General features: G+C 53.8%; 38 protein-coding genes and 1 riboswitch. Of the genes, 17 read left to right on the plus strand and 21 right to left on the minus strand.

The window, feature by feature from the left end:
• Positions 1 to 290: 290 nt before the first annotated feature.
• Both murI and btuB read right to left on the minus strand, forming a co-directional pair.
• Positions 291 to 1,151 (minus strand): glutamate racemase, encoded by an 861-nt coding sequence (gene murI, locus J5224_RS16730; protein WP_264626450.1) that lies wholly within the window; start codon positions 1,149 to 1,151, stop codon positions 291 to 293.
• Positions 1,096 to 2,925: a TonB-dependent vitamin B12 receptor BtuB gene (gene btuB, locus J5224_RS16735; protein ID WP_264626451.1), complete on the minus strand. Its 1,830-nt coding sequence runs from the start codon at positions 2,923 to 2,925 to the stop codon at positions 1,096 to 1,098. Before btuB ends, murI begins: the two co-directional genes overlap by 56 nt.
• Positions 2,926 to 2,991: 66 nt before the next feature.
• Positions 2,992 to 3,205, minus strand: a riboswitch (cobalamin riboswitch).
• A gap of 140 nt (positions 3,206 to 3,345) precedes the next feature.
• On the opposite strand from btuB, the gene trmA reads away from it, so the two are divergent.
• Positions 3,346 to 4,449 carry a tRNA (uridine(54)-C5)-methyltransferase TrmA gene (gene trmA, locus J5224_RS16740; protein ID WP_264626452.1) on the plus strand — a complete coding sequence of 368 codons (1,104 nt, stop codon included), beginning with the start codon at positions 3,346 to 3,348 and terminating at the stop codon, positions 4,447 to 4,449.
• A gap of 138 nt (positions 4,450 to 4,587) precedes the next feature.
• On the opposite strand, the gene J5224_RS16745 is transcribed toward trmA, so the two are convergent.
• Positions 4,588 to 4,959, minus strand: a complete 372-nt coding sequence (locus tag J5224_RS16745; protein WP_264626453.1) for a YijD family membrane protein — start codon at positions 4,957 to 4,959, stop codon at positions 4,588 to 4,590.
• Positions 4,960 to 5,068: 109 nt separating this feature from the next.
• Positions 5,069 to 5,704 carry an HTH-type transcriptional repressor FabR gene (gene fabR / locus J5224_RS16750; RefSeq protein ID WP_196907442.1) on the minus strand — a complete coding sequence of 212 codons (636 nt, stop codon included), beginning with the start codon at positions 5,702 to 5,704 and terminating at the stop codon, positions 5,069 to 5,071.
• Positions 5,705 to 5,921: 217 nt separating this feature from the next.
• Between fabR and sthA the strand changes: the two genes are divergently transcribed.
• Positions 5,922 to 7,340, plus strand: a complete 1,419-nt coding sequence (gene sthA, locus J5224_RS16755) for a Si-specific NAD(P)(+) transhydrogenase (RefSeq protein WP_264626454.1) — start codon at positions 5,922 to 5,924, stop codon at positions 7,338 to 7,340.
• Here sthA and oxyR read toward each other — a convergent pair.
• Entirely contained in the window at positions 7,323 to 8,240 is a 918-nt protein-coding gene (oxyR, locus tag J5224_RS16760; RefSeq protein WP_264626455.1) for a DNA-binding transcriptional regulator OxyR, read from the minus strand. The genes sthA and oxyR overlap by 18 nt on opposite strands.
• Before the next feature lie 433 nt (positions 8,241 to 8,673).
• Between oxyR and J5224_RS16765 the strand changes: the two genes are divergently transcribed.
• A complete protein-coding gene (locus tag J5224_RS16765; RefSeq protein ID WP_264626456.1) occupies positions 8,674 to 9,093 on the plus strand; it encodes a hypothetical protein in 420 nt (139 codons plus the stop codon).
• A gap of 42 nt (positions 9,094 to 9,135) precedes the next feature.
• On the opposite strand, the gene metF is transcribed toward J5224_RS16765, so the two are convergent.
• From metF to metB, 9 genes are all read right to left on the minus strand, one after another.
• Positions 9,136 to 10,029 carry a methylenetetrahydrofolate reductase gene (gene metF / locus J5224_RS16770; RefSeq protein ID WP_264626457.1) on the minus strand — a complete coding sequence of 298 codons (894 nt, stop codon included), beginning with the start codon at positions 10,027 to 10,029 and terminating at the stop codon, positions 9,136 to 9,138.
• Positions 10,030 to 10,204: 175 nt separating this feature from the next.
• Positions 10,205 to 10,966 (minus strand): phosphodiesterase, encoded by a 762-nt coding sequence (locus J5224_RS16775; RefSeq protein WP_264626458.1) that lies wholly within the window; start codon positions 10,964 to 10,966, stop codon positions 10,205 to 10,207.
• A 43-nt stretch (positions 10,967 to 11,009) separates the two neighbouring features.
• Positions 11,010 to 12,014 (minus strand): LacI family DNA-binding transcriptional regulator, encoded by a 1,005-nt coding sequence (locus J5224_RS16780; RefSeq protein WP_264626459.1) that lies wholly within the window; start codon positions 12,012 to 12,014, stop codon positions 11,010 to 11,012.
• The gene (locus J5224_RS16785) at positions 12,011 to 12,817 is read right to left on the minus strand and encodes an ABC transporter permease (protein ID WP_264626460.1); all 807 of its coding nucleotides are present in this window, start codon (positions 12,815 to 12,817) and stop codon (positions 12,011 to 12,013) included. Before J5224_RS16785 ends, J5224_RS16780 begins: the two co-directional genes overlap by 4 nt.
• Complete coding sequence (locus J5224_RS16790; protein ID WP_264626461.1) at positions 12,814 to 13,653, minus strand: ABC transporter permease; 840 nt, start codon at positions 13,651 to 13,653, stop codon at positions 12,814 to 12,816. Before J5224_RS16790 ends, J5224_RS16785 begins: the two co-directional genes overlap by 4 nt.
• Before the next feature lie 72 nt (positions 13,654 to 13,725).
• Positions 13,726 to 14,859 carry an extracellular solute-binding protein gene (locus J5224_RS16795; RefSeq protein WP_413544687.1) on the minus strand — a complete coding sequence of 378 codons (1,134 nt, stop codon included), beginning with the start codon at positions 14,857 to 14,859 and terminating at the stop codon, positions 13,726 to 13,728.
• A gap of 1 nt (position 14,860) precedes the next feature.
• Positions 14,861 to 16,051: an ABC transporter ATP-binding protein gene (locus J5224_RS16800; RefSeq protein ID WP_264626462.1), complete on the minus strand. Its 1,191-nt coding sequence runs from the start codon at positions 16,049 to 16,051 to the stop codon at positions 14,861 to 14,863.
• Between the two features lie 143 nt (positions 16,052 to 16,194).
• Complete coding sequence (locus J5224_RS16805) at positions 16,195 to 18,630, minus strand: bifunctional aspartate kinase/homoserine dehydrogenase II (protein ID WP_264626463.1); 2,436 nt, start codon at positions 18,628 to 18,630, stop codon at positions 16,195 to 16,197.
• Positions 18,627 to 19,793: a cystathionine gamma-synthase gene (gene metB / locus J5224_RS16810; RefSeq protein ID WP_264626464.1), complete on the minus strand. Its 1,167-nt coding sequence runs from the start codon at positions 19,791 to 19,793 to the stop codon at positions 18,627 to 18,629. Before metB ends, J5224_RS16805 begins: the two co-directional genes overlap by 4 nt.
• Before the next feature lie 186 nt (positions 19,794 to 19,979).
• Between metB and metJ the strand changes: the two genes are divergently transcribed.
• A complete protein-coding gene (gene metJ, locus J5224_RS16815) occupies positions 19,980 to 20,297 on the plus strand; it encodes a met regulon transcriptional regulator MetJ (protein WP_196907435.1) in 318 nt (105 codons plus the stop codon).
• Between the two features lie 59 nt (positions 20,298 to 20,356).
• Here the strand turns inward: metJ and rpmE are convergent, their stop codons facing one another.
• Positions 20,357 to 20,572 carry a 50S ribosomal protein L31 gene (rpmE, locus tag J5224_RS16820; protein WP_195313079.1) on the minus strand — a complete coding sequence of 72 codons (216 nt, stop codon included), beginning with the start codon at positions 20,570 to 20,572 and terminating at the stop codon, positions 20,357 to 20,359.
• A gap of 341 nt (positions 20,573 to 20,913) precedes the next feature.
• Here rpmE and priA point away from each other — a divergent pair, with 341 nt between their 5' ends.
• From priA to rraA, 7 genes are all read left to right on the plus strand, one after another.
• Positions 20,914 to 23,109 carry a primosomal protein N' gene (gene priA / locus J5224_RS16825; RefSeq protein WP_264626465.1) on the plus strand — a complete coding sequence of 732 codons (2,196 nt, stop codon included), beginning with the start codon at positions 20,914 to 20,916 and terminating at the stop codon, positions 23,107 to 23,109.
• Between the two features lie 262 nt (positions 23,110 to 23,371).
• Positions 23,372 to 24,382, plus strand: coding sequence for a DNA-binding transcriptional regulator CytR (cytR, locus tag J5224_RS16830; protein ID WP_413544688.1), 1,011 nt, complete (start codon positions 23,372 to 23,374; stop codon positions 24,380 to 24,382).
• Between the two features lie 80 nt (positions 24,383 to 24,462).
• Positions 24,463 to 25,320: a cell division protein FtsN gene (gene ftsN / locus J5224_RS16835; RefSeq protein ID WP_264626467.1), complete on the plus strand. Its 858-nt coding sequence runs from the start codon at positions 24,463 to 24,465 to the stop codon at positions 25,318 to 25,320.
• Positions 25,321 to 25,407: 87 nt separating this feature from the next.
• Entirely contained in the window at positions 25,408 to 25,938 is a 531-nt protein-coding gene (hslV, locus tag J5224_RS16840) for an ATP-dependent protease subunit HslV (protein WP_195313083.1), read from the plus strand.
• 11 nt (positions 25,939 to 25,949) lie between these two features.
• The gene (hslU, locus tag J5224_RS16845; protein ID WP_264626468.1) at positions 25,950 to 27,281 is read left to right on the plus strand and encodes an HslU--HslV peptidase ATPase subunit; all 1,332 of its coding nucleotides are present in this window, start codon (positions 25,950 to 25,952) and stop codon (positions 27,279 to 27,281) included.
• 158 nt (positions 27,282 to 27,439) lie between these two features.
• A complete protein-coding gene (locus tag J5224_RS16850; RefSeq protein ID WP_264626469.1) occupies positions 27,440 to 28,357 on the plus strand; it encodes a 1,4-dihydroxy-2-naphthoate polyprenyltransferase in 918 nt (305 codons plus the stop codon).
• Between the two features lie 107 nt (positions 28,358 to 28,464).
• Positions 28,465 to 28,950 (plus strand): ribonuclease E activity regulator RraA, encoded by a 486-nt coding sequence (gene rraA / locus J5224_RS16855; protein ID WP_264626470.1) that lies wholly within the window; start codon positions 28,465 to 28,467, stop codon positions 28,948 to 28,950.
• A 65-nt stretch (positions 28,951 to 29,015) separates the two neighbouring features.
• Here the strand turns inward: rraA and zapB are convergent, their stop codons facing one another.
• Entirely contained in the window at positions 29,016 to 29,255 is a 240-nt protein-coding gene (gene zapB, locus J5224_RS16860; RefSeq protein WP_222159137.1) for a septal ring assembly protein ZapB, read from the minus strand.
• A gap of 529 nt (positions 29,256 to 29,784) precedes the next feature.
• Between zapB and J5224_RS16865 the strand changes: the two genes are divergently transcribed.
• Positions 29,785 to 30,624 (plus strand): MIP/aquaporin family protein, encoded by an 840-nt coding sequence (locus J5224_RS16865; RefSeq protein WP_264626471.1) that lies wholly within the window; start codon positions 29,785 to 29,787, stop codon positions 30,622 to 30,624.
• 53 nt (positions 30,625 to 30,677) lie between these two features.
• Positions 30,678 to 32,186: a glycerol kinase GlpK gene (glpK, locus tag J5224_RS16870; RefSeq protein WP_264626472.1), complete on the plus strand. Its 1,509-nt coding sequence runs from the start codon at positions 30,678 to 30,680 to the stop codon at positions 32,184 to 32,186.
• 48 nt (positions 32,187 to 32,234) lie between these two features.
• Here glpK and J5224_RS16875 read toward each other — a convergent pair whose 3' ends face one another.
• The gene (locus J5224_RS16875; RefSeq protein ID WP_264626473.1) at positions 32,235 to 32,765 is read right to left on the minus strand and encodes a gluconokinase; all 531 of its coding nucleotides are present in this window, start codon (positions 32,763 to 32,765) and stop codon (positions 32,235 to 32,237) included.
• 25 nt (positions 32,766 to 32,790) lie between these two features.
• Positions 32,791 to 33,555 carry a gluconate 5-dehydrogenase gene (idnO, locus tag J5224_RS16880; RefSeq protein WP_264626474.1) on the minus strand — a complete coding sequence of 255 codons (765 nt, stop codon included), beginning with the start codon at positions 33,553 to 33,555 and terminating at the stop codon, positions 32,791 to 32,793.
• Between the two features lie 430 nt (positions 33,556 to 33,985).
• Between idnO and J5224_RS16885 the strand changes: the two genes are divergently transcribed.
• On the plus strand, positions 33,986 to 34,975 hold the full coding sequence (locus tag J5224_RS16885) for a substrate-binding domain-containing protein (protein ID WP_264626475.1): 990 nt from the start codon (positions 33,986 to 33,988) through the stop codon (positions 34,973 to 34,975).
• Here J5224_RS16885 and J5224_RS16890 read toward each other — a convergent pair.
• The gene (locus tag J5224_RS16890) at positions 34,945 to 35,070 is read right to left on the minus strand and encodes a hypothetical protein (protein ID WP_264626476.1); all 126 of its coding nucleotides are present in this window, start codon (positions 35,068 to 35,070) and stop codon (positions 34,945 to 34,947) included. The two genes, J5224_RS16885 and J5224_RS16890, sit on opposite strands and share 31 nt — an antisense overlap.
• 52 nt (positions 35,071 to 35,122) lie before the next feature.
• Complete coding sequence (locus J5224_RS16895) at positions 35,123 to 35,269, minus strand: hypothetical protein (protein WP_264626477.1); 147 nt, start codon at positions 35,267 to 35,269, stop codon at positions 35,123 to 35,125.
• Positions 35,270 to 35,395: 126 nt separating this feature from the next.
• On the opposite strand from J5224_RS16895, the gene J5224_RS16900 reads away from it, so the two are divergent.
• From J5224_RS16900 to fpr, 3 genes are all read left to right on the plus strand, one after another.
• Positions 35,396 to 36,679, plus strand: a complete 1,284-nt coding sequence (locus tag J5224_RS16900) for an MFS transporter (RefSeq protein ID WP_264626478.1) — start codon at positions 35,396 to 35,398, stop codon at positions 36,677 to 36,679.
• 179 nt (positions 36,680 to 36,858) lie between these two features.
• Positions 36,859 to 37,869: a class II fructose-bisphosphatase gene (gene glpX / locus J5224_RS16905; protein WP_264626479.1), complete on the plus strand. Its 1,011-nt coding sequence runs from the start codon at positions 36,859 to 36,861 to the stop codon at positions 37,867 to 37,869.
• A gap of 141 nt (positions 37,870 to 38,010) precedes the next feature.
• A complete protein-coding gene (gene fpr, locus J5224_RS16910; RefSeq protein ID WP_264626482.1) occupies positions 38,011 to 38,757 on the plus strand; it encodes a ferredoxin--NADP(+) reductase in 747 nt (248 codons plus the stop codon).
• 134 nt (positions 38,758 to 38,891) lie between these two features.
• On the opposite strand, the gene J5224_RS16915 is transcribed toward fpr, so the two are convergent.
• Positions 38,892 to 40,541: RHS repeat-associated core domain-containing protein (locus J5224_RS16915; protein WP_264626480.1), on the minus strand; the 1,650-nt coding region annotated here is incomplete at its 5' end.

Here is a 40,541-nt window from a genome sequence, read left to right on the forward strand (position 1 = left end):
TTTAAGCCCGTAGGCTTTACGATAAAGTCCTGTGAGTGCCCACACAGATTGTCTGATTAATTGTTAAAGAGCGTTGCCACATCTACCGTGGCGCGGGAGGCGTATATTACGCTGCACCGCTGAAAAGTCAACGTTAATTTTTCAATTTCGCGTTTAACTTTCCGACTGTTACCGCAACTGCGAATCGCTGTTGCCGTGTCAGTGGAGGCGCAGTATAGACACTTCTCGCGCCCTGACAAGGGCTAATTTCAATTTTATTTCTGAGTGCCTACTATTCCGCCAAAAAGCCACTAAAGCGGTAGTTTTTCCAACGATTCAAAGCCGAAGCGCTGCAAAACGGGCCACAGGGTCGCCACTTTAGGCGTGATCGTCATGCAATACGCCAGATTCTTTTCCGTGCTCAGCGCCGGTGGTTGTTCAAGGTTAGCAAGATGCCATGCGGTTCTTCTGGCGATTGCCGCTCCGGAATCCACCAGTCGCGTGCCGTTTGGCAACACCAACTGTAACTCTTCAGCCAAAAGCGGGAAGTGCGTGCAGCCAAGCACGACGGTATCTGGAGGCTCAGGCAATTTCAGCCAGGGGTGGAGAATGTGCTGCAACGCCAGTAAGGATACGTTATCCCCTTGCAACTTAGCTTCCGCCAGTTCCACTAACTCCGCCGACCCCAGCAGCAATATCTGGCAGTCCGTGGCAAAACGGGCAATCAGTTCATGGGTATAGGAGCGTTGCACTGTGGCACGTGTCGCCAGAACGCCGACGATGCCATTGCGTGTCAGTTTTGCGGCAGGCTTCACGGCGGGCACGACACCGATCACCGGGAAAGTAAAACGCTCACGCAATGCGGGCAGTGAAATGGTGCTTGCAGTGTTACAAGCAATCACCACGGCGGCCAGTTGATGGCGCTGTTGTACCGCAGAAACGATGTGAACCACACGCTCAACGATAAAGTCTTGCGGTTTCTCACCGTAGGGGAACGCTTCATTATCGAAGGCGTAGATATAATGAAGATCCGGCAGCAACTGCCGAATCTCGTTATACACAGATAACCCCCCCACGCCGGAGTCAAACACCAACACCGTGGGGCGGGCGGGCAGGTTAGAAGGTGTAGCTTCCGTTGAGATAGTACTCTCTTCCTGCCGTTTGATAGCCATATGCTGTCTCGTACTCTTTATCAAACAGGTTGGCGATTCTACCACGAACTGTGAGATGAGAGGTGACAGGATATGATACAGCGAGGTCTACTGTGCTGTAGCTTGGCAGACGACGCTGCTCAAGGTTGTAAGAACTGGTTGCGTTGTCAAAACGCTTACCGCTGTATTGATAAGCGATGTTGACATCGAAATCATACATGGTCCAATCCAACTGATACTTGGCTTTTTGTTTCGCGCGTCTTGCCAGCACTTCATTGTCAGCATCTCGACGAGCATCGAGATACTCCAAAGTAAGGCTATGGCTGAAAATGCCAGTGGTTACGCTTCCCGTCCACTCCACGCCTTTAATAGTCGCTTTGTCAGTATTAATGTACCTACCAGCCGAATCAGAACCGATTAAATTATCGATTTCATTACGATAGGTAGCCAAACGCCAGAAAAGTGGTCCCGTAGTTCCCTCAAGGCCAGCTTCCCATTGACTAGACTCTTCAGGTTTCAGATTGCTATTCGCCCACCATCCGCCATAAAGCTGACCAAAGCTAGGTGCCAGAAATGCTGTACCATACGATAAAGTAACGCGATAATCGGGGACGAACTCCCATCCAGCCGCAGTCTGCCAAGTATTATGGCGATCATATTGCGTACTATCATCGGTACGAACGGCACCTTCCAGCGTTAACTGATCAAAATAACGCTGCTGCGCTGACAAATACAATCCAGTATTTTCACGTGAATACGCTTCACTACCTGAGCCCGATTTTTTCTCTTCCCGACGCCAGTCTACGCCACCACTGACCGTTCCTGAACCAACCTGGACAGCGTTGCCCCATAACACGCTGCGCTGGGTAATCTCTGCAAGTGAATAACCTGTAGAGTAGTTACCGTTTGTACTATTGAAGTTATAGTCCTTATAAGTCTGATAGCTCCCTACTAACTGAGAACTCCATCTTTCATGCTGAAAACGTAAGCCCGAATCAAAACTTTTGGAATAGAGTTGGCGTACATCGCTATAGCTATCAGAATAAATACGATCGTAATCCGTCGTATTGTTGTAACCATAAGAGCGGAAAAAACCGGCCACATCATCATTAAAGCGATGCTCAACACTGCCCCAAAGCGATTTGCTGCGAAAACCGTCATTATCTTTATCAGCAGAGAACGTTGAAGAAGGATATACATTGTATCCTTGCGTTTCATCAAAAGCCCCAGCCAAGGATACCGCCGTATTTTCCCCCAGATGCTGTCGGATACTTCCATCATAGCTCTGAGTACGATTTGAGCCCACACCAGCCTGCAATTTTCCACCATCACTTTCTTTTTGCGTAATGATGTTAATCACACCGCCAATGGCCTCAGAACCATAAGCTGCGGAACGAGGGCCGCGAATAAATTCGATACGCTGCACGAGAGAAACTGGAATCTGGCTGAAATCAATGCTGCCAGTCACGCTCGTGGAAGCTAAACGCACGCCATCCACCAATACCAATACATGGTTGGAGTTCGTACCTCTAATAAAGAGAGAACTCATTTGCCCACGTCCACCGTTCTGCCCAATATCCACACCGGGTAAACGACGCATCACATCATTTAGGCTTTTCGGCTGCCAACGATCGATATCCTCTCGAGTCACAACATCAATAGGCGCCAACACCGTATTCACAGGCTGTTGAAAACGGTTAGCGGTAACCACCATGGTGTTGTCAGTTTGCTGCGCCCAGCCAGAAAAAGCCGTGGCAGAGAGCGCTGCCAACAGCGATAATTTTTTATAAGACATGTAGTTAGCATCCAAATTACATTACGGATGCCGCATTACCACAATCGATAGCTCGCGACGATCGTGAACATTGCGACGTAAACCGGCAGGTCTTCGGGCTTGGGTGACATTGCTGTTGCAATCAGAAACGACGACTTCCCACCCGCAGGCAGTGTCTGCATTCAATGCTATCGTTTCTCTTCCCCTTACCGCTGCGCGTCAGCTCCAGATTTTCACTGGATTCCCTTTTAACTCACACTGCGTCAGCACACAGTGCAATACCGGCACGCTATGCTACGATGGTCGCTTACGGATGTCTAGACTTCCGCTATGTGAAATTATTATCGCAGCAACAACGCTGGACATCCCTTCGAGATGCCCTACAATCCCGGCCAGTAAACTTCTTTTCACCTTTATTATCGTTTTGAAGCCGAGAACCCCATGACGCCAGAGAACCTGCCCATCGAACAGTATGACGACCAGCTTGCACAAAAAACGGAACGTCTACGGCAGATGATGGTGCCCTTTGCTGCGCCTGAGCCAGAGGTGTTTCGTTCCCCGGTCAATCATTACCGTATGCGGGCCGAATTTCGCATGTGGCACGAAGGGGACGATCTCTACCACATCATGTTCGATCAGCAGACCAAACAGCGGATCAGAGTCGATCAGTTCCCTGCGGCCAGCGTGTTGATTAATCGACTCATGCCCATTCTGATCGATGCATTACGCAACGATGCGGTACTGCGCCGCAAGCTGTTTCAGATTGACTATCTGTCGACGATGAGCGGTGAAGTGGTGGTGACGTTTATCTACCACAAAGCGTTAGATGAGGAGTGGCAACAGCAGGCATGCGCGCTGCGCGATGCACTGCGCGCTCAGGGATTCGCTCTGCAACTGATTGGCCGGGCAACAAAAACGAAAATCTGTCTCGACAGAGATTATGTGGATGAGCGCCTGCCCGTCGCCGGGCGTGAGATGACCTACCGCCAGATTGAAAATAGCTTCACCCAGCCCAATGCCGCCGTCAATATTCACATGCTGGAGTGGGCGCTGAAGGCTACCGCGGGCTCAACAGGCGATCTGCTCGAGCTGTATTGCGGTAACGGCAACTTCTCATTGGCATTGGCACGTAATTTCAATCGTGTATTAGCCACCGAAATCGCCAAACCGTCTGTCGCCGCGGCACAATTCAACATCGCCGCGAACCAGATTGATAACGTGCAGATTATTCGCATGTCGGCAGAAGAATTCACCCAAGCACTACAGGGTCAGCGTGAATTTACCCGTTTGCAGGGTATCGATTTGTCCGAGTATCAGTGCGACACCATTTTTGTCGATCCGCCGCGTAGCGGCCTGGACGACCAAACGCTGTCCATGGTGCAGGGGTACTCGCATATCCTCTACATCTCCTGCAACCCGGAAACCCTGTGCAATAACCTGACCCAACTCACGACGACGCACCGTATCACGCGTCTGGCACTGTTCGATCAGTTTCCCTACACCCACCATATGGAATGCGGCGTGCTATTAGAGAAGAAGGCGTAACCGCCTTCTCAGGCTGATGACAAAGCCCGTGGTTAGGTGAAGTGCGGCGATGGGGTCGTAGCGGCGTGAGCCGCCGGAGCGCCCCTCGTCGTGATTCACCGAGAAACACGGACATGCCGAAAAGGGCTTGCGTAACCATCAGGATGCAGGCGCGTCGTCTACCGGGCGACGCTTTTTAAGCCGCAAGCCAATCCAGAACACCAACACCACACACAGTAATGACGGCAGGAAGTTGGAACCAATCTGCGGATATTCAACGCGAACCAACGCGCTATACAGCAACAACCCCAGCAAAAAGCAGGCAGCAGCCAGCAGCGGTATGCCTTCAGGCATCTCAATATTGAGGTAACGCTGGTGCAGGCAGTAAACCGACAGCACCAGGGCAACCAGCGGAAAGACGGAAAAAGGCACGATTGAACTGAACAAGGCGGCAAATGAACCATTGACCGACAAACCGGCGATCAATGCCAAAACCAGGGTGCCTTTTTCTTGATGAGGGTATTTTGTCATGATGTCTCCCGTAGTTTTAAACACTCAAGCGTTTTAAACACTCAGGAACACGATGAGGCGCCTACCGCGTACCGCCTTAACTGAGGGAAACCTCACCTCAGGCTCGCGGCTACACGTCAGACGTATTCACTTCCTTCTCATGTTCCTTTCTGTACCAGTAGTAAGCCCCTTTGGCAATCAGGCGTAATTGCAGCACCAAGCGTTCTTCCAATTGTCGCCGCTGTTCAAGCCCAACGTCCAACGCCTCTGCGCCAGCACTAAACACTATCGTGACCATGGCTTCAGACTGCGCCTCCGCAAATTCACGCGGGATATGATTTTCCACTTCAAGATAGTCCGCCAGTTCCGCAATAAAATGCTGGATTTCACGGGCGACAGCAGCACGAAACGCTGCGGAGGTCCCCGAACGTTCACGCAACAACAGACGGAACGCATTGGGGTTGTTGCCAATGAACTCCATAAAGGTGGCGACCGATGTGCGGATAACGCTGCCGCTTTTGGCAATGCGCTGGCGTGCCTGTCGCATCAGTTGACGCAACATCAGGCCGCTTTCATCGACCATCGTCAAACCTAATTCATCAACATCGCGGAAGTGGCGATAAAAAGAGGTAGGAGCGATGCCCGCCTCACGCGCGACTTCACGCAAGCTCAGGCTGGCGAAACTCCGTTCGGCGCTAAGTTGACTGAAAGCAGCTTCGATTAAGGAACGGCGAGTGCGTTCTTTTTGTTGTGCTCTGACACCCATATTTTGCGTTCCGACACCCATATTCAGCTGACACCATCCGCTTTCCTCTCCAGGAAAGCACTATAGCAAACTTTACTTGCGACATACTGAGACAAAGTTTGCCATATTGAAAATGAGGCAGAGGATTGTCATACCCGCAGCAGGGATAAATTGGGTTATGCATGCGGCGGTGTTACAATAGCGTTATCGGCTTGTATAAAAACAGGATTACCCTACCATGATACAACAAGCACAAACTCAGCAACCGTTTGATTATGATGCCATCATTATTGGTTCCGGCCCAGGCGGCGAAGGGGCCGCAATGGGGCTGGTAAAGCAAGGTGCCAGAGTGGCCGTCATCGAGCGCTATAACAACGTCGGCGGTGGATGCACACATTGGGGAACCATCCCCTCCAAAGCCTTGCGCCATGCCGTCAGCCGCATCATCGAATTTAACCAGAACCCGCTGTATAGCGATAATGCCCGCCCTATTCGCTCCTCGTTCTCCGATATCCTACGCCACGCAGACAGCGTCATCGGCCAGCAAACCCGTATGCGTCAGGGTTTTTACGAACGCAACCATTGCGAAATATTTTCAGGTGAAGCGCATTTCATCGATGAGCACACCGTTGCCGTACAGTACCCCGATAATATGCAAGATACGCTTACGGCGGCCCACATTATCATTGCCACCGGCTCACGCCCCTACCACCCGACAAACGTAGACTTTGCACATCCCCGTATCTACGACAGCGATTCCATTCTGGAACTGGATCACGAGCCCCAACACGTGATTATTTATGGCGCAGGCGTGATTGGCTGTGAATATGCCTCGATCTTTCGTGGTCTGAGCGTAAAAGTGGATCTGATCAACACCCGCGATCGCCTGCTGGCGTTTCTCGATCAGGAAATGTCCGACGCCCTGTCCTACCATTTTTGGAACAATGGTGTAGTCATTCGCCATAATGAAGAGTTCGAATCGATCGAAGGCACCGCTGACGGCGTCATTGTTCATCTTAAATCCGGTAAAAAGATGAAGGCCGACTGCTTGCTGTACGCCAATGGGCGCACCGGCAACACGGAGACGTTAGGGCTGGAAAAAATCGGTTTGGTGCCCGATGGGCGCGGCCAGTTGAAAGTCAACAGCATGTACCAAACCGCACTGGCACACATCTACGCCGTGGGCGACGTCATCGGCTATCCCAGCCTGGCTTCAGCAGCCTACGATCAGGGACGATTGGCCGCACAGGCCATCGTCAAAGGCGATGCCAGTGCACACCTCATCGAAGATATCCCAACGGGGATCTACACCATTCCGGAAATCAGTTCGGTGGGGAAAACCGAGCAGGAGCTTACGGCGATGAAAGTGCCCTATGAGGTTGGGCGGGCGCAGTTTAAGCATCTGGCACGGGCGCAGATCGTCGGTATGAACGTAGGGAGCCTGAAGATACTTTTCCACCGTGAAACCCTGCAGATTCTCGGCATTCACTGCTTTGGCGAGCGTGCTGCGGAGATTATCCACATCGGCCAGGCCATCATGGAGCAAAAAGGTGAAGGCAATACTATCGAATACTTCGTTAATACAACCTTTAACTACCCAACGATGGCCGAAGCTTACCGAGTGGCGGCACTCAATGGATTAAACCGCTTGTTTTAATGCACTGTCTAAATAGTGTTGCATATGTTCCCGAACCGCGTCCGCCAGTTGTTCATAGCGGCCGCGCAGCGGCGATCCAGGGCGGTATATCAGCGCAACAGTTCGCTTCGGCTCAGGCTTATAGCACGGCAAATAACATACTCCATCGCGCTGGCGCTCATGAGGCACCGCGAGTGAAGGAAGCAATGTAATACCACTGCCTGCTGCAACCATGTTGCGCAGCGTTTCCAGACTGGTGGCACGAAAATGTGTGTCTTCATCTGCCCCGGCCTGGAAACAGAACCCCAGCGCCTGATCGCGCAGACAGTGGCCATCTTCCAGCATCAGCAGTTTTTCACCCGCCAAGTCCGACATGGCGACACGCTCACGGTTTGCCCACGGGTGATCCTGATAAATTGCCAGTTTCATGGGTTCATCAAATAGCGGGACTTCAATAAAGGCTTCTGATTCTTTCACCATCGCGAGAATGGCACAGTCCAACTTACCGCTATCGAGATGCGCCAGTAACTGGTGTGTCTGTGCTTCGTGCAGATACATTTCCAGCTTGGGGAACGTGCGGTGCAGCATCGGAATAATATGCGGCAACAAGTAAGGCCCAACTGTTGGGATCAACCCAATATGTAAAGGGCCGGACATCGTCTCTCCCTGCTGACTTGCCATCTCTTTTAGCACTTTGACTTCACGCAGTACGGTTCTGGCTTGTTCTACCAGTAGCAGACCCGCCTGAGTAAACAACACTTTCCTGCTGGTACGCTCCAACAACATCACGCCCAGTTCATCTTCCAATTTGCGAATTTGACCGCTGAGCGTCGGTTGGCTGACGTGACAGGAGTCTGCTGCTCGCCGGAAGTGGCGGTGTTCAGCTAACGCCACCAGATACTCTAGATCCCGAATGTTCATTTATCATTATCCTTAACACGATAGCCAAAAACGATAGGTAGGATACCAATCAATGGTAAACCCTATCAACAAAGAAAATGTTGGGTTCCCGACAACAACGGTATCTTATCGGTTAAAAAATATAACCAGCGACGGCGTTAAGAAAATGAACTTTATTTCATTATTGAAATTTTATAAAACCTTCAGTGCTGATAATCATATGATGCCAAATATTAAAAACGCACAAAGCCGATACGCTTTACCGTAGGTAGTGGTAATAACATAGCGCATCAATAATGACATAATTATTTTACCCTGCAACATATCAATGAAGCTTGAATAAAAAGTGGAATCGAGCCAAGCGCTGCGCACGCATCAGTAGCGAAATTTAGTATGCCATTAGCTTCAGTCGGGTTAATGTCCGAGAAAAGCCGTAAACTGAGAAAGAATATTAATGAAAATATACCAGCAAGGGCGATGTCACCACTCACGTTTACCTGCGGATAAGCATGTCAGAAACGGTGATATCAATGATCTCATTTTGAGGTTATGGCGCGTTAAATCAATACCTGATGATCCCCCGGCATTGCGCGCTGAAAGAAAAAAAGAACTGGAATCCATATTAAAACAAACGCGAAGATGTTTAGAGATTATTATCAATAATCCTGAAAAGCATAACTTCAGTAAAATTCCCCGGTTGGATAAGCTAGAGGTAAAAATCCATGGCTATATTCTTGATGAGCAAGCCAAAGACTACGATACCGAATCGGATTCTGAGATGTCACTCTGTGAATCAGAGTCGGAACCCGAGAGTAAGGATCGCCCGACAACCAGCAAAGCGATAGGGGAAAGAGGAAAAGAAAAACGCACGTAATGGCAGCGCGCAACGGTTACGCACTGCCAAAATAGTTTTTGATCAGTTAACGGCAGGTCTTACACCCAGTGTATGGCAAATCGCATAACTCAATTCGGCACGGTTGAGCGTATAGAAGTGGAAATCTTTCACGCCCTCACGGCTGAGGATTTTCACCATGTCCATGGCGATGGACGCGCCCACCATTTTGCGAGTGTCAGCATCGTTATCCAATCCATCGAACATTGCCGTCATCCAGTTCGGGACGCGCACATTCGTCATGGTAGCAAAGCGTTGCAGTTGTTTGAAGTTGGAGACCGGCAGAATGCCCGGCACAATCTCCACATCAATACCCGTTGCGACGCAGCGATCGCGAAAACGTAAATAGCTTTCTACATCGAAAAAGAACTGCGTGATGGCGCGATTGGCCCCCGCATCAATCTTTTTCTTCAGGTTGATCAGATCGGCCTGCGCGCTTTTGGCCTCCGGGTGAACTTCCGGATAAGCCGCAACCGAGATATCAAAATCACCGACGCTTTTGAGCAGGCTCACCAAATCAGCGGCATACATGTCCGGTTTCCCCCCTCCCGGCGGCAAATCCCCACGCAGCGCCACAATGTGGCGAATACCGCTCTGCCAGTAATCCTCTGCGATTTCACGCAGTTGCTCACGGGAGGCATCAATACACGTCAGGTGCGGTGCCGCTTCCAGCCCGGTACGCTCTTTGATCGTCTTGATAATGCTGTGCGTGCGGTCACGTTCGCCAGAGTTTGCACCGTAGGTAACAGAAACAAACTTGGGTTTCAGGTTGCTCAGGCGGTCAATTGAGTTCCACAGCGTTTCTTCCATTTCGCTGGTTTTCGGCGGGAAAAACTCAAAGGAAACATTGATTTGCCCCTGGATCTCCGCCAGGCTTTGATTCAGCGCTTCCCGCTGGTTTGCGTGAAAAAAACTCATACCCTTGCCACCCTTATCGTCACGTTACCGTCATGATTCATCGAACGTCTATACGTTTAGACGTCTATATAGAAAATGACGGAATCTCACCCAAGAGTCAACGAATTTCGTTTAAAAGCTGTTGATGATTGCTCAAGGTAAATGAATTTTTTTCATCATGCTGTCCCGCACCACATTACAGGACGGGAACGTCGTTGAAATGCACGGTATGCCCCTGCGCCGTTACCCAAAAAATAGCGTACTGCGGCGTTTCCTGACTGATGTCAAAACCGGGGACAAAACGCAGTGCAGACTGGTGGTTGGTGCCGCGCACCGTGCTAAAGGTAATACCGCGCCAGTTACCGCTGGCAGGACGGTGCACATGGCCTGCGGCAATATGCCGAACGTTGCCATAACGCAAGCAGCATTGATGCAACGCATCGGCGGCGTCCGGTGCTAACCGCACCTCATCCAGCGACGGTAAACCGATGGGCATCGGCGGATGATGCAAAAACAACAATACCGCTTTGTCCTGCGCTCGGCGCAGTTGGCCTTCCAGCCACTGTAAGCGCGTACTGCACAGGTTTCCCGCGACATCACCGCTTTGCAGTGAATCCAGCAGAATCACACAGTAATCGCCGAGGGTCGTGATATTTTGGATAAAACCGTGCTCATCGGCTAACGCGGGAAACGCGCGCAGAAAGGCCCCCCGGTCGTCATGGTTTCCTAACGTCACACGCCAGGGAACCTGCAATTCCGCCAGCGTATCAGCCAGAGCAGCGTAAGATGCCGCGCTGCCATCATCGGAAAGATCGCCAGAAATAACCACCAACGCTGCATCGCGCTGGTGCGTATTTATATCCGCAATCGCGGCCTGAAAGTGTTGCAGCGGATCGCGCCCATGCAACACACGGCCTGGCGTCGTTAAATGAAGGTCGGAGAGCTGAATGATTTTCATGGTTTCCCTCTGTGCATCACAATGTGTGGCATGTTCAAGATATTCAGGCCGATTGGCGGCGTACCAGTGGCGCGCTCACTTCGGCTTTGCTAGTCGGTGCCTGCGGCTGTGCCTGTCGGCGTTCCAGCAGTTGTAGCGCCTGTGCGGCCATTACCACCGGATCCTGACGGAAGGTGGTCAGCGAATAGGCATCCCAGCCTGCGGCAGGAATATCATCGAAACCGATAACCGCCAGATCGTCAGGGACTGACAATCCTCGCTGACGCACGCAATCAATCACCCCAAACGCCATTAAATCGTTGATGCAGAACACGGCATCCGGCCAATCCACTGGCGGTTGCGCAAACAGCGCCTGACAGGCACCAAGCCCGCCCGCATAGTCTGATTCGACGCCACGTACCGTGCTCACATCCAATCCCAGCGTGCGCGCTTCATCGCAAAATGCCTGCTCACGCTCAACAATGTTCGGCGTGGCTGATACCGAGCCCATCAGTGCCACCTGTTTTCTGCCGTCAGCGGCGAACAAGCGCGCCGCCGTACGTGCCGCTGTGTCATTGTCGATATGCACGCTGTCGCAGGCATCGTCATTGCGTCCAATGACGATCAACGGCTGACCATTCAACTGCGCCAGTTCAACAAACTCCTGCGGCGGTGAACCAGACAAAACGATAGTCGCTTCAGCACGATGGCCGAACAGAATCGAACGGGCCGCTGCCATCGCGCCGCGCGTGTGTCCGGTATTGATCAGCACCGGAATCGAACCGCGCTGAATAAGTGCCTGAGAAAGCGCCGCGACCAGATTGGCACGAAAACCCACTTCCGGCTGTGTGACCACCAATCCCACCAAACGACTGCTGTTCGCCAGCAGGCCGCGCGCCAGATCATTGACCTGATAGCCCAGTTCCTGCGCTGCCGACATCACTTTGGCGTAAGTCTCTGCCGAAACGCTTGCGCCCGGTGTGAAGCTGCGCGACACCGCCGAGCGCGATACGCCTGCCCGGCGCGCCACATCCTGCGCGCTGACATAACGCTGTTTGCTGATGCTCATTTTCCAATCCTCGCCAACACGTCTGCTTTCAGGAAACGTTCCACCACCAGCATGAAAACAATGGAAGGCACCAGTAATACCAGCGCGGTTATCGACGCAATCTGGTAATTGCCGCCCGCCCCCGCGCTGTACAGCATCAGTGGCATCATCTGCACATCCGGCGCGCCAACAAAGTAGCTCCCCGTGAATTCATCCAACGATTCCAGAAAGACAAATATGGCCGCCGCCATCAGCCCCGGAAGCGCTTGCGGCAAGGAGATATCGATAAACGTGCGCCACGGCCCAGCCCCAATCGAACGGGCGGCCTGTTCCATTTCACGGCTAATAGCAGCAAACGCCGCAGAGGCAATCCACACTGCAAACACCAACCCGTGCACCGTATGCACCAGCACCACGCCAAACAGCGTGCCGTTAAGCCCCCACTGATAAAACAGGCGAGCGATATTCACGTACACCGTCAGATTGGGAAACGCCTGTGGAATCAGAAAAACCAGCAGAATAACGCCGCGCGCAGGCAACGCCAGCCGCGCCAGTGCAAACCCGGCGGGAATAGCCAGCGCCAGCGAGGCCAGCACGGTGAATATCGCCACCAACACGCTATTGCCCAGCGCTTCCCAGGCAACGCTGCGTGCCGAGAACACGCGCCGCCAGAAAGCAAAACCCCATTCATTAGGCAACAGGTGCGGATAAAACCATTTTTCCGCCACTGCCCACAGCAGCAGGTTAGCCAGTGGGCCAAAGATAAGAAAAATCAACACCCCCAGAATAAGCGCCGGGGCAAGCCATCCACATACGCGCTTCATGCTTTATCCCTCATGCTGATACGCAGATAGATAACTGCAAATACCGCCGTCATCAGCAGCGAGATGGCACCCAGCGCGTTCGCCACGCCATAGTCACCATAGGCATTGATACGAAAAGCAATATTGGCGCTCAACAGCGTCGGGGATTGCGCATTGATCATCAGCGGCACCGACAGCACCGACATCATGGTCACAAAAGACAGAATCAAGCCGGTCAGCAAGGTGTGCCACACCTGCGGCACTACAATTTCAAACAGAATACGCAGCCGACCCGCGCCAAGATTGCGCGCTGACTCCATCGTTGCGCGATCCAGCGATGCCATCGCACCGGATACCAACAGCGCCACAAACGGCGTCTGTTTCCAGACAAAGGCAAACACGATACCGCGCCAGTCGAGCCAGTTGCTGGCGCTGGCAATATCGACAATGCCCAGCATATCCAATGCCCCGTTTAGCCAGCCATTTTTGGCCAGAAAGGTGCGTAAAATCTGTCCGGTGACAATAAACGGGATAAACAGCGGCCAGCGATAAACCCAGCGCAGCAGTGCGACCCAACGCGGATTTTCCCCCAGCGTCAGGTAGCCGCCGATCAATACGGAAAACAGACCAATCAGTAACGTAGACACGCCAACTATCAGCAATGTAAACAGGATATCCGGGGTGTAGAGCGTCAACGCGGTAACAAAATTGGCCCCGCCGATGCTCTGCTCGCTGACAAAAGCGCCGCCAACCGACAGCCCGAGCGGTGCGATAAAGCACAGCGCCACCACCAGTAGCGCAGGCAGCACCAGCGCAATGCCGGCCAGACGAGAAGAAAAAGAAGGGAGTGGTAACATGCGGTTCTCCCCTTCCCGGCCAGACGGACCGGGAAGGACACTATCAATCAATCAGGTCAATAATGCGGGCGATTACTGCGCCATCGCGCGCTCATAAGCATTGAGGATCGCGGTGTTATACGGCGCGATGGGGAAGGTTTTCCCTTTGGTCACCAGATCCTGCGGCGAAATATCGGTAAACAGACGCTGCCAGACTTCCGGCTTCAGTTCCGATTGAACGTATTTAGCATCAATACCCGGATACCAATTGAAACGTTCAACAATGCCTTGCGCCTGCACTTTCGGGCTGGTCGCCAGTTCGACAAACTGCTGGGCCAACTCACGATTGGGGGCTTGTGCCGGGATCACGTAGTGCATCGGCTGACCGGGCATGCCCGGGGCAGGCAGCAGAAGTTTAAAGTTATCCGGCAGCTGGCCGTTCGCTTTCCACGAGTAGAACATGTCTACCCACACAGGGCCGATAGCAATCTCACCCCGGCTCAGCATATCCAGCGTGCCCGCATTGCCCGGCGTCAGGGTGACGTTTTTATTAAACGCTTTCAGGCGTTCAAACGCCGGTTGCCATTTCTGCGCCTCCGTTTCTTCAAACGGGCCGTTCATCAGCTTATTGGCATCACCGCCGTAAGCGTAAACCCATCCCATCACGAAGCTGACGCCCGAAGCGCCCCCTTTAATGCCGTTATAGCCGAACTGTTTTGGGTGCGCTGCCGCCCACTGTTGCAACTCGTCATAGCTTTTCGGCGGGTTCGGTACCAACGCCGGGTTATAGGCCAGTGCGGTTTGGCTGCTGAACATCGGCATCACATAGCCTTTGACATCACTGCCTAGTGCTTTGTCTGCCGCCGCCATGGTGACCAACTTACCACTCGCGATCGCATCACGGTATTGCAGCAGTTGGCCCTCCTTCACCATCGGGCCGACAAATTTTTCATGTACCACGGCAACGTCGGTATCCCAGACTTTGCTGCCTGCGGCTTGCTGCGCGTTAAAACGCTCAAGGATCTTCTGTGAGCCAGCATCACCAGGTCCGGTGCCGACGGCTCTGACTTTGACGCCCGGATGCTGTTGCTCAAACAACGGCCCCAGATAGTCGTTCACATAATCGACCATGTTTTGATCGCCAGCCGTCAACACGGTCAGCTCTTGCGCCTGCGCGGCAGAAAGTGAAGCGCCCATCATGAGCGTTACAGCAAAAATGCGTTTCATGTCAGTGGTCTCCAGTACAAGATTGGGTAGTCAGGCCGGGAAGCGAATTGTGAGAAGCAGCAGCCAGTGATGTTGACGCGAACGGGGTTGGCGTATCAGACGCCGGAAACAGGAATAGTGCCTCAGCCGGGATCTGCACCTCCACGCGCTGACCGACGTCAAAAGGCACAGAAGCATGCACCTGCATCCGCCATATCCCGCTGACCACTGTGTGCTGCCAATGCCCCCCCGGATAGCTTTGGGCCAACACGGTGCCCTGACGCACCAGCATGCCGGGAGCCGCGGGCGGCGCTTGTGTCGCATCGTAGAGCTGTGCGGCTTCGGCGCGAAAGCGCGCTTCCACCGTGCCGGGTTGCAACGTCGCATGCTGTGGCACCAGCGCCGCCCCCTGCTCGTCGCCACGCAGCGTCAATCGTTCGCCGTCATAGTAGGCTTCCAGCATCAGCTGATTTTCAGCCCCCATAAACGCCGCGACAAAGGCACTGGCCGGGTGGTGGTAAACCTGTTGCGGGCTGCCCGCCTGCATCACGCGCCCTTGGTGTAGGATGACGATGCGATCTGCCATCACCATGGCTTCTTCACGATCGTGGGTCACGTGAATGGCTGTAAGGCCCAAGCGCTGCTGCAAAGCGCGAATCTCATCACGCAGCTGCAAGCGAATGCGGGTATCCAGATTGGAGAGGGGCTCGTCGAGCAGCAAGATGTCTGGCTGTATCGCCAATGCTCGCCCCAGCGCGACGCGCTGACGCTGGCCGCCGGAGAGCTGTGCCGGTTTGCGTTCCCCCAACCCGGTCAGCCCCAGCATGTTTTCAAGCTGTGTCACACGGAGGGCGATCTCCGCTCTCGGCATACGCCGTAATTTGAGACCATAGGCAATGTGTTGTGCCACCGTCATATGCGGCCACAGCGCGTAACTTTGAAACACCAGCGCCATGCCGCGTTTTTCCGGCGGATAGCGGGTAATGTCCTGGCCGTTAACCAGTACCGCACCGGCATCGGGCGCCGCAAACCCGGCAATAGTGCGTAGCAAAGTGGTCTTGCCGCAGCCAGAGGCACCGAGCAGAGCGACAAATTCCCCGTGAGCAATTTCCAGGTGAATATCATTTAAAACAGACGTAGCACCGTACCCGGCATGCAGATGCGCGAGCGTAATGTGCGGCGTTGCTAAAGCAGAAGATGTTCTATTTTGCACACCTGTGCACCCAAACTAACCTTTCGATGAGGCTGATTGTCCGGGGCAATGATGTCAACGGCGTGTTAACGCCATGACATTTCAGTGACAGGGTGAAGTGGAATAGCGGTGGTCAAAAACCACCGCTAGCAACAGAAGAGGCCTTACAGCAGTTGAGCCAAACGGTTGAGATCCGACTGAATCGCCCCGGCCGTAACGTCTCGTCCGGCGCCCGGCCCACGAATCACCAACGGATTGTCGCGATACCAGCGGCTTTCGATAGCGAACACGTTGTCACACGGCAGCAGAGAAGCCAGCGGATGATCCGGTCGTACCGCTTCCACGCCCACGCGCGCTTTGCCGCTGACATCGAATCGTGCTACGTGACGCAGCACCAATCCCATCTCCTGTGCCGCTTCCAGACGCTGTACCATCTGCTCGTTAAGCGAATCGCCATTTTCGAAAAACTGATCGATAGAACCCGCTTCACTGCCCGCAGGCACCAGTGATTCCACCCGAACCTGATTGGGTTCGATGTCATAACCCGCTTCACGCGCCAAAATCACCAGTTTGCGCATCACGTCCTGCCCAGAGAGATCGACACGCGGGTCTGGCTCCGTCAGCCCCTGTTGCCAGGCCTGATCCACCAGTTCGGTGAACGGTACGCTGCCATCAAATTGCAGGAACAGCCACGACAAGGTGCCGGAGAAAATGCCGCTGATGGCTAAAATACTGTCACCGCTGTCGCGCAGATCGTGCACCGCATAGTTCACCGGCAGCCCAGCGCCCACCGTGGCGTTATACAGCCAGTGGCGTCCGGTTTTGGCAAAAGCATCGCGAATCTGGCGATAACGATCGCCGCTGGATGCGCCCGCAATCTTGTTGGCGCTGATCACGTGAAAACCGTAGCTGGCGAAATCGAGATAGAGATCCGATACCGCTTCACTGGCGGTCACATCCAACACCACCAGGTCATCGTAGGGATGAGCACGCATCCACAGGAACAGGTCTTCACCATCACGCTCCTGCGCTTCATCATCAAAGAAGGCCAGCACACGACTGGCTTCCAGCCCGTCATAGTTCAGCAGGCTACGCGTGCTGTCTACCACGCCCGCCAGCACAAACTCAAAGCCGGTACGCGCCGAAATCAGCGCCTGCTCGCGCGCAAACAGCTCCAGCCAGCGGGAACCAATATTGCCCTTGCCAAACAACACCAAGCCGATCCGTTTTTCAGCACGGAACAATGAGTGGTGCAAACCGCGAATCAAATGCTCCGTCGGCCCCACGCGCAGCACCGCCACCAGGCTGATGCCATCTTCGGACTGCCAGACAAACTCGATGGGCTGATCTTTTAACTGCTGATAAAAACGGTGGCTATGCAACGGGTTACGGCATACGCCAGCCCCGACCATGGCCACCAGCGCTAATCCTTCACGCAGTGTGAACGTCACGGGCAATCCCGCCTGTTCCAATGCATGCCAGGCGCTATCCACCACTTCCGAGGTGTAACACAGTTGCACCAGATTGCGATCGGCATGCACGCCAATCGCCAGAGGGCGCACTTGCGCACGGCTAACGTATTGTTCAATCTCTTTGTGCACGCGCGCAAAATCGTGCTGTGTAGGAATCTGTACGTCGATCAGGCAAACGTCATCGTGACTGGTGACAATCTTTGCCCCGGTGCCCGACGCTAACACGCGTTCGATGCGCGTGGAGCCTTGTTCCGGGTTATAACTGCAACGCAGTTGCAGATCGATATCGCTCGCTGACACCGGCTGCAAGGTGCGCGCATGCAGCACCGGTGCCGCCAAACGCGCCAGTTCGCTGGCCTCATCCAGGCGTAGCAGAGGCAGCAGACAGGCATCTTTCACCTTACGCGGGTCAGCACTGTAAACACCGGCCACATCGCTCCAAATGGTCACGCGCTCCACACCCGCCAGCGCACCGATTTGCGTCGCCGAATAGTCACTGCCGTTGCGCCCCAGCAATACCGTTTCACCGGCCTCGTTGCGGCTGATAAAACCGGTCACCACCAGCCGTTGCCCCGCATGCTGCGTTAACAGCTGTTGCAGCAGCGGCCAGGAGCGCCCTTCGTCCACCTGCGGCTGTGCAGCCCGTTCAGCGCGTAAGAAATCGCGCGCATCCAACCAGCTGGCATCGATGTTGCTCAAGTTCAGTACCGCCGCCATCAGGCGTGCGGACCAAATTTCGCCGTGCCCCACCACTTCGGCATAAACTGCATCGGTCACGCCGCCATCCAGCAGCGCCGCCAGACGCTCCAGATCGCGGATAAAAAGGGTGGTCAGCCGCTCTGCGGCATCCACAGGCAGCAAACCGGCAATCAAATCGCTTTGGTAACGCCGCAGCGCTTGCTGCACCTGATGGGCAGAAAGGCGATCGCTCTGGCTCAGTTTCAGCCAGCTAATCAGTTGGTTGGTGGTGCCGCCTGCGGCTGACACCACCATCAAATCGCCGGGGCGGCTGTACTCAGCCATGATCCCCGCGACGCGTTGATAACACTTCACATCTGCCAGACTGCTGCCGCCAAATTTATGCAGTTGGCGGCCAGAAACCGCCGCTGATACGCCTAACGCACTCATGCTGCTCCCTCAGTTGCCACCCGGAATGCCCGATCCAGATCCGCCACCAGATCGTCACCGTCTTCAATGCCGACCGAAATACGCAGCAGGGTTTCGGAGATACCGGCTGCCGCACGCGCCTCCGGTGCCATGCCCGCATGGGTCATGGTGGCTGCATGAGAAATCAGGCTTTCCACGCCGCCCAGCGATTCTGCCAGCGTAAACAGTTCCAGTTCGCCCAGGAAACGGCGCAGAGTGTCTTCATCACCGTTCAGTTCGAAACTTAACATGGCACCGAAACCGGACTGCTGACGACGCGCAATCTCATGGCCGGGGTTGTTCGGCAGCGAAGGGTGATAAAGCTTTTTCACCAGCGGCTGCGTTTGCAGGTAATCAATCAGTTGCAGCGCATTTTTCTGCGCGGCAGCCATACGCGGGCCAAGGGTGCGCAGTCCGCGCAGCAGCAGATAGCTGTCAAACGCGGCCCCCGTCACACCAATATTGTTCGCCCACCAGGCCAGCTCCGTCACCAGTGCAGGGTCTTTGGCAATCACCGTGCCCGCTACCACATCGGAGTGACCATTAAGATACTTGGTGCAAGAGTGCACCACCAGATCGGCCCCTAAGGCCAGCGGGCGCTGCAACGCCGGGCTCAGGAAGGTGTTATCCACCACGCTAACCGCACCGGCCTCACGCGCCGCCTGACAAATGGCGGCGATATCCACCACGCGCAGCAGCGGATTGCTGGGGCTTTCCACCAGCACCAGTTTGGGTTTCTCTTCCAGCGCCGCTGCCAGCGCAACCGCGTCACCCTGATCGACAAATTTTACGCGGAATGCGCCGCGCTTGCTCAGGCTGTCAAACAAACGGTAACTGCCGCCATAGCAATCATGAGGTGCAACCAGCAAATCACCCGGACGCAAAAACACGGTGCACACCAGCAAAATGGCTGACATGCCGCTGCTGGTCATTACCGATCCAGCCCCACCTTCCAATTCGGCCAACGCGCGTTGCACCACATCACGCGTCGGGTTACCGCGACGTGAGTAATCATGGGCTCTGGGCTGGTTGAAACCGGTGAAGTTGTAGGTGCTGGAGAGATGAATCGGCGGAACCACACAGCCGTATTGTTCATCATCATTAAGTCCGCTACGAACGGCGATCGTTGCTTGTTTACGCGTCATGGTCATTTTCCTAACTGGCGGCAGGGTATAGGCTGTCAAGAGTAATCCCAAGCTCAACGGACGTCAATACATCTAGACTTCTAAACTTCTTTGCGTATAGATTGAGCATTGACGGAAATCCCGTTAGAATCACCCTCATATCATGACGGTTTTATCTTCCCGACGACTATATTTTTAAGGTATCCCATGGCTGAGTGGAACGGCGAGTATGTCAGCCCTTACGCTGAACACGGTAAAAAGAGCGAGCAAGTTAAAAAGATCACGGTCTCGATTCCGCTTAAAGTGCTGAAAATCCTGACTGATGAGCGCACCCGACGTCAGGTTAATAACCTGCGCCATGCAACCAACAGTGAATTATTGTGCGAAGCGTTTTTGCACGCATTTACCGGTCAGCCACTACCGGATGACCACGATTTGCGTAAAGAGCGCAGCGATGAAATCCCTGAGGTGGCCAAGGCGATCATGCGCGAGATGGGGATTGACCCGGATACGTGGGAATATTGATCGGGCGATAGAAACAATAAAGGCACCCGAGGGTGCCTTTATTGTTTATGCGCGGACGCTTATTTTTTGCTGCCCGGCACGCTGAAACGCTTGTTGAAGCGCTCAACACGACCACCAGTGTCAACAACACGTTGTTTACCGGTATAGAACGGGTGGCATTCGCCACAAACGTCCAGGTTCAGATCGTGACCCACAGTCGAATGGGTTTTGATAACGTTACCGCAAGAACACGTTGCAGTAATCGCTACATAATTCGGGTGAATACCTTTTTTCATGGCAAACCTCTGTTAAGGCCGTGTCGCTATCCAGCCCTGTTTCGCCAGACACCACACGAAGTTAAGTACTGTAAGCACAGCACTGTACATTGACGCTCTACGATCAGTATACGCTTCGCCGTCGCGCCGGTCATTACACCATGCATGGCAAAGTCGTATAAAGGCGGCGAATCATACAGAAATTAGCCAGCCGATGCAATCAGGTAACACATTTTAGTCTGCAACCTGTACACTGGCGGCGCAAGCCCCCATGACGTCCACGGCGCGGTAACACATCGTACCGTCGGACTGCGCTGTGCAAGGAAAACAGCAGAGCGCCAGAGTTATCAGCCGGAGAAAGCATGTCCATCGTTCAGGTCGCATTGCCCGTGCCGCTGGCACGCACATTCGATTACCTGCTGCCCGCAGGCATGACGCCATCGCCGGGCGTGCGCGTCAGCGTGCCTTTTGGCAACCGCAAGGCGATTGGTATTGTCGTGGCGTGCAGCGATCGCAGCGAACTTCCGGTAGAACAGCTCAAATCCATTCACGACGTGCTCGATGCGCAGCCCCTTTTCTCTGCCAGCCTGTGGCGCATTCTTCTCTGGGCCGTGGGCTACTATCACTACCCGATTGGCGAAGTGTTGTTCCACGCCTTGCCGATGTTGCTGCGACAGGGCAAACCGGCCCATCGCGCTCCGCTCTGGCAGTGGTTCGCCACCGAACAAGGTAAAGCCACGCCACTCGCCACGCTGGCGCGAGCCCGCAAGCAGCAGCAGGCACTGGCAGCCCTGATACAAGGTGCGCTGTACCGCCATCAGGTGAATGAATCCGGTCTGACGGAAACTGCCTTGCAGGCGTTGCGCGCCAAAGGGTTGTGCGATCTCAAGGCCATCGACGCGGAGGTGCGGGACTGGCGTGACCAGCCCATCACCCATGATGAGCGGCTGCGCCTCAATACCGAGCAGGCGACCGCCGTGGGAGCCATTCGCAGCGAAGACAGCCAGTTTACCGCCTGGTTGCTGGCGGGGATCACCGGTTCTGGTAAAACCGAGGTGTACCTGAGCGCGCTGGAAAATGTGTTATCACAAGGCAAGCAGGCACTGGTGCTGGTACCCGAAATCGGCCTGACGCCACAAACCATTGCCCGTTTCCGCGCACGCTTCATCGCGCCCGTGGATGTGCTGCACTCGGGACTGAACGACAGCGAACGTCTGGCGGTTTGGCTACGCGCACGCAGCGGAGAATCCGCGATTGTCATCGGCACCCGGTCCGCGCTGTTTACCCCGTTTGCTCGCTTGGGAATGATCATCATCGATGAAGAGCACGACGGCTCCTATAAACAGCACGAAGGATGGCGCTATCACGCGCGTGATTTGGCGGTGTTCCGCGCCAGAGAGGAAAATATTCCCATCGTGCTCGGTTCCGCCACGCCGGCGCTGGAAACGCTCTACAACGTGCAGAACGGCAAATACCGCCAGCTCACGCTGCGCAAGCGTGCGGGCAATGCACAGCCTGCGCGCCAGCATATCCTCGATGTCAAAGGATTACCGCTCACCAGCGGCCTGTCACAGCCGCTGATTACCCGCATTCGCCACCATTTGGAACACAACAATCAGGTCATCCTGTTTCTTAATCGCCGGGGTTTTTCGCCGGTGGTGATGTGCCACGAATGCGGTTGGATTGCGGAATGCCAACGCTGCGAACACTATTACACCTATCACCAGCAGCAGCGTCAGCTCCGTTGCCACCATTGTGACAGCCAACGTCCGGTGCCGCAGCAGTGTCCGCACTGCGGTTCAACGCATCTGGTGCCCGTTGGTTTGGGCACCGAGCAGTTGGAGGAATCGCTGACCTCCCTGTTCACCGATGTGCCCATTACCCGTATCGATCGCGACACCACCAGCCGCAAAGGCATGCTGGAACAGCAACTGGCGCAGGTGCGTCAAGGTGATGCGCGAATTCTTATCGGTACACAGATGCTGGCAAAAGGGCACCATTTCCCGGATGTTACGCTGGTGGCGTTGCTGGATGTCGACAGCTCACTGTTTTCTGCCGATTTTCGTGCCACAGAACGTTTTGCCCAGCTGTATACGCAGGTTTCCGGACGTGCCGGACGCGCCGGGAAGAGCGGCGAAGTGGTGCTGCAAACCCATCACCCTGACCATCCGTTACTGCAATTGTTGCTACAAAAGGGCTACGATGCCTTCGCCAGTCAGACGCTGAAAGAACGCCAGAGCGTGTTTCTCCCCCCCTACACCAGCCACATTCTGTTCCGCGCCGACGATCACGATAATCAGCATGCGCCGCTTTTCCTCCAGCAACTGCGCAACCTGTTGGAAAGCAGCCCGCTCAAGGATGACGCACTCTGGCTGCTCGGCCCGGTTCCCGCCTTGCAACCCAAACGTGCCGGGCGTTTTCGCTGGCAATTGCTGATGCAGCACCCTTCCCGCGCCACGCTTCAGCGTGTCGTTAAAGCCTCACTGCCGCTTATCCCGTTACTGCCCGAAGCGCGAAAAGTGAAATGGGTGTTGGATGTCGACCCCACCGACAACTGATCGTTCTCGCTAACACACCGCGAAAAAATGCGAACGGTGCCGAAAAAACGACATCCGTCACATCTTTTATGCAATCTGAGCAGCAAAACTTGCGCGCCATCTGTTAAGCGTAGGCAGAGAAACAGTATCCTTAGCAAAATGGGTGATATAAGCCTGCTGGGCAAAAAATTGGGCGGTGTGCGTGCCGCCGTCTTGTTCGCCAATCGCATACGATGCAAGGAGAACCGCGTTGGACTATAAAAATGACACCACGCCGGCGACGATGAAAGACGTGGCAGAGGTCGCGGGTGTATCGACGGCCACCGTCTCCCGAACGTTAATGAACCCGGAGAAGGTCTCGAGCCAAACGCGTAAGCGGGTTGAACAAGCCGTGCTCACCGTGGGTTACGCGCCGCATGCGCTTGCCCGTCACGTAAAACGCAGCGAATCACGCACGCTGCTCGCGATTGTGCCAGATATTTGCGATCCCTTTTTTACCGATGTCCTGCGTGGTATCGAAGAAACCGCCGCGAAACAAGGCTATCTGGTACTGATTGGCGATTGCGCCCATCAGCATCACAAAGAGAAATCCTTCGTGGATTTGATTATCACCAAGCAGATTGATGGCATGCTGCTGCTTGGGGCCAATCTGCCGTTTAGCGCCAGTAAAGAAGAGCGGCGCAACCTGCCACCAATGGTGATGGTTAACGAGTTCTCCCCCGATCTGGAATTGCCGACGGTGCACATCGATAATCTCACCGCCGCCTTTGATGCCGTTTATTATCTGCACCGGCTCGGACATCGTCGTATTGCCTGTATCGCGGGCCCCGAAAACATGCATCTGAGCGAATACCGCTTGCAAGGGTATATTCAGGCGCTGCGTCGCAGCGGCATTCAAGTGGATAACCAGTATATCTATCGCGGCAGCTTCAGTTATGAAACCGGCGTGAACGGGCTGATGATGCTGATGAAGCACCCGGCACCGCCCAGCGCCATATTTTGCCACAGTGACATGATGGCGATGGGCGTACTCTCTCAAGCGAAAAAAATGAAGCTGGATGTTCCCAAAGACCTGTCGCTGGTGGGTTTTGATGATATCGAGCAAGCACAATACTGTTTCCCAGCGCTCACCACCGTCGCCCAACCCCGCTATGAACTGGGGTGTGAATCCATGCATCTGCTGTTAGAGCAATTGCAGGGCCATCCGGTGCCCAGCGGTTCACGGTTACTCAACAGCAAACTGGTTATTCGTGACAGCACGGCCACGCCAAATTACGCTCGTTATCGGGTTTAAGAATTCCGGTGCTGGTCAAAGTTTTTAGGGTTCAGTAACATGCTCCCTAAATCTTTCATTTCATTTGTAGCGAAACGACAGTGGCACAACGAGATTACGTCAGCCGTGGGCGCTCAGGCGCACGACGAAAAAAGACAACCAGTCGAAGAGGTGGCTCTTCGTCGGGCGTCTCTAAGTTCATGATAATGCTGGCCGTTGCCGTTCTGGTGACCTTCGCGGGCGGGCTCTATTTTATTGCCAACAACAAGCCTGCTGAGTCGCCCGTGCTACCGCGCAGCGCCACCAACAACGGCAATGGTCTGCCACCAAAGCCGGAAGAGCGCTGGCGTTATATTAAAGAACTGGAGAATCGTCAGTTGGGCGTTCCTGAACCAACGGCACCCAATTCCGGTGGGGAAATCAAATCCCCCGTCCAACTCACGCAAGAACAGCGCCAACTGTTAGAACAGATGCAGGCGGATATGCGCCGTGCGCCGACGCAACTGTCAGAAGTGCCTTATAACGATCAGACGCCGGTGCCGCGCTCCCAGGTCACCATTACTGCGCCCAAAACCGTGGTGATACCGCCGGTAGCCACCACGCCGACGGTGACGCAGCCGCCGGTGAGTACGCGTGCGCCCGCCCCCGTGACACAGCCTGCCACGCCTAAGCAGGAAACGCCAAAACCAGTGGAAACCGTGAAGCAGCCGGAAGCGCCCAAACCAGAAAAAACGCAGCGCTGGATGGTGCAATGTGGTTCGTTTAAAACGTTGGAACCGGCAGAATCGGTGCGCGCGCAGTTGGCTTTTGCCGGTATTGAAAGCCGCATCGCCAGCAGTGGCGGTTGGAATCGCATCACTTTAGGACCGTATAAAGATCGCGCCACCGCCGACAAAATGTTATCGCGCTTGAAAGATGCTGGCGCAGCAAACTGCATTCCTCTCGCTGCCGGGGGTTGAAAACGCCTAAGCGGTCCCCCATCTACGACATTAATATGCCCCACAGCACTGTGGGGTTCTTTTTCCTTATCTAGCGGGGATCGACACGTGACAACTATAGTAAGTGTACGTCGCAACGGCCACGTGGTGATTGGCGGCGACGGCCAAGCCACATTGGGAAACACGGTCATGAAGGGCAACGTGCGCAAAGTCCGCCGCCTGTACAACGACAACGTGATCGCGGGCTTTGCGGGCGGCACCGCGGACGCCTTTACGCTGTTCGAGCTGTTTGAACGCAAGCTGGAACTGCATCAAGGCCATCTGGTCAAGGCCGCCGTAGAATTGGCAAAAGACTGGCGCACCGACCGCATGCTGCGCCGTCTGGAGGCACTGCTGGCCGTCGCAGACGAAAACGCGTCGCTTATCATCACCGGTAACGGCGATGTGATTCAACCGGAAAACGATTTGATTGCTATCGGTTCTGGCGGCCCGTATGCGCAAGCCGCAGCCAGAGCGCTGCTGGAGAACACTGAACTCAGCGCGCGCGAGATTGTTGAAAAATCGCTGGGTATCGCAGGCGACATCTGCATCTACACCAACCAGTTCCACACGATTGAAGAATTAGCCTCCAAGGCGTAAGGAATGACATCATGTCTGAAATGACCCCGCGCGAAATCGTTAGCGAGCTAGACAGCTACATCATCGGTCAGCACAAGGCCAAACGTGCGGTGGCAATCGCATTGCGTAACCGCTGGCGCCGTATGCAACTTTCCGACGCGTTACGCCATGAAGTGACACCCAAGAACATCCTGATGATCGGACCGACCGGCGTTGGTAAAACGGAGATTGCCCGTCGTCTGGCCAAACTGGCCAACGCCCCGTTTATCAAAGTGGAAGCCACTAAATTCACCGAAGTCGGCTATGTCGGTAAAGAAGTGGACTCCATCATCCGCGATCTGACGGATGCGGCCATCAAGATGATGCGCCAGCAATCGCTGGAAAAAAACCGCTTCCGCGCTGAAGAGATGGCTGAAGAACGCATTCTGGATGCGCTGATTCCCCCGGCAAAAAATAACTGGGGCCAGCCGGAAGAGCCGCAAGAGCCGTCCGCGGCGCGTCAGGCCTTCCGCAAAAAACTGCGTGAAGGGCAGTTAGATGACAAAGAAATTGAAATCAATCTGGCAGCTACCCCAATGGGCGTTGAAATCATGGCCCCTCCCGGCATGGAAGAGATGACCAATCAGTTGCAGTCCATGTTCCAGAATCTGGCGGGTCAAAAGCAGAAAGCGCACAAGATGAAAATCAAAGACGCCTTCAAGCTGCTGATCGAAGAAGAAGCTGCCAAACTGGTGAACCCGGAAGAGCTGAAACAGCAGGCTATCGAGTCCGTTGAACAACACGGTATCGTGTTTATCGATGAAATCGATAAAATCTGCAAACGCGGGGAAACCTCCGGCCCGGATGTCTCTCGTGAAGGGGTGCAGCGCGACCTGCTGCCGCTGGTGGAAGGCTGTACGGTCTCCACCAAACACGGCATGGTGAAAACCGATCACATTCTGTTTATCGCCTCCGGTGCGTTCCAGGTTTCCAGCCCGTCGGATCTGATCCCCGAGCTGCAAGGACGTTTACCTATCCGCGTTGAGCTGCAAGCGCTGACCACGGAAGACTTCGAACGCATCCTAACGGAACCGAGCGCATCACTGACGGAGCAGTATAAAGCGTTGCTGGCAACCGAAGGCGTGGATATCGCCTTCACCACGGACGGCATTCGCCGGATTGCCGAAGCGGCCTGGCAGGTCAACGAGCGCACCGAGAACATCGGCGCACGTCGTCTGCATACGGTTTTGGAGCGTTTGATCGAAGAAATCTCTTACGATGCCAGCGAAATGAGCGGCCAAACTGTTAGCGTGGACGCAGAATACGTGCGTAGTCACCTCGACGAGCTCGTAGCAGATGAAGATCTGAGCCGTTTTATCTTATAATCCCTACAATTCGGATTGTCCTGTTGCGCAAACGCTCTGTTTGGCAAATGATGGGAGGCTGATGCCTCCCATTTGCGTTTCTGGCCAGCGCTCATGGACTGGACTTCTCATTAACACATGCATGCGACAGACATTGCATTGAAAAAACGAAACGTATCATGACCTTATCAACCCAAAGCAGCAAAACCAAAGCCTGGCTGGACAGCTTGCGTCCGAAAACGCTTCCCCTCGCGTTTGCATCCATTGTGACGGGCTCCGCCATTGCCAGTTGGCACAACAATTTTAAACCAGGCATCGCGCTGATGGCGCTCCTGACCGCCGGACTGCTGCAAATCCTCTCCAATCTGGCGAATGATTACGGTGATGCGGTAAAAGGCAGCGATACCGAAACCCGCATTGGGCCATTGCGCGGTATCCAAACCGGCGTTATCTCGCTGTCGCAGTTGCGCATGGCGCTGATCGTCACCGTGGTGCTGACCATCGTGTCCGGTCTGTCACTGGTCATTATGGCGTGCGAGAAACCCTCGGATATCGTCGGCTTTCTGATCCTTGGTGTGCTGGCGATGGTCGCCGCCATTACCTATACCGTGGGCAATAAACCCTACGGTTATATGGGGCTGGGTGACATATCCGTCATGATTTTCTTTGGCTGGCTCAGCGTCGCAGGCTCCTATTACCTGCAAACCGGCCATTTTGACAGCATCGTGATGCTGCCCGCCACCGCCTGCGGCCTGCTCGCGACGGCGGTGCTGAACATCAACAATTTGCGCGATATCGACAACGATCGGCTCAGCGGTAAAAATACGCTGGCCGTTCGCCTCGGCGCACAGCGTGCCCGTTGCTACCATTCCCTGCTGTTGCTGACCGCGCCGCTGTGCCTGGCCCTGTTTGCGATGTTTTATCTGCACACGCTGGCTGGTTGGTTGTTTATCCTGACCCTGCCGCTGCTGCTCAAGCAGGCTGCCTATGTACGCCGTGAAATCAGTCCGTTCAGTATGCGTCCCATGCTGGAAAAAACCGTCAAGGGCGCGCTGTTGACCAATTTACTGTTTGCTGTGGGTGTGATGCTCAGCTAAGCGCCGAGTATTTACTGATACGCATCAAGTTAACATTTGATGATTTTGCCAACACTTGCCTTTAAGGGATATACTCAGGATCCCGGCGGCAAACTGACGTAAATCCGATGAAATACGATACTTCCGAGCTGTGCGATATCTATCACGAAGAGGTGAATGTTGTTGAACCTCTGTTTTCCAACTTTGGAGGACGCACTTCCTTTGGTGGCAAAATCACCACGGTGAAATGCTTTGAGGATAACGGCCTCCTCTACGATGTGCTGGAAGAGAGCGGTGTAGGCCGTGTACTTCTGGTGGATGGCGGCGGTTCTGTGCGTCGTGCGCTAATCGATGCTGAACTGGCCCGTCTGGCGACACAAAGCGCCTGGGAAGGCATCGTCGTCTACGGTGCGGTGCGCCAGGTGGACGATCTGGAAGAGTTGGATATCGGCATTCAGGCGATGGCTGCCATTCCGGCGGGTGCCGCCAGCGAAGGGGTTGGCGAAAGCGATATTCGCGTCAATTTCGGCGGCGTGACCTTCTTCTCCGGCGATCATCTGTATGCCGACAATACCGGTATTATCCTGTCGGAAGATCCACTGGATATCGAATAGCTCGGCAGTAAGATATTGATAAAAAAGGGCGCAATGCGCCCTTTTTTGACTTTTGCGTTTATCGCTTAGACTTCTTCCATCTTGCCCAGCAGCGCGCGCAGGCGTTCCTGCCAGACAACCTGTTCTTCTTTCAAGTGTTCGTTTTCACGCACCAGCGTTTCACGGGATTCAGCGGCCTGTTGTACTTCCTGGCTCAACTGACCGTTCTTTTCTTTCAGCTCTTCGATTTCCATTTGCAATAATGTAATGGTATCAATCGCTTGCTGAACTTTGGCTTCCAGTTTCTCAAACACTTCAAATGACATTCTTCAACCCCTTTTAATCGCAAGGCACCAATGAGGCGTACTATCTCCCCTTCCCATACCAATCCCGTTTCACCTACGCTCGCTATCACGCTTGCGTTAAGGATGGCACTCCACCAGCACGTCTCTTTCGTTCAGTGTATCAGCAAATTGTATGGGGCTGTCAGGGCGCTGTCTAGCAGGCATCCACTGTGGTGAGCATCTTGTTGGTTTTTTTTGACGATGCAATCAGTGCAAACCGAAATTCCTTACTTGCTAGCGCAATAATTTGCGCGCGACCCTTCTGCCCCACCCGTTTCATGTTAACAACGTTAACGCCGCCGTTAACATGAAACGGGCGTAAGTAACCGCACAGCTGTGCTTTGATAGGCGAATACGCTCATTTTTATGACGAACAACACACATTTTGATTTCGATATTTCTCGTTTTCGAGCATTAACGATAAATTCACATCGTCCACACATTATATACAGGGTCGCTCTATGTCAGCGGCCTGAACATAACTCTGTAGCCCCGTAAACAGGAAACCATTATGAGTCAATCAAGAGTGCCAACCTTAAAAGGCCAATGCATCGCCGAGTTTCTCGGCACCGGTCTGCTAATCTTCTTTGGAGTGGGTTGCGTGGCAGCGTTGAAACTTGCCGGTGCCAGCTTTGGTCAGTGGGAAATCAGCGCCGTCTGGGGTCTGGGCGTCGCGATGGCGGTCTACCTGACTGCTGCCATTTCCGGGGCCCACCTCAACCCGGCGGTCACCATCGCCCTGTGGCTGTTTGCCTGCTTCGACGCACGCAAGGTGGTGCCTTACATCATTGCGCAAGTGGCGGGTGCCTTTTGCGCCGCGGCCCTGGTTTACGGCCTTTATCACAATTTATTCGCAGATTTTGAACAGACTCACAACATCGTGCGCGGTAGTGTGGAAAGTTTAAATCTGGCGGGCACGTTCTCGACGTATCCACACCCGCAGATTTCAGTCTTCCAGGCATTTATCGTTGAAATGGTTATCACCGCCGTACTGATGTGTTTGATTTTGGCGCTGACCGACGATGGCAACGGCGTACCGCGCGGTCCGTTAGCACCGCTGCTGATCGGTATCCTAATCGCAGTCATCGGTGCTTCTATGGGTCCGTTGACCGGGTTTGCATTAAACCCTGCACGTGACTTCGGTCCGAAGCTGTTTGCCTATCTGGCAGGCTGGGGACAAGTGGCCTTTACCGGCGCGCGTGATATTCCGTATTTCCTCGTGCCGATTTTCGGACCAATCATTGGGGCCTGTCTGGGCGCCTTCGGCTACCGTGCTCTGATTGGTCGTAATTTGCCTTGCGATGTCTGCGAAGTAGAAGACAAAGAAACGCAGCGCACTGAAGCACGCTAAGCGACGCCCACGGCATACGCTTTTTTACCCGCTACATAACAGGATTAGAACCTATGACACCGGAAAAAAAATACATTGTCGCGCTGGATCAGGGTACTACCAGCTCCCGCGCCGTCATACTCGATCATGATGCCAACATCATTGCTATCTCCCAGCGCGAATTCACCCAGATCTACCCCAAAGCGGGCTGGGTTGAACACGACCCGATGGAAATCTGGGCAACGCAAAGCGCCACGCTGGTTGAAGTGCTGGCCAAAGCTGATATCAGCTCTGATGAAGTCGCCGGTATCGGTATCACCAACCAGCGTGAAACCACGGTGGTGTGGGAAAAAGAGACGGGCAAACCGATTTACAACGCTATCGTATGGCAGTGCCGCCGCACCGCTGATATCTGTGAAACCCTGAAAAAACAAGGCCTGGAAGATTACATCCGTACCAATACTGGCCTGGTGGTTGACCCTTACTTCTCCGGCACCAAGGTGAAGTGGATTCTGGACAACGTGGAAGGGGCTCGCGAACGCGCCAAACGTGGCGAACTGCTGTTCGGCACCATTGATACCTGGTTGATTTGGAAAATGACCCAGGGTCGCGTACACGTGACCGATTACACAAACGCCTCACGTACCATGCTGTTCAACATCAAGACGCTGGACTGGGACGACCGCATGCTAGAAGCGCTGGATATTCCACGCGTTATGCTGCCGCAAGTGCGTCCTTCTTCCGAAGTCTACGGTCAAACCAACATCGGCGGTAAAGGCGGCACGCGTATTCCTATCGCCGGTATCGCAGGCGACCAGCAAGCCGCACTTTACGGCCAGCTTTGCGTTCAGCCGGGCATGGCGAAAAATACCTACGGTACAGGCTGCTTCCTGCTGATGAACACCGGCAAAGAGCCGGTGAAATCCCAGCATGGTCTGCTGACCACCATCGCTTGCGGCCCGCGTGGCGAAGTGAACTACGCGCTGGAAGGTTCCGTGTTTGTGGGCGGTGCTTCTATTCAATGGCTGCGTGATGAACTGAAACTGATCGGTGAATCCATGGACTCCGAATATTTCGCCACCAAAGTGAAAGATTCCAACGGTGTCTACGTGGTTCCTGCCTTTACCGGGCTGGGCGCACCGTATTGGGACCCGTATGCCCGTGGTGCCATCTTCGGCCTGACGCGTGGCGTGAACTCCAACCACATCATCCGCGCTACGCTGGAATCCATTGCGTATCAAACGCGTGACGTGCTGGATGCCATGCAAGCGGATTCAGGCACACGTCTGCAATCACTGCGCGTTGACGGCGGTGCGGTTGCTAACAACTTCCTGATGCAGTTCCAGTCCGATATCCTCGGCACCCGCGTAGAACGCCCTGAAGTGCGCGAATCCACCGCACTGGGTGCTGCGTTCCTGGCAGGTCTGGCTACCGGGTTCTGGAATGATTTGGATGAAGTGAAGAGCAAGGCAACGATTGAACGTGAATTCCGCCCCAGCATTGAAACCGTGGAGCGTAACTACCGTTACAGCGGCTGGAAGAAAGCCGTAGCACGTGCTCAAGCGTGGGAAGATCACGAATAATTGCCGTAGAGAAAGCATCAAGGGCGCAGCGATAGCTGCGCCCTTTTTTTATTCACCGATAACGGCTAATTGCTCGGGTGTCAGCGCATTAATACAGCGCTGTACCACGCCGTCGACGGGTGCTGAGATATCTACCGCCACCACATCCGGTTCGTCTGCCTGTGGCGTTTCCAGCGCCATAAACTGACTTTTTAGCAAACTTTCCGGCATGAAATGGCCTTTACGCTGCTGCATACGCGCCAACACCAGCGCATAATCCCCCGTCAGCCAGAGAAAGGTGATACCGTGATTATCCTTCCTCAACCGATCGCGGTAGCGCTTTTTCAGCGACGAACAGACCAGAATACCCGTCTCATTCTTTTGTTGCAGGCTGAAAATCACATCGTTCAACCGTTCAAGCCAGGGCTCACGGTCATCATCATTCAGCGCCTGCCCCTGTGACATCTTGAGAATATTGTGACGCGGGTGCAGATCGTCACCATCGATGAACTTGGCCCCTAACCGCTGTGCCAGTTGCGCACCCACGCTCGATTTTCCCGTGCTGGATACGCCCATGATCACCACACATTGTCCTGCCATAACGGCTCCTTGTTACACCGCGGGCCTAAACAGCAACCAGCATGCCGCCATCAACAAACAACAGATGTCCGTTAACAAAATCAGAGGCGCGTGAGGAGAGATAAACCGCCGCGCCGATCAGCTCTTCCGGGTTACCCCAGCGTGCCGCAGGCGTACGTTTACACAGCCATTGGGTAAAGGCCTCATCCTCGACCAGCGCTTTGGTCATGTCGGTTTTGAAATAACCCGGCGCAATACCATTGACCTGAATGTTATAACGCGCCAGCTCAACGCACATACCCCGCGTCAGCATTTTCACCGCCCCTTTAGAGGCCGCATAGGGAGTAATGGTGTCCCGCCCAAGCTCACTCTGCATTGAGCAGATATTAATAATCTTGCCGCGCTGCCGTTTCACCATAAAGCGAGATACCGCCTGAGAAACCAGAAATACGGATTTCTGGTTGACGTCGATCACCGCATCCCATTCCTTTTCAGGAAACTCGGTGAAAGGGTGACGGCGTTGAATGCCCGCGTTGTTAATCAGCACGTCGATTGCACCAATATTTTTTTCAATATCAGCAATGGCGTTATTAACAGCCTGCCCATTGGTCACATCAAAGGCGCAGGCATCTGCCACAAAACCGGCATCACGTAATTGGCTGGCAGCATGTTGAGCGCGATCGTCAGTAATATCGTTGATAATAATATCGGCACCTTGCTCAGCTAAACCTTGCGCCAACAGAAAACCAATACCCTGCGCTGACCCCGTAATAAGGACTTTTTTATTCGTCAACGAAAAAAGATCTTTCATTATGCTTTCCCGATAAATAATAGAACGGCATGTCCTATTGATAGCGATAAGGAACTCAGAGCCCACTGAGAAGAGGGCTCAATAAGTGATAATGTGGAGCACCGCTGTCGTTAAAAATAACAGCGGCACAAATAACATCGCCAATGCCAGACGCCTTATTATCAAACCGGTTTATTGCCAGCAAAACTGTGAGGGAGATCACTCAATATCATGTTACGAAAGGAGGTTACTTTTTACGTGATCCTTCGCGCGTATTTCTACTGGAATATCAACTACCGTTCGTTCCCCTCACGCTAACACCCGAAAAATACTTATTATTTTCGCGTCTATTACCATGTTACAAGAGGTATTCCAGTAACACGCTTCCCTTTTTCCAGAGCGGCAGTGCATAATCCTCGTTTTGAATCAGGCGACACTCGGGCTTTCCTGCATGAAGAACCAGCGCGTTACGTTACAGGACATCGCACAATTATCAGGCGTCACTAAGATGACCGTCAGTCGTTATCTGCGCACGCCGGATAAAGTCTCGCCTGAAACCGCACAGCGTATCGCCCAGGTGATGGCAGAAGTCAATTACACCCCCGATGAGCGTAAAGAGGCTGTACAAGCGCCCGCCCCGCGTATCGGCATTCTGGTGCCCTCTTTTAATAACCAGATTTTCTCCGATCTGTTGGCTGGGATTGAATCAGTTACTGCGCTGAACGGCTACCAAACGCTGGTGGTCAATTACAACTACGATAAAACGCGGGAAGAAGAGCAGATCGTTAATCTGCTGTCTTGTAACATCGCTGGCTTGATTCTTACTGACTCCGAACACACGCTGCGCGCCAACAAATACCTCGACTCCGCCAATATTCCCGTCGCTCAGGTGATGGATCTGGAGCCACTGCCAGGCCGCATTGTGGTCGGGTTCAACAATACGCAGGCCGCCTATGATATGACGGTGGCGATTCTGGCCAGCGGTAAACGCCACGTGCTCTACTTTGGGTCCATGTCCGATGTGCGCGACCGCAAACGCTATCAAGGCTATAGCCGCGCCATGCAGGAAGCGGGATTAGAACCGATGCAAATTTCGCCCAACAAGGTCTCTTCTGTGTCGATTGGCGCTGATATGCTGGCACTGATACGCCAGATGTATCCACAGGTTGATGCCATCTTCTGTACCAATGACGATATCGCCGTTGGAGTACTGCAAGAGTGCCTGCGCCTGTCGCTTAACATACCGGGTCACATCGCGATTTCCGGTTTCCACGGCTTGGATATAGGGCAAGCCACCACACCCGCCATTGCCAGCGTTGTCACGCCTCGTTTTGAAATGGGTAAAGTGGCAACAGAAATATTGATCAAAAAAATCAATAAACTGCCAACGATAGAATACGTTGATTTGCATTATCGCCTGTCGCTGGGCGGCACGCTGTAACCGCCCGCCAAAGCGGTCATTGCCACCAAAATACGGCGTGACTCGCCGCCAAATGTCAGGCCGATCACGTTGCCAGTAACATCTTTTTTTAACATGATTTACAGTGATACATGTCACAAAAATAAAAGCAGAAAAAGGTTCTCATATTTATAACGTCAACAATGCCTGATGACAGTGAAGTGCAAAATAAGCATCAGCAATATTTATTTTGCCATTGATTAATTGATATTCACTCGGAGCACCTATTTCTAAAATAGATCTCAATGCAAGATGATGCGTATTAATAATACGCATCACGTAAACCCTTTTACATAACATTATATGCCATATCACTTGATTTGGCATTCAGGAATATTTTTCAACATTATCCTGCTGCACGATAAGATGCAGATGATAACAATGCAAAATAAACAGGTAACCATGATGACGACTAAAAAATTAGCTGTTCAGCGTTGGTGGTATTTAATGCCCATCATTTTTATTACCTATAGCCTCGCCTATCTCGATCGCGCCAATTATGGCTTTGCGGCCGCATCGGGTATTGAGGTGGATTTGGGCATCAGCAAGGGAACCTCTTCACTGATTGGCGCGCTGTTCTTTCTCGGCTACTTCTTCTTTCAGGTACCGGGCTCCATTTACGCCGTTAAACGTAGCGTGCGCAAACTGATTTTTGTCAGCCTGATCTTGTGGGGGCTGTGTGCCGCCGCCACCGGATTAGTCAATAATATCCCGATGCTGATGGTGATCCGTTTCATCCTTGGCGTGGTAGAGGCGGCGGTGATGCCCTCCATGCTGATCTACATCAGCACCTGGTTCACCAAAGAAGAACGCTCGCGCGCCAACACCTTCCTGGTATTGGGCAATCCGGTTACCGTGCTGTGGATGTCCATCGTCTCCGGCTACCTGATTAATGCGTTCGGCTGGCGTGAAATGTTCATTATCGAAGGTGCGCCGGCGATTATCTGGGCGTTTATCTGGTGGTTCCTGGTACGCGATAAGCCGTCCGAAGTCACCTGGATGAGTGCGCAGGAAAAAGCGGATTTCCAGGCAGTGATGGATGCGGAACAAAAGAACATCAAGCCGGTACGCAACTACGGTGAAGCCTTACGTTCACGCAACGTGATTATTCTGTGTGCAGTACATGCCTTCTGGAGCATCGGGGTTTACGGCTTTATGATGTGGATGCCTTCTATCCTCAAATCGGCGGCCTCACTGGATATTGTTTCCGTCGGCTGGCTCTCGGCACTGCCTTACTTCGCCGCCATTGTGCTGATGCTGACGGTATCCTGGCTGTCGGACAAAATGCAAAACCGCAAGCGCTTTATCTGGCCCCTGCTGTTGGTAGCATCGTTAGCCTTCTTCACCTCTTACGCCATTGGCGCACAGCACTTCTGGGTGTCTTATGCGCTGTTAGTGGTTGCGGCTGCCTGCATGTACGCCCCCTATGGTCCGTTCTTCGCGCTGATTCCTGAACTGTTGCCTAAAAACGTTTCTGGGGTATCGATTGGTTTGATCAACAGCTTTGGCGCACTGGGCGCATTCCTCGGTGCCTGGCTGGTTGGTTACCTCAACGGCATTACCGGTAACCCGAGCATGTCCTATAGCTTTATGGCCGTTGCCTTGCTGCTCTCGGTACTTTTAACCATCACGGTGAAAGCGCCGGGCAGTGAGAAAAAAGCCCAACTCGCCGCTTCACACCGTTAATACGAATGACGCCGCTCGGCTGAGCGGCGTCAAAGGTCGCTGGCAAACCCGTATTATGCATGTCCGTGTTTCCCGACGCATTCACCACTCCCTTGATATCATCCTGCTCCCGCCCGCAGCGAGTGTGGTAAAATTGCGCTCAATTCCCCCTTTTCCTATGACACAACAGACAGGTATCCATGAAACGTGAATTGGCGATTGAGTTTTCCCGCGTGACAGAAGCTGCCGCGCTGGCAGGCTACAAATGGCTTGGCCGTGGCGATAAAAATGCCGCCGATGGTGCGGCGGTGCAGGCCATGCGCATCATGCTCAATCAGGTTGATATCAACGGGCAGATCGTGATCGGTGAAGGTGAGATCGACGAAGCCCCCATGCTTTACATCGGTGAGCAGGTCGGCACCGGCGTGGGCGATGCGGTGGATATCGCCGTCGATCCCATTGAAGGCACACGAATGACGGCGATGGGGCAAGCCAATGCGCTCGCCGTACTGGCCGTTGGTGAAAAAGATACCTTTCTGCACGCGCCTGACATGTACATGGAAAAGCTGATCGTCGGCCCGCAGGCCAAAGGTGCTATCAACCTGGCACTGCCACTGGCGGATAACCTGCGCAATATCGCCATCAAAATTGGCAAACCGTTACAGCAGCTTACGGTGATCACACTGGCGAAACCGCGCCACGATGGGGTGATTGCCGAGATGCAACAACTGGGCGTGAAAGTGTTTGCCATTCCCGACGGTGACGTCGCCGCCTCGATTTTGACCTGTATGCCTGACAGCGAAGTCGATGTGCTGTATGGCATCGGCGGCGCGCCGGAAGGGGTGATTTCTGCTGCGGTGATCCGTGCGCTGGATGGCGATATGCAAGGTCGCCTGCTGGCACGTCATCAGGTGAAAGGGGACAGCGAGGAAAATCGCCGTTTGGGCGAGCGCGAGTTGGAACGTTGTGCAGAAATGGGGATCGAAGCCGGACGCGTACTCACGCTGAGCGATATGGCGCGTAATGACAATGTGATCTTCTCGGCGACCGGCATCACCAAAGGCGACCTGTTGGAAGGGATTGCCCGTCGGGGTAACATCGCCACCACCGAAACCCTGCTGATTCGCGGCAAATCACGCACTATCCGGCGTATTCGTTCAACACATTATCTCGATCGCAAAGATCCCGCGTTGCATGATTTCCTGCTGTAATAGCATGAATTCACAACCGCTATCGCAGCAATTGTTTCACTGTTGTTAAAGAATCGCGTATCGTAAAGGCCCTCTCCCCTGACGCACTGTTTCGTAAGGGGGATGGCCTGAATGGCCGAAAAACATCAGGAGCACAGCACTATGGCAGAGTGGGTAACCGGTAACGTTATTCAGGTAACAAATTGGACGGACAGCCTTTTCAGCATTCAGGTTCAGGCGCCGATTGCCGCGTTTACGGCGGGCCAGTACGCCAAACTGGGATTGGAAATTGGCGGTGAACGCATTCAACGCGCCTATTCCTACGTGAATGCCCCCAGTAATTCCACTCTTGAGTTTTATCTGGTCACAGTGCCGGACGGCAAGCTCAGCCCACATTTACATGCTCTGCAACCCGGAATGCCACTGGAAATCACCAAAGAAGCGGCAGGTTTCTTTGTGCTGGAAGAAATCCCTGACTGCGACACGCTGTGGATGCTCGCGACCGGCACTGCCATCGGCCCTTATCTGTCGATTTTAGAGGAAGGGAAGGATCTGGAGCGTTTCCAACACATTGTGTTAGTGCACGCGGCGCGTTTTGCCAATGACCTTAGCTACTTACCCAAGATGCAGCAGCTACAGCAGCGTTACGGCGATAAACTGCGGATACAAACGGTCATCAGCCGGGAAACACAGGTCGGTTCCCTGACAGGGCGCGTTCCGGCGCTTATCAGCAGCGGTGCGTTGGAGAAGGCGGTCGGATTGCCCCTCAATGCGCAAACCAGCCATGTGATGCTGTGCGGTAACCCACAAATGGTACGTGATACCCAGCAATGCCTGAAAGAGCAACGGGAAATGACCAAGCACCTGCGTCGCCGTCCGGGGCATATTACCAGTGAGCATTATTGGTGATGACATAGTGTTCTATACCAGATGCCTTGTCTGCACTTATTACTCGCCCTATCCCCAGGCCTCACTTTTCAAAGGGGCCGCCGCAAGCGACGTTTTTGCGACTCTCATTATTTATGGGTATGCTTCATTTTCCATTAAGCAACGGATTCATTTATGAGCCGGACCTTCCATTGCTGAAGGATCTGAAAAGCTTGGGTAGCATGCCTTTTAACTTCAACATTCCCTACCTTATCAGGGTGTACTTGTAAAAGCGTCTTATTAAATTCCTTTTTACTCATTTGTTGTGGGAAAACGGTATTCATATTGTCACTATTATTTATAATCCTATAAATCAACGAATAATTCTCCGTTGATTCACCTGCTGGTGATGGAACATTTATTTCACTATTTTCTCTGGCAACATTGTTGTAAATTCGGCGCTGTCTGTTGCCAGCCTGAGCCCTCGAGCTTGCGCCATTATCCTGAGCCCTCGAGCTTGCACCACTAGCCTGAGCTCTTGAGCTTGCACCGCTAGCCTGAGGTCTTGGTCTTGCTCTTGGGTTTTGCTGCCCCCTCATATGTTCAGCAAAAGCATTACGGGCAAAGCTAGCTGCGGCTTCTGGAGGAACATTATGTTCCCGGAACAAATTGTAGAATCTTTGCTCACTCGGATTTAGCCCTGCGAACATCTCTCTTTCATGCCTAGCCATGTAACGAGAATAGCGAGTAAAGTGCATAATCGTCGATGAGCCCAAACCTGCAACCCCTAATCCCAGTGACATCCATCCCAACACGCCCGAAGCTTCTGGATTCACGACCTCTGTCGCACCGCTGGCAATTGCAGTAACATCTGCCGCCACGGCTAGCCCCCCCACAACCAAGGATGTCGTTGATGCCGCATTAATCGCCGCTATCACCCCCCCTGCTGCCGCGATAGATGCCCCGGCAGTGAAGGCCGCCAGCGCGATGCCGATGGCCCCGGCAATAATGCCGGTTATCGCCTGCCAGCTCAGATGGCCCGACGGATCGGTGTAATTTATCGGATCGCCAGCACAGTAGGCATACGGGTTGATGCCCCCGGCACCGAACGGGCTCAGGCTATCCGGGCAGTTAAAACGCATCAGTACCGGATTGTACGCACGATAGCCGTTACCAAGGTGGTAGGTGCCACTCACCGGATCGACGCGCTCACCGTTAAAACCGGGCAACAGGTCGGTCACGTCTCCACTGCCGTAAGGTGACCAGGCATGCAGATTGCCCGTTGGCTGCCCCCCCTCCCGCGACCACAGCAGGCTGGCATTGCTATCGGTGCCTGTCAGCGTCAGGCGCGTGCCGTCATTGACACCCAGGCAGGCATGTACCGCTTTGATCAGCCGTAGCTGCCGGTTTTGTTGCACCAATTCCTCATTCACCCGTTCATCTGCCCGATAATACAACTGGCGGGTGTCGCTGCTGCTCACCTGCTGGCTCACCAGTTGGTTCTGCGCATCATAACCGTAACCGCCACCGCTGATACCTGCGCCACTGACGGCAATCAAGCGACCAATCACATCATATTCCAGCGTCCTTCCGGCATCATCTTGCGTCATCCGGCCATTGGCATCGTATTGCAACGCAATACTCGGCGGAAAACCGCTGTGGGTATGGGTCACAGACGTCAGTTGAGTGGAATCCTGAAGGTTCGCATAGTGGTACGTCGCGGTATCCGAGGTGCCGTCTGCCAGTGTGGTCGTCACCGACGTCAGGTTGGTCAACGCATCATAACGGTAGGTTTGCCCTGACATGACATGACCATAGGCATCTGG

The sequence above is a fragment of the Candidatus Symbiopectobacterium sp. NZEC135 genome (genome assembly GCF_025962695.1).

What these genes read in the sequence shown, in the direction of transcription:
- J5224_RS16775 (WP_264626458.1), bottom strand. Translation starts at nt 10,966, where the DNA reads ATGAAAATCATTCAGCTCTCCGACCTTCATTTAACGACGCCAGGCCGT.
- J5224_RS16850 (WP_264626469.1), top strand. Translation starts at nt 27,440, where the DNA reads ATGACCTTATCAACCCAAAGCAGCAAAACCAAAGCCTGGCTGGACAGC.
- J5224_RS16805 (WP_264626463.1), bottom strand. Translation starts at nt 18,630, where the DNA reads ATGAGTGCGTTAGGCGTATCAGCGGCGGTTTCTGGCCGCCAACTGCAT.
- metF (WP_264626457.1), bottom strand. Translation starts at nt 10,029, where the DNA reads ATGAGTTTTTTTCACGCAAACCAGCGGGAAGCGCTGAATCAAAGCCTG.
- J5224_RS16895 (WP_264626477.1), bottom strand. Translation starts at nt 35,269, where the DNA reads ATGCGTATTATTAATACGCATCATCTTGCATTGAGATCTATTTTAGAA.
- hslU (WP_264626468.1), top strand. Translation starts at nt 25,950, where the DNA reads ATGTCTGAAATGACCCCGCGCGAAATCGTTAGCGAGCTAGACAGCTAC.
- cytR (WP_413544688.1), top strand. Translation starts at nt 23,372, where the DNA reads ATGAAAGACGTGGCAGAGGTCGCGGGTGTATCGACGGCCACCGTCTCC.
- btuB (WP_264626451.1), bottom strand. Translation starts at nt 2,925, where the DNA reads ATGTCTTATAAAAAATTATCGCTGTTGGCAGCGCTCTCTGCCACGGCT.
- fabR (WP_196907442.1), bottom strand. Translation starts at nt 5,704, where the DNA reads ATGGGTGTCAGAGCACAACAAAAAGAACGCACTCGCCGTTCCTTAATC.
- J5224_RS16785 (WP_264626460.1), bottom strand. Translation starts at nt 12,817, where the DNA reads ATGAAGCGCGTATGTGGATGGCTTGCCCCGGCGCTTATTCTGGGGGTG.
- murI (WP_264626450.1), bottom strand. Translation starts at nt 1,151, where the DNA reads ATGGCTATCAAACGGCAGGAAGAGAGTACTATCTCAACGGAAGCTACA.
- rraA (WP_264626470.1), top strand. Translation starts at nt 28,465, where the DNA reads ATGAAATACGATACTTCCGAGCTGTGCGATATCTATCACGAAGAGGTG.
- oxyR (WP_264626455.1), bottom strand. Translation starts at nt 8,240, where the DNA reads ATGAACATTCGGGATCTAGAGTATCTGGTGGCGTTAGCTGAACACCGC.
- J5224_RS16795 (WP_413544687.1), bottom strand. Translation starts at nt 14,859, where the DNA reads ATGAAACGCATTTTTGCTGTAACGCTCATGATGGGCGCTTCACTTTCT.
- glpK (WP_264626472.1), top strand. Translation starts at nt 30,678, where the DNA reads ATGACACCGGAAAAAAAATACATTGTCGCGCTGGATCAGGGTACTACC.
- rpmE (WP_195313079.1), bottom strand. Translation starts at nt 20,572, where the DNA reads ATGAAAAAAGGTATTCACCCGAATTATGTAGCGATTACTGCAACGTGT.
- J5224_RS16780 (WP_264626459.1), bottom strand. Translation starts at nt 12,014, where the DNA reads ATGAGCATCAGCAAACAGCGTTATGTCAGCGCGCAGGATGTGGCGCGC.
- J5224_RS16765 (WP_264626456.1), top strand. Translation starts at nt 8,674, where the DNA reads ATGAAAATATACCAGCAAGGGCGATGTCACCACTCACGTTTACCTGCG.
- J5224_RS16865 (WP_264626471.1), top strand. Translation starts at nt 29,785, where the DNA reads ATGAGTCAATCAAGAGTGCCAACCTTAAAAGGCCAATGCATCGCCGAG.
- J5224_RS16900 (WP_264626478.1), top strand. Translation starts at nt 35,396, where the DNA reads ATGATGACGACTAAAAAATTAGCTGTTCAGCGTTGGTGGTATTTAATG.
- priA (WP_264626465.1), top strand. Translation starts at nt 20,914, where the DNA reads ATGTCCATCGTTCAGGTCGCATTGCCCGTGCCGCTGGCACGCACATTC.
- trmA (WP_264626452.1), top strand. Translation starts at nt 3,346, where the DNA reads ATGACGCCAGAGAACCTGCCCATCGAACAGTATGACGACCAGCTTGCA.
- metJ (WP_196907435.1), top strand. Translation starts at nt 19,980, where the DNA reads ATGGCTGAGTGGAACGGCGAGTATGTCAGCCCTTACGCTGAACACGGT.
- J5224_RS16890 (WP_264626476.1), bottom strand. Translation starts at nt 35,070, where the DNA reads ATGTTAAAAAAAGATGTTACTGGCAACGTGATCGGCCTGACATTTGGC.
- metB (WP_264626464.1), bottom strand. Translation starts at nt 19,793, where the DNA reads ATGACGCGTAAACAAGCAACGATCGCCGTTCGTAGCGGACTTAATGAT.
- zapB (WP_222159137.1), bottom strand. Translation starts at nt 29,255, where the DNA reads ATGTCATTTGAAGTGTTTGAGAAACTGGAAGCCAAAGTTCAGCAAGCG.
- J5224_RS16875 (WP_264626473.1), bottom strand. Translation starts at nt 32,765, where the DNA reads ATGGCAGGACAATGTGTGGTGATCATGGGCGTATCCAGCACGGGAAAA.
- idnO (WP_264626474.1), bottom strand. Translation starts at nt 33,555, where the DNA reads ATGAAAGATCTTTTTTCGTTGACGAATAAAAAAGTCCTTATTACGGGG.
- J5224_RS16885 (WP_264626475.1), top strand. Translation starts at nt 33,986, where the DNA reads ATGAAGAACCAGCGCGTTACGTTACAGGACATCGCACAATTATCAGGC.
- sthA (WP_264626454.1), top strand. Translation starts at nt 5,922, where the DNA reads ATGATACAACAAGCACAAACTCAGCAACCGTTTGATTATGATGCCATC.
- J5224_RS16790 (WP_264626461.1), bottom strand. Translation starts at nt 13,653, where the DNA reads ATGTTACCACTCCCTTCTTTTTCTTCTCGTCTGGCCGGCATTGCGCTG.
- glpX (WP_264626479.1), top strand. Translation starts at nt 36,859, where the DNA reads ATGAAACGTGAATTGGCGATTGAGTTTTCCCGCGTGACAGAAGCTGCC.
- fpr (WP_264626482.1), top strand. Translation starts at nt 38,011, where the DNA reads ATGGCAGAGTGGGTAACCGGTAACGTTATTCAGGTAACAAATTGGACG.
- J5224_RS16745 (WP_264626453.1), bottom strand. Translation starts at nt 4,959, where the DNA reads ATGACAAAATACCCTCATCAAGAAAAAGGCACCCTGGTTTTGGCATTG.